General features: G+C 37.9%; 56 protein-coding genes and 1 pseudogene (2 of these 57 cut by a window edge). 27 read left to right on the forward strand and 30 right to left on the reverse strand.

The features are described 5' to 3' along the window. Positions 1 to 102: the beginning of a DUF983 domain-containing protein gene (locus tag ACKWBX_RS06825; RefSeq protein WP_413967896.1), read on the reverse strand. 288 nt of this gene lie to the left of the window's left edge; 102 of the gene's 390 nt are visible here — the first part of the coding sequence; it begins with the start codon at positions 100 to 102; the stop codon falls past the left edge of the window. Positions 103 to 181: 79 nt separating this feature from the next. Next, a complete protein-coding gene (locus tag ACKWBX_RS06830; RefSeq protein WP_413967897.1) occupies positions 182 to 1,012 on the reverse strand; it encodes an alpha/beta fold hydrolase in 831 nt (276 codons plus the stop codon). A 356-nt stretch (positions 1,013 to 1,368) separates the two neighbouring features. Between ACKWBX_RS06830 and bla the strand changes: the two genes are divergently transcribed. The 7 genes and pseudogenes from bla to ACKWBX_RS06865 all read left to right on the forward strand — a co-directional run. Further along, complete coding sequence (gene bla, locus ACKWBX_RS06835) at positions 1,369 to 2,106, forward strand: subclass B1 metallo-beta-lactamase (RefSeq protein ID WP_413967898.1); 738 nt, start codon at positions 1,369 to 1,371, stop codon at positions 2,104 to 2,106. Between the two features lie 207 nt (positions 2,107 to 2,313). Continuing rightward, a complete protein-coding gene (locus ACKWBX_RS06840; RefSeq protein ID WP_413967899.1) occupies positions 2,314 to 2,814 on the forward strand; it encodes a hypothetical protein in 501 nt (166 codons plus the stop codon). A 6-nt stretch (positions 2,815 to 2,820) separates the two neighbouring features. Continuing rightward, entirely contained in the window at positions 2,821 to 3,024 is a 204-nt protein-coding gene (locus tag ACKWBX_RS06845; RefSeq protein WP_413967900.1) for a hypothetical protein, read from the forward strand. 137 nt (positions 3,025 to 3,161) lie between these two features. Then, complete coding sequence (locus tag ACKWBX_RS06850) at positions 3,162 to 3,995, forward strand: alpha/beta fold hydrolase (RefSeq protein WP_413967901.1); 834 nt, start codon at positions 3,162 to 3,164, stop codon at positions 3,993 to 3,995. A gap of 284 nt (positions 3,996 to 4,279) precedes the next feature. Beyond that, complete coding sequence (locus tag ACKWBX_RS06855) at positions 4,280 to 5,227, forward strand: AraC family transcriptional regulator (protein WP_413967902.1); 948 nt, start codon at positions 4,280 to 4,282, stop codon at positions 5,225 to 5,227. A 135-nt stretch (positions 5,228 to 5,362) separates the two neighbouring features. After that, complete coding sequence (locus ACKWBX_RS06860) at positions 5,363 to 6,277, forward strand: helix-turn-helix transcriptional regulator (RefSeq protein ID WP_413967903.1); 915 nt, start codon at positions 5,363 to 5,365, stop codon at positions 6,275 to 6,277. A 156-nt stretch (positions 6,278 to 6,433) separates the two neighbouring features. After that, positions 6,434 to 6,905 (forward strand): annotated as a pseudogene (locus ACKWBX_RS06865) (winged helix-turn-helix transcriptional regulator); the annotation flags it as partial. A gap of 66 nt (positions 6,906 to 6,971) precedes the next feature. On the opposite strand, the gene ACKWBX_RS06870 reads toward ACKWBX_RS06865, so the two are convergent. The 9 genes from ACKWBX_RS06870 to ACKWBX_RS06910 are packed head-to-tail and all read right to left on the reverse strand — an operon-like array spanning position 6,972 to position 14,179. Continuing rightward, positions 6,972 to 7,334 (reverse strand): hypothetical protein, encoded by a 363-nt coding sequence (locus ACKWBX_RS06870; protein ID WP_413967904.1) that lies wholly within the window; start codon positions 7,332 to 7,334, stop codon positions 6,972 to 6,974. Between the two features lie 7 nt (positions 7,335 to 7,341). Further along, positions 7,342 to 8,175, reverse strand: coding sequence for a DUF4138 domain-containing protein (locus ACKWBX_RS06875; RefSeq protein WP_413967905.1), 834 nt, complete (start codon positions 8,173 to 8,175; stop codon positions 7,342 to 7,344). Next, a complete protein-coding gene (gene traM / locus ACKWBX_RS06880) occupies positions 8,172 to 9,101 on the reverse strand; it encodes a conjugative transposon protein TraM (RefSeq protein ID WP_413967906.1) in 930 nt (309 codons plus the stop codon). Before traM ends, ACKWBX_RS06875 begins: the two co-directional genes overlap by 4 nt. Before the next feature lie 23 nt (positions 9,102 to 9,124). Then, complete coding sequence (locus ACKWBX_RS06885) at positions 9,125 to 9,739, reverse strand: conjugal transfer protein TraK (RefSeq protein ID WP_413967907.1); 615 nt, start codon at positions 9,737 to 9,739, stop codon at positions 9,125 to 9,127. 11 nt (positions 9,740 to 9,750) lie between these two features. Next, the gene (locus tag ACKWBX_RS06890) at positions 9,751 to 10,593 is read right to left on the reverse strand and encodes a hypothetical protein (RefSeq protein WP_413967908.1); all 843 of its coding nucleotides are present in this window, start codon (positions 10,591 to 10,593) and stop codon (positions 9,751 to 9,753) included. 2 nt (positions 10,594 to 10,595) lie between these two features. Continuing rightward, positions 10,596 to 11,183 (reverse strand): conjugal transfer protein, encoded by a 588-nt coding sequence (locus ACKWBX_RS06895; protein ID WP_413967909.1) that lies wholly within the window; start codon positions 11,181 to 11,183, stop codon positions 10,596 to 10,598. Between the two features lie 35 nt (positions 11,184 to 11,218). Then, positions 11,219 to 13,621, reverse strand: a complete 2,403-nt coding sequence (locus tag ACKWBX_RS06900; RefSeq protein ID WP_413967910.1) for a TraG family conjugative transposon ATPase — start codon at positions 13,619 to 13,621, stop codon at positions 11,219 to 11,221. Beyond that, entirely contained in the window at positions 13,608 to 13,892 is a 285-nt protein-coding gene (locus tag ACKWBX_RS06905) for a hypothetical protein (protein ID WP_413967911.1), read from the reverse strand. The genes ACKWBX_RS06900 and ACKWBX_RS06905 overlap by 14 nt, the downstream gene beginning before the upstream one ends. After that, entirely contained in the window at positions 13,892 to 14,179 is a 288-nt protein-coding gene (locus ACKWBX_RS06910; RefSeq protein ID WP_413967912.1) for a hypothetical protein, read from the reverse strand. The genes ACKWBX_RS06905 and ACKWBX_RS06910 overlap by 1 nt, the downstream gene beginning before the upstream one ends. A gap of 158 nt (positions 14,180 to 14,337) precedes the next feature. Between ACKWBX_RS06910 and ACKWBX_RS06915 the strand changes: the two genes are divergently transcribed. From ACKWBX_RS06915 to ACKWBX_RS06945, 7 genes are all read left to right on the forward strand, one after another. Further along, complete coding sequence (locus ACKWBX_RS06915) at positions 14,338 to 14,511, forward strand: hypothetical protein (RefSeq protein ID WP_413967913.1); 174 nt, start codon at positions 14,338 to 14,340, stop codon at positions 14,509 to 14,511. Between the two features lie 298 nt (positions 14,512 to 14,809). Continuing rightward, the gene (gene drt3a, locus ACKWBX_RS06920; RefSeq protein ID WP_413967914.1) at positions 14,810 to 16,240 is read left to right on the forward strand and encodes an antiviral reverse transcriptase Drt3a; all 1,431 of its coding nucleotides are present in this window, start codon (positions 14,810 to 14,812) and stop codon (positions 16,238 to 16,240) included. 1 nt (position 16,241) lies between these two features. Further along, positions 16,242 to 18,467 (forward strand): antiviral reverse transcriptase Drt3b, encoded by a 2,226-nt coding sequence (gene drt3b, locus ACKWBX_RS06925; protein WP_413967915.1) that lies wholly within the window; start codon positions 16,242 to 16,244, stop codon positions 18,465 to 18,467. 119 nt (positions 18,468 to 18,586) lie between these two features. After that, positions 18,587 to 20,551, forward strand: coding sequence for a DUF2779 domain-containing protein (locus tag ACKWBX_RS06930; RefSeq protein WP_413967916.1), 1,965 nt, complete (start codon positions 18,587 to 18,589; stop codon positions 20,549 to 20,551). A 33-nt stretch (positions 20,552 to 20,584) separates the two neighbouring features. Beyond that, entirely contained in the window at positions 20,585 to 21,421 is an 837-nt protein-coding gene (locus ACKWBX_RS06935) for a hypothetical protein (protein WP_413967917.1), read from the forward strand. 76 nt (positions 21,422 to 21,497) lie between these two features. Continuing rightward, a complete protein-coding gene (locus ACKWBX_RS06940; RefSeq protein ID WP_413967918.1) occupies positions 21,498 to 22,013 on the forward strand; it encodes a hypothetical protein in 516 nt (171 codons plus the stop codon). Between the two features lie 28 nt (positions 22,014 to 22,041). Beyond that, complete coding sequence (locus ACKWBX_RS06945; RefSeq protein WP_413967919.1) at positions 22,042 to 23,511, forward strand: FRG domain-containing protein; 1,470 nt, start codon at positions 22,042 to 22,044, stop codon at positions 23,509 to 23,511. Between the two features lie 114 nt (positions 23,512 to 23,625). Here ACKWBX_RS06945 and ACKWBX_RS06950 read toward each other — a convergent pair whose 3' ends face one another. The 12 genes from ACKWBX_RS06950 to ACKWBX_RS07005 all read right to left on the reverse strand — a co-directional run bounded on the left by ACKWBX_RS06950 (position 23,626) and on the right by ACKWBX_RS07005 (position 35,136). After that, the gene (locus tag ACKWBX_RS06950) at positions 23,626 to 24,753 is read right to left on the reverse strand and encodes a hypothetical protein (protein WP_413967920.1); all 1,128 of its coding nucleotides are present in this window, start codon (positions 24,751 to 24,753) and stop codon (positions 23,626 to 23,628) included. 45 nt (positions 24,754 to 24,798) lie between these two features. Continuing rightward, a complete protein-coding gene (locus tag ACKWBX_RS06955; protein WP_413967921.1) occupies positions 24,799 to 25,461 on the reverse strand; it encodes a P-loop NTPase family protein in 663 nt (220 codons plus the stop codon). Further along, positions 25,462 to 26,160, reverse strand: a complete 699-nt coding sequence (locus tag ACKWBX_RS06960) for a hypothetical protein (RefSeq protein WP_413967922.1) — start codon at positions 26,158 to 26,160, stop codon at positions 25,462 to 25,464. Between the two features lie 6 nt (positions 26,161 to 26,166). After that, complete coding sequence (locus tag ACKWBX_RS06965) at positions 26,167 to 26,448, reverse strand: helix-turn-helix domain-containing protein (RefSeq protein WP_413967923.1); 282 nt, start codon at positions 26,446 to 26,448, stop codon at positions 26,167 to 26,169. Positions 26,449 to 26,742: 294 nt separating this feature from the next. Continuing rightward, positions 26,743 to 27,564 (reverse strand): RteC domain-containing protein, encoded by an 822-nt coding sequence (locus tag ACKWBX_RS06970; protein ID WP_413967924.1) that lies wholly within the window; start codon positions 27,562 to 27,564, stop codon positions 26,743 to 26,745. A gap of 271 nt (positions 27,565 to 27,835) precedes the next feature. After that, the gene (locus ACKWBX_RS06975) at positions 27,836 to 28,750 is read right to left on the reverse strand and encodes a LuxR C-terminal-related transcriptional regulator (RefSeq protein WP_413967925.1); all 915 of its coding nucleotides are present in this window, start codon (positions 28,748 to 28,750) and stop codon (positions 27,836 to 27,838) included. Between the two features lie 3 nt (positions 28,751 to 28,753). Further along, on the reverse strand, positions 28,754 to 29,251 hold the full coding sequence (locus ACKWBX_RS06980; RefSeq protein WP_413967926.1) for an asparaginase domain-containing protein: 498 nt from the start codon (positions 29,249 to 29,251) through the stop codon (positions 28,754 to 28,756). 52 nt (positions 29,252 to 29,303) lie between these two features. Then, positions 29,304 to 30,515 (reverse strand): hypothetical protein, encoded by a 1,212-nt coding sequence (locus tag ACKWBX_RS06985; protein WP_413967927.1) that lies wholly within the window; start codon positions 30,513 to 30,515, stop codon positions 29,304 to 29,306. Positions 30,516 to 30,631: 116 nt separating this feature from the next. Then, positions 30,632 to 32,359 (reverse strand): leucine-rich repeat domain-containing protein, encoded by a 1,728-nt coding sequence (locus ACKWBX_RS06990; RefSeq protein WP_413967928.1) that lies wholly within the window; start codon positions 32,357 to 32,359, stop codon positions 30,632 to 30,634. 75 nt (positions 32,360 to 32,434) lie between these two features. Beyond that, on the reverse strand, positions 32,435 to 33,220 hold the full coding sequence (locus ACKWBX_RS06995) for an alpha/beta fold hydrolase (protein ID WP_413967929.1): 786 nt from the start codon (positions 33,218 to 33,220) through the stop codon (positions 32,435 to 32,437). 116 nt (positions 33,221 to 33,336) lie between these two features. After that, on the reverse strand, positions 33,337 to 33,726 hold the full coding sequence (locus tag ACKWBX_RS07000; protein WP_413967930.1) for a DUF983 domain-containing protein: 390 nt from the start codon (positions 33,724 to 33,726) through the stop codon (positions 33,337 to 33,339). Positions 33,727 to 33,789: 63 nt separating this feature from the next. After that, positions 33,790 to 35,136 carry an alpha/beta hydrolase family protein gene (locus ACKWBX_RS07005; protein ID WP_413967931.1) on the reverse strand — a complete coding sequence of 449 codons (1,347 nt, stop codon included), beginning with the start codon at positions 35,134 to 35,136 and terminating at the stop codon, positions 33,790 to 33,792. 283 nt (positions 35,137 to 35,419) lie between these two features. Between ACKWBX_RS07005 and ACKWBX_RS07010 the strand changes: the two genes are divergently transcribed. From ACKWBX_RS07010 to ACKWBX_RS07060, 11 genes are all read left to right on the forward strand, one after another. Then, on the forward strand, positions 35,420 to 35,941 hold the full coding sequence (locus tag ACKWBX_RS07010) for a DUF5004 domain-containing protein (protein ID WP_413967932.1): 522 nt from the start codon (positions 35,420 to 35,422) through the stop codon (positions 35,939 to 35,941). A gap of 197 nt (positions 35,942 to 36,138) precedes the next feature. Then, positions 36,139 to 37,659: a leucine-rich repeat domain-containing protein gene (locus ACKWBX_RS07015; RefSeq protein ID WP_413967933.1), complete on the forward strand. Its 1,521-nt coding sequence runs from the start codon at positions 36,139 to 36,141 to the stop codon at positions 37,657 to 37,659. Between the two features lie 94 nt (positions 37,660 to 37,753). Then, complete coding sequence (locus tag ACKWBX_RS07020; protein ID WP_413967934.1) at positions 37,754 to 38,758, forward strand: hypothetical protein; 1,005 nt, start codon at positions 37,754 to 37,756, stop codon at positions 38,756 to 38,758. Further along, positions 38,751 to 39,902 (forward strand): acyltransferase family protein, encoded by a 1,152-nt coding sequence (locus tag ACKWBX_RS07025; protein WP_413967935.1) that lies wholly within the window; start codon positions 38,751 to 38,753, stop codon positions 39,900 to 39,902. Before ACKWBX_RS07020 ends, ACKWBX_RS07025 begins: the two co-directional genes overlap by 8 nt. Positions 39,903 to 40,554: 652 nt before the next feature. Further along, positions 40,555 to 40,932, forward strand: a complete 378-nt coding sequence (locus ACKWBX_RS07030; RefSeq protein WP_413967936.1) for a DUF5018 domain-containing protein — start codon at positions 40,555 to 40,557, stop codon at positions 40,930 to 40,932. Positions 40,933 to 41,093: 161 nt separating this feature from the next. After that, positions 41,094 to 41,546, forward strand: coding sequence for a hypothetical protein (locus tag ACKWBX_RS07035; protein WP_413967937.1), 453 nt, complete (start codon positions 41,094 to 41,096; stop codon positions 41,544 to 41,546). A gap of 217 nt (positions 41,547 to 41,763) precedes the next feature. Beyond that, positions 41,764 to 42,831 carry a hypothetical protein gene (locus ACKWBX_RS07040; protein ID WP_413967938.1) on the forward strand — a complete coding sequence of 356 codons (1,068 nt, stop codon included), beginning with the start codon at positions 41,764 to 41,766 and terminating at the stop codon, positions 42,829 to 42,831. Positions 42,832 to 43,088: 257 nt separating this feature from the next. Then, a complete protein-coding gene (locus ACKWBX_RS07045; protein WP_413967939.1) occupies positions 43,089 to 44,861 on the forward strand; it encodes a serine hydrolase in 1,773 nt (590 codons plus the stop codon). Positions 44,862 to 44,946: 85 nt separating this feature from the next. Next, the gene (locus ACKWBX_RS07050) at positions 44,947 to 45,690 is read left to right on the forward strand and encodes an alpha/beta fold hydrolase (RefSeq protein WP_413967940.1); all 744 of its coding nucleotides are present in this window, start codon (positions 44,947 to 44,949) and stop codon (positions 45,688 to 45,690) included. A 28-nt stretch (positions 45,691 to 45,718) separates the two neighbouring features. Continuing rightward, positions 45,719 to 46,825, forward strand: coding sequence for an aspartyl protease family protein (locus ACKWBX_RS07055; RefSeq protein ID WP_413967941.1), 1,107 nt, complete (start codon positions 45,719 to 45,721; stop codon positions 46,823 to 46,825). A gap of 118 nt (positions 46,826 to 46,943) precedes the next feature. Continuing rightward, positions 46,944 to 47,315, forward strand: coding sequence for a hypothetical protein (locus tag ACKWBX_RS07060; protein WP_413967942.1), 372 nt, complete (start codon positions 46,944 to 46,946; stop codon positions 47,313 to 47,315). Between the two features lie 32 nt (positions 47,316 to 47,347). Here ACKWBX_RS07060 and ACKWBX_RS07065 read toward each other — a convergent pair whose 3' ends face one another. After that, positions 47,348 to 48,106, reverse strand: coding sequence for a hypothetical protein (locus ACKWBX_RS07065; RefSeq protein WP_413967943.1), 759 nt, complete (start codon positions 48,104 to 48,106; stop codon positions 47,348 to 47,350). 442 nt (positions 48,107 to 48,548) lie between these two features. On the opposite strand from ACKWBX_RS07065, the gene ACKWBX_RS07070 reads away from it, so the two are divergent. Continuing rightward, positions 48,549 to 49,646, forward strand: a complete 1,098-nt coding sequence (locus tag ACKWBX_RS07070) for a serine hydrolase domain-containing protein (protein ID WP_413967944.1) — start codon at positions 48,549 to 48,551, stop codon at positions 49,644 to 49,646. 35 nt (positions 49,647 to 49,681) lie between these two features. After that, on the forward strand, positions 49,682 to 50,599 hold the full coding sequence (locus ACKWBX_RS07075) for an alpha/beta fold hydrolase (RefSeq protein ID WP_413967945.1): 918 nt from the start codon (positions 49,682 to 49,684) through the stop codon (positions 50,597 to 50,599). A 31-nt stretch (positions 50,600 to 50,630) separates the two neighbouring features. Here ACKWBX_RS07075 and ACKWBX_RS07080 read toward each other — a convergent pair whose 3' ends face one another. The 6 genes from ACKWBX_RS07080 to ACKWBX_RS07105 form a co-directional block, all read right to left on the reverse strand. Beyond that, positions 50,631 to 51,485 carry a DUF4249 domain-containing protein gene (locus ACKWBX_RS07080; RefSeq protein ID WP_413967946.1) on the reverse strand — a complete coding sequence of 285 codons (855 nt, stop codon included), beginning with the start codon at positions 51,483 to 51,485 and terminating at the stop codon, positions 50,631 to 50,633. Positions 51,486 to 51,487: 2 nt separating this feature from the next. Beyond that, complete coding sequence (locus ACKWBX_RS07085; protein ID WP_413967947.1) at positions 51,488 to 53,884, reverse strand: TonB-dependent receptor; 2,397 nt, start codon at positions 53,882 to 53,884, stop codon at positions 51,488 to 51,490. A 120-nt stretch (positions 53,885 to 54,004) separates the two neighbouring features. Continuing rightward, positions 54,005 to 54,583 (reverse strand): DinB family protein, encoded by a 579-nt coding sequence (locus ACKWBX_RS07090; RefSeq protein ID WP_413967948.1) that lies wholly within the window; start codon positions 54,581 to 54,583, stop codon positions 54,005 to 54,007. A 17-nt stretch (positions 54,584 to 54,600) separates the two neighbouring features. Beyond that, positions 54,601 to 55,674 (reverse strand): serine hydrolase domain-containing protein, encoded by a 1,074-nt coding sequence (locus tag ACKWBX_RS07095; protein WP_413967949.1) that lies wholly within the window; start codon positions 55,672 to 55,674, stop codon positions 54,601 to 54,603. Between the two features lie 93 nt (positions 55,675 to 55,767). Next, on the reverse strand, positions 55,768 to 57,027 hold the full coding sequence (locus ACKWBX_RS07100; RefSeq protein WP_413967950.1) for a TolC family protein: 1,260 nt from the start codon (positions 57,025 to 57,027) through the stop codon (positions 55,768 to 55,770). A gap of 320 nt (positions 57,028 to 57,347) precedes the next feature. Further along, positions 57,348 to 57,671 carry the end of an AraC family transcriptional regulator gene (locus tag ACKWBX_RS07105; RefSeq protein ID WP_413967951.1) on the reverse strand. It continues 504 nt past the right edge of the window, so the window shows 324 of its 828 coding nt (coding positions 505-828); its start codon lies beyond the right edge, outside the window; its stop codon occupies positions 57,348 to 57,350.

Consider the following 57,671-nt stretch of genomic DNA (forward strand, 5'->3'; position numbering starts at 1 on the left):
GATATGGTAGGGGTTGCTAGTGAGGTACATATTATCGCTGTGGCACACAGGGCAACTCCCAGTCAGAATACTGTACAATTTTGTTCCTTTTAGAATGTTCATCAAACAGGTTTACAGCATTTGTATTAGTAAAGGCTTCGGTTGAATTTGGGTTTTAAAAAATATCGACGGAACGATTTTTTTAAATTTGAACGAGCATCAATAGGTAATTGCGTACCTGTACTAGAAAATTATGTAACGTATAATTAAACTTTTTTGGATTGTCAAAGTTTAAAAAATGCCCAGCGTTTCTGATTGTATTCAAATAAAAATTATTTCGTCCCTTAAATTTCTGAAGCGTACTTTTCAGTCCTTTATTTATAGCCTTGTCATTTCCACCTATTATAGTGAGAATAGGAACTTTACCTTTATCGATGACATTTAAATAGTCAAAATTTGAAATATTCTTGATGGATTTCAGAATTGTCGATTTCGGCGTGCTTTCTATCATGGTTTTAATCAAATTCCTTGCATATGGGGTCATACCACTTTGACTAGATAGGTAGCCTATAATATTACTATTGAATGTGTTAACGAAAAAAGTTATAAGTAGTACTGTGAATCTATTTTTATTCAATTTGGGCGTGGTACCAAAAGTCGTGAGGGATAATAAAAGGGAGGGGCGTGCATTCATTATTTCGTAACCTACATTCCCACCCATGGAATTCCCGACAAAGTGGGCCTTTCCGATTTGAAGCTTCTCTAATAGTTCAATAATATCGGCGCCCATTTTTTTTAATGTAAAAGTATGTGCTTGCGAGATACCGGTTAGGACTGAATTTCCATGACCTCTCAGGCTTGGTGAGATAACTCTAAATTGCCCACTAAAATAAGAATGTTGTTTTTTGAACTGGTTTAGATTAGCCCCTAGACCGTGTATGAAAAGTAGCACTTCGGTATTGGTATCCCCGGTCTGGAAATATTCCACTTTTAACTCCTCCAATTGAATAAAAGAAACTTCGCTTTCTTCCATATTCTTTCTAGTAACAACCGAGTTTAAGAGTCTTCAAAATTAAGGTTGGATTGTATATCACTATTTGTCAAAAAATCATTTTTTTGAAATATTGACTTTTTGACAAATGATGCTAGTTGTTGACTATTAGTTTTATAGTTTGTTTAATAGATGCCTTGCTTACTAAAAAATGCGGTCATGGGCAATAGGCAGAGAAATTATGAAAATACATACAGTAGAATTAGGATTTCTTTTTCTCCCTAAGCTCGAGCAAAATGTGATAAAATTTGAATCCGATTCAACTTATAACTCTTTTGAAGAATATCTTCTTGAACTCCTTGGAGTTTTAGCGAGCTTTTAATAAGTAAATATCGAAAATGAAAAAACTCGTTTTATTAGTATTCTTTTCCGCTTTATTGTTCAGTTGTTATTCAAACAGAACAGTACTTTATCCTTTAGTGTCAGAGACATTGAAAATCGAGAAGGTAAGTGAAAATGTTTATATACATACATCTTATCTGGATATTCCCAATTACGGCAAGTATCCCTGCAACGGGTTGGTGTTTTTCAGTAAAAAAGAGGCGATCGTTTTGGATACACCAACTAATGATTCCAGTTCGGCAGAACTATTGAAATGGATAACCAATGTGCAGAACAAAAAAGTTAAAGCGGTTATTATAAATCACTTTCATAACGACTGTTTAGGTGGTTTGAAAATGTTCCATGAAAGACATATAAAATCGTATGCTAATATCAGTACAATTCAATTGGCAAAAAAGAGCAATGAAACAGTGCCGCAAATTGCATTTGATAATCAAATAGAACATAGCATTGGAAATGAGACTATCATTACGGAATACTTTGGGCCAGGACACACATCGGATAATGTCGTGAGTTATATACCGAGTGAAGCGTTATTGTTTGGAGGTTGCCTAATCAAAGAGATGGGTGCGGGAAAAGGAAATCTTGCCGATGCAAATACAACGCAGTGGCCTGTAACCGTAAATAAAATAAAACTAAAATATAAAAATCTGATAACAGTAATTCCAGGTCACGGTAAATGTGGCGGAAAAGAGCTTCTGGATTATACGATTAAACTATTTGAAGAAGAATAAAAATCATTCAAATCATAATATATATGGGTAATTGAAGGCTTCCCTGTTTTTGAGCAAAAAAAGTATTGTCAGTCAAACCTCTCATGAAGTCAATGGACTTCTAACGGTCAGCGATTAGGGCATAAATCCGTTTCGGATCTTAGAAATAATACATCTAAGGACTCAAATAAATTTATAATATTTAGACATAATAAGAAAATAAACATTTTGATTATTTACAATATTGCACTGACTTTAGGTGCTATTTTTCTTCTATTTAATAGAGAGTTAGGGCTGGATAACCTTACTCAATTTAAGGAAATAAACGTAGAACGTATAAATGTAATTGAAAAAGACGGTACACCTAAAATGATCATCACCAATAAAGAAAGACAGCCTACGGATTTGGTGATCGAGGGGAAAAGTTATGATTTTGGAAGAGGCAAAGCAGGCGGAATTCTAATGTATAACGATTTGGGCGAAGAAATGGGAGGATACTTATTTTCAGGTAACAAAAATAATCATGGTTTTCAAGTTTCTTTCGACCAATTTAAGAATGATCAGATTCTTGCCTTAAAAAGTTCTGAAGTACTCAGAAATGGAGTGAGGAAAAAACTATATGGACTGGCACTATGGGAACGCCCTGATTCCATAACGAGTAAACAAGTACTTGAAGAAGAGGAACGGATTATGAAATTACGGTCTGAGCAGGAAAGGCAGAAACAATAAGATAGTTTGGAGAAACAGGGTTTTTACGGAGCCAATATCTTTTTTGCGGGGAGATTGTGGAACGGGAACCATGGCTTATTCCTGTCCGATAAAAAAGGGAACGGTAAGATAAAACTTTACTTGGATAAGGATGGAAACCCAAGATTAGAGCTTTCCGACAAAAATGGAAAGCAAATTTCATTGTCCGAGATAATGAACGTTAAACACTAACTTCTTTATTGATATTGTTATTAGTCTGAACCAATACAGATATGGTAAGAAAGAAGTCTTTAAAGTTGCTATGAATCAAAGAATATTTCGAAGGATGCTCGGGGATGCTATCATTTTTATTAAAACTCACTTGAAAATTGGAGCTTCAAATAGTTGACACAAAATTTGGCAAAGTAGAATATGTTTCCAGAGGTAACGGAAATCCAATTCTCTTTTTGCATGGGGGTCATTCAAATTGTCATGAAACACTATTTCACAAGGGTTTTAATTTGGATGAATACCGTTTGATAACCCCGTCAAGACCTGGATATGGGAAAACGCCCCTCAACAAAAACGACACTCTTAAAAGTGCTGCCAGGTTGATTGTATCTTTTTTGGATACTTTAGGGGTTAATACTGTTGTATTGTATGCCATTTCTGCTGCTGGACCAACTGCGATGCATCTTGCCGCAAATTATCCGGAGCGGATACATAAGTTGGTATTGGCCTCTGCCGTAACCCAATGTTGGCTTCCGAAAAATAGCGGTATTTATAGGGCTGCCAAACTACTCTTTAATCCAAAGGTCGAATGGATTACCTGGGGAGCCGTACGGTTATTTTCGCCTTTATTTCCAAATCTAATTGCCAAAAATTTTCATTCTCAGTTTTCCTTGAGCAAGTCACATGATATTTTAAAGACTGATGTATATGAGTTATTGTCTACTTTCAAACATTTCCGTTCAAAGAGAGGTTTTCTATCCGATATTGAACATAAAATCAATGACGATATAGCAAGAAAAATCAGTATTCCTACCATAATTGTCCATAGTAAAAACGATAATAGTGTTTCGTTCGACCATGCTCTGCATGCTCAAAGATTAATCGAAAACTCAAGACTTATAGGGTTGGATAACAAATGGGGTCATATGTTTTGGATAGGTAATGATGCTAATGACACAACAGAAAAAATAATCGATTTTATTGCTTCTTAAGCCCTAATAAATGTCAATAGCCTTTCAATTGTGTTTCGTTGATAAATAATCCACCTTTAAAATTAAGTCAGTAGTTGGAAAAGCAAACAGACCGAACAATTTTACTCCCTTATACGCAACTTTATTCGCAATTAGCATCTATTAGGTGTATAATTTATAAAACTATTGAACGTTTTAATAATCAATACACAAGCTTGGTCGATAAAGTTAATTTTAAGTTATCGTTCGTTTGGACGGTGTAACTTTTAGCTAAATTGACTATTAATCTGAAAGTACAGAATTCTATGTCGTTGAAGTACGAAGGAAAGTTTTACAATCATTTTGAGAATCAGGAGTACAAAGTAAAGTTCGAAAAAAAAGGTTTAAAAGAAGCGTCTTATTATAAAAAGGAAGATAATCTCTTATTGCGATATAGGGCCCGAATTCCGGAGTTTGTCTTTCCCAAGACCAACTTGACCATAAGATATTTTAAGGAGGGTAGCGGCGAATACGTTTTAAACGGTAAAAGATTAAAAGTCAGAAACGATCGGTTTTTGATTATGAACCCTAACGATGGTTGGGAATACATAAATGAGAACAACGGCTACGTAGATATTCTAAGTTTCGCAGTCTGTGATGAAATGGCGAGCAAGTATAATTTCTATGTAACGGAAAAATATGAACAATTACTTGACAATCCTTTTGGTGAAGAAAAGGAGGAGTCTTATTTTATGGAGACCATGTTAGCTGCTAGTCATTATTCTACAGGTCGTTTATTAAAGTCGATTTATGATTTGTCAAACAAATTCGACTTTTATTTCACCTGCCCTTACGAATTGACTATAGAAATACTGCAATCCTTGTATAAAGAGCAAGCGTTGGGATATAAAATGGTTGGTGAAATAAACGCTAAAAAAACATCAACGAAATTGGAAACCTTGAAAAGGTTACTTGTAGCTTACGAATTCATTCATGACAATATAGGGAAACCAATATCAATTGAGGAATTGGCTACCATTTCTTCGCTATCCAAATTTCATTTATACGATTCTTTCAAAAGAGCATTCGGTAAAACGCCACATCAGTACATAAATAGGTTGAAAATAGCCAAAGCCAAAAACGCATTACAGAATACCGATGCATCTGTAAGTGAGATATCTGATTCCTTTGGTTTTAGCGACCCAGAGGTATTCAGCAAAGTCTTTAAAAAAGTCTATGGAAAACCACCATCCAACTATTTAATTGCAAATTAAAAGCATGTCCTTTCTATACAGTATTGAATTTCCAAGTTTAGCCGATAAAATTCATTTTTATTCTGAAATGTGAAAAAGTTAGAGAGAGCACTTTCGGCAATGAATAAGAGGTATTATTTACAAAAAACAAAAATGATGTCAATCACCTACAAGGACAAATACTACGATCATTTTTCCAAAAATCAATTTACAACAGCTCCATATTTCAATAGGGACAAAAACTATTTGATGCGTTTTAATGCTCCTTTGGAAAATTATAGATTCGACAAAAATAATTTGTCAATAATTTTCTTTAAACAAGGAATAGGGGAGTTGCATTGGAGAGATAGAAGGGTGAAGATCGGGGGGAATAAATTCATCGTTACGAACCCTAGTAATGGTTGGGAATATATAAATCCGGACAAAGATTATATAGACGTTTTGAGTTTTGTAATCTCACCTCAATTGAGAAGTCAGTTCAATTATTTTAAAACTGTTTCCCAAAATCAGCTATTAAATAATCCATGGGGTGAAATTGTTAATGATTCCTTTTTTATGGAAAACCCATTAAATGCCAGCTATTATTCATCCGGCCAATTATTGGAAAAGATTCATAGATTAAGTAGGCAATTGAATTTCAATTTTCTTTGCCCTGAAGAATTGGCCATAGAGGTATTGCAGCGTATAACTCAAGACCAGCTAAAGGCCTATAGGCTGGCCGGTGTGATACAGGCCAAAAAAAAATCGACCCAATTAGAGACTTTTAAGAGGTTGCTGACGGCTTATGAGTATATTCACGATAATGTAATGAATCCTATATCATTACAGGATTTGTCTTTGGAGTCTTCATTGTCAAAATTTCATCTTTATGAATCCTTTAAGGCAGTCTATGGAAAGACTCCGCATCAATACGTGAATAGGGTAAAAATAACCAAGGCGAAAGAATTTCTTCAAACGGGGCAATACTCCATAGGCAAAGTCTCTGACTTGTTAGGGTTTAGTGACCTTGCCGTATTTAGTAAAGTTTTTAAAAAAGCTTATGGAAAACCGCCTTCATATTTTCTCGCCTAGAGATAGAATTCATTATAATTATTTAAGCATATGTACTTCAATAGGTTTTCCAAAAAGACTTAGAACGATTTTATGTTTCAGTTAGTAAAGAATGCCTGAAGATTATTGATGAAAAATATCCATATACCAGTTTATGCGAATTGATGATACTTATAATTGAGCAAGCAAGAATTCTTTGAGGGGTTTTCAGTACCTCGTAATAAGGAACTGATGCGTATTTTAAAGATTTAGAACTGATAGAGCAATTGGGTTCTGGCATACCCCGAATCTTGCAACATTATGGAAAAGATAGCTTCAGCTTTACTGATAGTTTTCTTCGAATGACTTTTGCTGCTAAGGAAACTGCTACAGTCACTACTGGAAAGGCTGAAGTAGAAGGTGGTCAAAAGAGTGGTCAAGTAGGTGGTCAAATAGATGGTATTATCCAATTGACACATAGACAAAAAGAGATATTAAAACTTATAGCTGAAGATAATAGAATAAGCCGTGCTGGGAATTGCAGAAATACTACATATTAACGAATCTGCTATTCAAAAACATTTAAATAATCTCAAAAGAAAAAGGATTTTTGAAACGTACTGATGGAACACGTGGTTATTGGAGATTTAATATTGATAATAAAGATTGAAAACCACCTGTGCGAAACGTAGCAATTTGTAAAGATGTATTAGCAATTTTCTGACTTATAATGTTGTCAAAAAGGCCCTTTCTCCCGCAACCCTTTCTCAGTAACTTTCCATTGCCTGTCCGATTTTATTAGCTTAAAAATTTCAGGTTTTTCCTCGTAGGAGGTTGTGAACTTTACCCAGGCAGTATCGCCATCTACCGTTTCTTGCTCAATTACAAAATTAGAGGCACCACTTTCATTGGCCGTCATCATATCTTGAATAGCAATAAAAGCAATATAACTTTCTAATGTTGTGTGCTCTTTTAATTTGGAATTGTTTTTTTGATAAAAACTTTCCACCACGATTTTTGCTGTTTCGGTGTGGGATAATTGTTGTTCGGTACAAGCGACGAACAGTATGATCAAACTAAAAAGGAGTAACTTTTTCATGGTACTATCAATTGGGGTTGTTAATATATTTATGCGATATTTTCACTTTAGGGTTACGACTGCCGTTTTTCTCGTTAAGCTCGACAATGACCTTATGGTCGGCACTCAACGAAAATTTAGGTAACACGTACACCAATCTTTTGGTTTCGTTTTCGGCAATCCTTTCCGGTATGCCGAATCGGTATTTTGGTTTTAGGGATAGGGTCTGTAAAGACTTTCTTTTCCCTCTAGGTCTGGTTTGGATGGATAGGTCTAAAAAATTCAGGTCATAGGCCAAGGAGGACCTATTCTCGATCTGAATTACAAAATAGAATTCGTCCCGGTCAAAAACGATATTCGCTACACGCAGCGTTATATCTTCCTTGGTTTTTTTAAGTCTTGGAATCCGCCGCTTTTGGTCGGCTAAATAACTACAAAACCGGTGGAAATACGCGTTGCGATATTTAATGCGATAAGTACTATCGTTGCTGGCGTTTCCAATGGAAGCATCGGGTTTTTCATTGCCGATACTGTCCGACGCAGGAACAAAATAATTTAGTTTTGGAAGGTCTCTTTTGTACTTTACAATATACGAAAAAATCGCACCATTTTTATTGATTACCAGCAAATTACTTTCCTTTCCGGGAGTTGCTTGGAGCAAGCCGTAATAATCCTCTTTTTCCCGATTGTAGGTAAATACAAAGTTCTCGGAGCCTGTTATTCCCCTTCGAATCGGTTCGGGAAAGAACAGCGTCACATTTTTATTCATGTTGGCATAAATGGTATCCAAAACCTCCATGGTCTGTCCGTTGGACACATAGGGCAATAGGGCGAAAAGCAAGAGTACTATAAAGTGTCTCATAATTGTAGTTTTAACATGATTTTGTTTTTATTGGAAATGGTGGCGCGCACATTCCCGTTATTGCGCCGAAAAACCCTTGTGATGCCACTAACCTGCGGAACGCTTGGAATGTTTATATCCTCCACGATATCGTCCAGTACCTCGGTCGAGGCTTCCGCTCGAAAGTTGTTCTTCACATAAATGCCCTCGCTGCCATCCTCTAAATCATATACCTTTAACTTAACGGGGCGATGGCCAATGTTCTCGATCTCGACCATGGCACGGTTCGGTTTAAAGCTAATAAACCCGAAAACAGGGGTGTTCTTGGGAACTACTATGCCATTTATTTTGGCCGATCGGGTCAGCCGCATACGCAGGCGATAATCCGCTTTTACGACTTGTTCCCCATCCACTTCTGCATAGATTTCGGCATCCGTATCCGTAGTCAATAAATATTCGTTTGGGACTGGGGTAGAAGCAAAGAAGAGTTTATGCTCCAATCCCATTTCCTTGGAAGTCGTTTTAAGTTCGTTCTTCAAGTCGGCGGAATCGATTTCCGGTTCTGTGGGATTTGTAGTCTTCCGGTTCCCGACATTCCGGTAGTTGAGTTCGGAATACCTTGTCCTGCCTAAAGCGTAGATACTATCCACGATCCGTTCCTTGTTTTTTTCTTCAAGATTCGGGTCGTAATAGCCTGAAGAATCGATCAATTTTTCATCATAGATACTGGGCACGTTCCGTTCCTTGACTTCTTGAAGATCGTTGACGGCATCCAGTTTGGATTCGTATTCTTTTTGTTCTTCCTCAAGTTCGGGTACCAAGGTCTGTTTTATACTATTTTCATCGGAATCATCCTCGGACATCGCTATATAGCTATATCCAATTAGGAATATCAGTATAACTGCCAACACCGAACTAAAGACGATTTTGTTTTTTTCTATCTTCATAAGTACAAGTTTTTAAATGCCGATTATCGGTCATCGTTTATCTTTTTTAGCGTTTTTTCGTAATAATTCGTTATCAAAAGGCCATGCGTATTGTTCGGGAAATGCCTATTCCCAAAAATCAAATCCCCAGTAGTAATCAACTCATACTTGTCCGTTGTTGCCCCTCGGTTGATCTCAAAAATGGTCTTGCTCTGGAATGGAAAGGGTTCTTCGGACAGATCTATTTCCGATTCCACACTGAGCACCCTTTGTGTAAGGGAATATTGAAGAATACGGTTATAGACCCCTTCGGCCTTTTTCTGTCGATAGACATTGTCCACCGAGCTTTTGCCCAACCAAAGTGCCTTTGCAAGATTTGATTCGTAGTTGTTGGCATCGATTCCGTAGAAATATTCATGGAAAAGCTTAAGGTGGTCTAGGGCCTCCACCATAAGGTTCTCCTTTTGATTGACCATTTCCAAGGGAATTACCTCTCCGTCGGTCTTTATGGCAAAGGCATTATTGATGGCTTTTTTATGGATGTTGAAAACCATAAGTCCTGAAATAAGGCTTGTGAGCATCGCCCCCAATACCACGGTTATGACTACAAAGCGATTGGTCTTTAGGACGGTGTATATGTTTGTGTACGGTGTTTTCATTTTTATTCGACTTAGGCCGTAAATAATCTTAGGGTAAATGAGGTCGCTCGCCTATAGAGCTTAAATTTTAGGAAGACAATGAAGCCTATGGAGCCAAGCTCTACTACGGGCGCGAAAAAGCGACTACCGGTATCCGTTCCAAAAAGGTTGACCCAAAAATTGGCGTTTATCTCTGTATATATGGCATTGATAAAGACATTGACCAAGAAGAACGCCGGAACCAGCATATAAACGGCAGCGTATAGTTTAAAGAAGTTATAGGCCAGCGAGCGGAACTTCTCAAAGACCGCCATGCTGAGCACCAATGGGAAAAATGCTTGCATGATTCCTAGCAGGAAGTAACGTTCGGCTAGGAATAATGGATAGATAAACAAGTCCAGAATCCATAGGAACAAGCTAATGATAAAGGCAAGTATTTTGAAACCGTAGAGCGGTGTTACCAAAGCTTCGTATAATAGGGCCATTGCCTTTTTAGTGGCTTCCAAGGCACCTACATCTTCTTCCAAGGGAATATCCTGCATTTGCAGCGGGAGTAGGGCAGGGGCAGTTCCACGGTACTGCTCTTCTACGGCTACTAGGATGCTATCGAACAATGAAAGTATCTGTGTCGAAAAGATGACCAGTAGCACTATCGCAAAGTTCTTCGCCAGTTCGTTAGGGCTTAAACCCCATGTGTAACCTTCCTTATCGGCGACCCCCTCATTGTACTTTTTGAGTATGTTAATCAAGAAAAACAGTACGGCAAGCGTCTTCATTCCGGCAATGGTATATTGCGAGAAATCGCTGTTCTGTATCGTTTGAAAAACAGTATCTATATATTCCAGACCTATGCCCAAAAAGATTGTTGCGGTCATTTTTAATAGTTTGTTTTTCTATTGTTGATTTTATCCTGCATCTTTCTGAAAGAAACAATGTCTCGATAGCGTTCTGTTTTTTTAGTAATCTCGGCGACCATTTCCTTTGATTTAGTTTCTTTTTCCTTCAGGATGGCCGCACGTTCTGCATCGGTCATTTTTAGTAGATCGCTTGACAATATTTGCTTGATAAAGTCTAGATCTTCCATTGAATTTTCAATGATGGCATTGAATGATTCCGATACCCGACTGACCTCGTAAGGTCTAATGTATGGGGAGTTTAAAATATCGCGTAGATCTTCTTGTACAACTTTGTAAAGACGTTCATTATTTCGAACCAGTTCCTTTACCGCGTTGAGCTGTTGAATGGCTCCGCTGACCTTATCGATATTTTCCTTTTGTTCCTTCAGGAACTTCATGGTCTTGATGATATTGGAGGTCTGTTTACCGGCCTCAACGAGCTGCTTGGCAAATGAGATAAAGTTTATGTTGTCATAAACAGGCATTCCCTGGGCCGTAGCACGGCCAGGCAATAAAAAGATTATAGTTAGTACCATTAGAATTACCGATGTTTTGATTTTGCGTTTCATTTTTTTGGGTTTTAATTGTTAATGTTAAATGCGGTCTATGACCGCTTGATAAATGTTTTGATAGCCTCCTCCATAGAGTTGGTTTTATGATACAGGGCCATTATCTCCTCATTTTCTTTTCCGTCCGTCAAATAGGCTGCATATACTTCTTTGGGAACTTCAAGCCGGAAGATGTTACTCTCCTTGCCGATCTTGATGAACATCTCAGTGTACTTTCTTTCTCCGGTCAGATTGTTTTTGATGGATTTTAACTGGTTCAGGTCGTGGCTTGAAAGGTTGAGCCGTTTGACGATTTCATCATAGCCCTTTTCGTTGTTCAGGCTGTAAACGACCTGGGTGTTTTCAAGGATACTGGCCGAAGTTGAATTGTCGGGAAGCTGATTGATAGATTGCAGGATGATACCGATGGCCCCGTTCTGTTTCCGGATGGCCTGATAGTAGAATTCCACGCTTTCCAGTACATTGTCGAACTTCAACTGTTTGGCGAACTCATCGAAGAGAATAATGCCTTTTTCGGCCCTATTCTTCCAAATCGTTCGTTGTATGGCGGACTTTATCAGCTTCAACATCACGGAAAGGATTTCCTTGTTGTCTTTTACTTCATCGAGTTCAAAAACGATAAGGCGCTTGTCCTCGATTTTATAGGTCTGGTCTTCGCTTACTTCAAAAAGGAAGCTGTACAGGCCATCGCCAACATATTCCGACATGATGTGCAGGAAGTTGGTAATGTTGAAATAGTCGGGATGAATCTTAAGGGTCTTGAGGAGCGTTTCCCTATGTTCCTCTATAAAGTCATAAAAGCTGCTGAGCGAATGACCGATCGCGGACTGTTTGTAATAGTAACGAAGGATTTTCTTGACGGAGACCGATTGTGCCTTGGTCACGTTCAGGTCGGAAGCGAACAGTTCAAAAAGGAAAACCGATAGGTCTTCCAGCCGTTCCGGTGTCAGGTCTTTTTTATCGCTGATAAAGAACGGGTTGATGCCCAGATTCTGCCCACTTTCATAGCGTAGTACCGTGTATTGTTCGGGATAGAGTTTGGCGAACTTGGTGTAGGATCCCCCAAGGTCGATGATGACCAAGCGGACACCGCTCTCGAAATATTGCCGCAGGATATTGTTGGCCAAGAAAGATTTGCCTTCGCCCGTAGGTGCGAAAATGGCAAAGTTTCTTGCCTTGATGCGTTTCTTTTGCTCGTCCCAGACATCTTTCAGAACGGGTACGTTGTATTCCCGGTCATTGAAGACGATGCCCGTTTCGTCGGATTTGTAGCTGGTGTTGTTGATGAGCAGGCACAGTGCATGCTTTAAATCGGTCACATATAGGTCTTCGTTGGAGAAGTTGGACGAGAAGGCGCAATAGCTGTTCAGGAAATAGTTCTTGCGTTCTTCGCCTCTCGGATAGTAAGGGGTAATATCCAATTCCTTGAACTCCGCCTTGATTTGGGAAGCAATGGCCTCCAATTTATGAGGTTCCTTATGGCAGTAGATGATGTTGAGTTGTCCACGTATGACACGGGCATTGTCATCGGCATTGATTTTATCGAGAATATGCTGGATTTTTCCAAGGACCACCTTGTTCTGCGAACCGAAATTGGAACTCTTTTTCAGTTCCTCGACCTTTTTGTCCAGCAGTTTGCGCCATTTTTGCTTATCGTCCAGATACAGGATCTGGTTGACGATATGGTTTTCGTTCAAGGTCAGGCCGATACCGTCGATAAACCCCTGATGGAATACGAAATCGTCCGAGGTAAAACGTTCGTTGGTCTTGCTGCTGAGGACGTTTTCGCTAAAGCACGATTCACTGTTGACGGCCAGAACATCAAAATGGTTCTCGCCGATGTTGATATTTGCTTTGTCCAATAGGATATCGGTATCGTACCCTTCATTGAATCCATTGAAGTATAAATGGGTAAGCCCCAAGATTTCATCGGAAACCAACGAGGTAAGTGCAATCTTGCGGCTATTATTTACGAAGGAAACAGAATCGTTTATGGCACCTATGAACCGGTTCAGGTTATCGTCCAGTTCTTTGGGAACGGACTTGACAACTTTTTTAAACGGATTGACATATTTGGGATTGTTAAGTGCCTTGTTCTTGGTCAGGATAAAGAACAGATAGCACTGATGTTCCATATACTCCCTTCCCCTGAAGTGTTCGGATGTGGCCTTCGCCAAAAAAGTATCGTTGGGAAGTTGTTCGGAGGTATATGATTTTTTCAGGTAGATATCCTGTTTGTGAACGACCGTACCGACAGGAAGAGATTTGATGGCCTGGAACCAGGCACCGTGCAAGTCCTCGAAATCCTTCTCCGAAAGGGAATAGATTTCCGGCAAGTCGGCCTTGTAGCAAAGCACCACGTTGCCATTGTTGGCAAAGAATACGTTCTTGCGAATGTCCGCGATGGGATGGTTCGATGCCAGATTAATCTTCCTCATAGTCGAATAGCGTCGCCTTTTTATTAGTGATGATTTTGGGAAAGGGATTGGAAAGCTGAACGGGTTGCGGATTTTTGGACAATCGGATAAGTACGATATATAGACAGCCGTTCAATATAAAGGCACCTAGTATGATACCCAGACCAAACGAAAAGATGATGACTAATAGCGATGCCACTATTGCAACCATCATCAGGGCGAACAATGATACCGGAAGTCCGAATATCATCGCCCGCTTCCTGATGTTCTTATAGACCTCGAACCGCTTCATTACACTACGATGCTTATGAGATAGGTAAAGATGCCAACGATCGCTCCGGCGATGAGTACAAAAACCAGAACACGGGTTATCCCTTTTTTAAGGTCTGCGTTCTCGCCGAAGAAGTGGCCTGCATTAAATAGGAAGCCGATGAGAAAGATGACTCCTAAAATGATTGGGAAAATAGTACGTATGGTATCCGAGACATCGTTTACGGAATCTTCAATACCTCCGATTTGGGCATAGGTCGGCAGGGTAGCCAACAGGAGCAAGAGTGCTCCCAATCGCTTGTTTTTCATGACTGTTCGTTTTTTGTGCCTGATGAGGGCAGTTGATGAATGAACTTTTACGAAAGCTATTTAGGAATGATTCGGAGGTGGAGAAATCTTCAAATTTTAACGTAGAAGGGAACTAAACCTTTAGAAGATTATCAAAGGATGTATGAATTCTTTAAAAATTGTGTAAACAAGAAATTACAAATGAGTTGGTCAACAGTTTATTTGAGAAGGTACTTTTGGACGATTTTTACCTGTTTACGGCTTTCATCATCAGACAATTGGAAAAGAAAATCATCGTCATTGACTCCGGCCCCGAGAAAGAGATTTTGATGTTATTTGAATTAATAAAATGAGGGAGAAGGTAATTTAAACAAACAGCGACTCTTTACAGAAAGCGGATTTTGTAAGGAGTTCTTCTTTTTTGAAGTATGTTATTGGGAGTTAATCTGCAACTTTGAAACTACCTCTATACGGCCTAATGTAAAGAGTTTAATTATTATCTCTTCAAAGGGTAATAGAAGTTGTATCAATTGACCTATGTTTGAAGGGAGGACTTGCATATGAAATGGAATTTTTAAAGAGTTTTTAGAAGGTTTTGATCTGTTAATAGATACAGATTTTTCCTATTTTTATAAATATTGAAAAATCATTATGCTTAACCAATCTTTTTCTTTAAAAAACTTTACAAAGATATTTGAAATAGAAAATCGTAAGGGAAATTTTGAATCTAAGTTCTATTCTGATGAATTTCATAGGCTTTCGGGTGAATTAAAAAAACAACGTGCAATCATCAAACTCTATAAAGGTGGTAGAGAAGTTCCAAGGGAAGATGATAAATTAAAGGATTTGTACGATGAAAAAAAGAAGCTAGAAAATCAAAAAAAAAATGAATTAGAACTGACTCTTCAAGAATATTCAGGTACAGTAAATTCTAAAGATTTTAAATTCAGTATTTCAAAGACACTACACAAACCAAGCGGTAAATACATATATCCCTTAACTAAAGACGCACCTTCATTTTTTGCAATGAAACAATTGCAATATAATGTTAATAGGACTTTCGGGGTAAAACAAGGTAATCGATATCTTATTTCTAAGCAAGTTCAATCGCTACTAAAAGACAACATTTCAAAAATTGTTTTAAGAACCGATATCAAGAGTTTTTATGAGAGTGTTTCACAATCTCGTCTTTTAGAGAAAATTTTTAATAACCAACTTTTAAGTCCTAAGTCTAAAGCCCTCATCAAGAGTTTATTGTTTAGTTATAACCAGTTAACTGGTCAATTAGGTACAGCAGAAGAGGATAGGAAAGGGATTCCTAGAGGTGCCGGAATTAGTGCTTACCTAGCCGAATTATATATGCGTGAGGTAGATGACAAGATTCGAAGAATGGACGATGTAATATATTATAGCAGATACGTTGACGATATTGTTGTTGTTTTTCGGCCCAATTGGAAACTGGCCAAAGCAGACTATAAGACACAAGTACAAAAAGTGATAGTAGAGAGTGGCTTGGAAATGAACAATTCTAAATCCTTTACTTATGATTTAGAGAATGACAGGAAGGAAATAAACATTGAGTTTCTAGGATATGTTTTTAATCTAAAAGACCTACAATATCTCAACACTTCCATGTCCTCAAGAAAGATTGATAAATACGTTTCGAGAATTGAAAAAAGCCTGAATGCATTTTTAGAACAACGTACGTTTGGTTACAATGAGGCTTCAAAGTTACTAATTCACAGATTCAATTACTTAACTAAAAACACCAGACTACATAGACCGAAGAAAGGGTTAGTTGGTATTTACTATTCAAATAGTTTAATTGAAGTTGATTGTAAAGACTTGAAATTTTTAGATTCTGAGTTAAAAAGACTAGTTGGTGAAAAGTTACCTACGTCTCATTTTCCAAAGCTGAACAGGAAACTAGAGGAATATAGTTTCGAGAACGGTTTTAAAAACCGATATTTCTTCAATGTCAATTCAAAAAGAAAAAATATCGCAGATTTAAGACCAACAAAATTAAAAGAATCGAGAAAGCTTGTTAACAATTTTGAACGAGTAATTTCAATTTGGAAATAACATGAGAAAAGGAAAAACAAAAAAACCTATTAAATATGCAATTGAAAGGGCTTTATTAAGCGATGTTCTACCCTATGAAACACCTATTATCTTTTCAAATAGACATTTTTATAGGTTTTTAGTAAAATATAAAATAAAGTATTGCCCTATTCAAAAAGAATTTTCTTGGGTGAATTGCAAAGATGAAGAAACCATACAGCAGGTAGTGACAATACTCTTTGATGTGCATGGCGAAGCCGATACTAATAGAAAGAAATTGACTGTCAAGGAGTCAAGAAAAATACCTTTTTATTACAGAATAACACACAAGAAAAATGATTTTAGAGTATTGGGGTTACCTCATCCAAAAAGTCAAGTAGAACTGGTGGCGCTTTACGAGAGCTTTAAGGAACTAATTATTTATTATTCAAAGCAAAGTCCATTTTCAATTAGAAGACCTGAGACCATTGCCAAATTTGTTTATACAAATGATAGAACCTACAAAAAGAAAAAAGGTGAAGAAAGTGATTTAATTGAACAAAATGATAAAGAATACAAAAGTCTAAAGACTTTTTTTACGTATGAAAAATATTCAAACATCTATAAGTTTTATGAGGACTACATTTATCATAGAGCTGAAAAAAAATATGATAAGATGTTGAAGTTTGACTTGGCCAAATGTTTTGATAGTATCTATACCCATTCTATTTCTTGGTCTCTATTGGGAAAAGACTTTATTAAAAATAATTTAGATAAGGAGGGGCAAACATTCGCTGGAAAATTTGATGAATTCATGCGAGATACAAATTATGGAGAAACAAATGGAATAATAATTGGCCCTGAGTTTTCAAGAATATTTGCGGAGATAATACTGCAAGGGATTGACAAATCTGTGGAAATCAAACTCGGAAATAATAAAATATTTCACAAAGTACACTATGAAATATACCGATATGTAGACGATTTTTTCCTTTTTTTTAACGATGATACAACAAAGGATGCGGTTCTGGAAAACTATAAGATAGCTTTAAAGGAATATAAAATGACCTTGAATGATTCTAAAACCATTCCTTATGAAAAACCACTCATAACGGAAATTACTATTGCAAAAAATAAAATCGTTAACCTATTAAGAGAGAAAATAAAATTTAAAGCAAAAAAGGAGAAAACAAATAAAGAAAAAGATGAGGATGGTACGAAAAAGGGTAGCACAGAAAATAAAATAAAGGTAAGTGATGTTGACATTAGATGTAATTCCAATAAGCTAATAACGGAATTTAAAACCATTATTGTGGTATCAAAGGTATCCTACAAGGACGTAATGAACTACACCTTAGCAATCATCAAAACCATTTTGACAAGAAACATAAAGAAGTATGAAGACTATAAAAAAAGAAAGCTCAAAAACCAGCTTGCTGGTTTTTTGACAAAAGAAGAAGAGAAGAAACTTGTAAAGCAGGAATATAACTTTACCAAGTATACAACTGAGATGCTAGATTTTGTATTTTTCCTTTATGGAGTATCTCCAAGGGTTAATTCTACTATTAAATTAGTTGCCATTCTGTCATTGATAATCAAATCTTTTAAGAAAAGACTTAAACTTAATGACGCTCATGGTAAAAAATATGCCCTATACAACCAGTTTCAACAAATTAATCAAGAGATAATATTTAAAAAAATATCGGATGAGATAATTTTAACTCTTGAACGTAATAAACTAAAAGAGCATGTTCAAATTGAGACTTTATATTTATTAGTGGTTTTAAAGGAATTAGGAAAAAATTATAGATTACCCGAAGAACAATTGGTAAAATATTTGAACCTTCTAGAATTGAAAAATGCAGACGATACAAGTTATAAACCAAAACGGTATAAATTCGATAATGAAATAAACTACTTTGTAATAATTGTTTTACTGTTTTATTTTAAAGACATAAAAAGATACAAAGGGCTGAAGGTCGTTTTGAAAAATGCAATTAGAAAAAAAATTGGTAGAACAAAGAAATCTTTTAGGTCAAAAAACTCTGAATTAGTGCTACTATTGTTCGATTTATTGGCATGTCCTTATTTAAATGAGAATAACAATAAGTTTAAAAAAGAATTGCTAACTTGTTTTGGAGTGCTCAAACCAGAGCATGAAAGTTTTATCACGTTTATAAACCGACAAAAGTATTGGTTTACGAAATGGGATAATTTTAATTTAGTCGAAGAGCTGAATGCCAAGAGTTCACTAGAACCTTATTCTTAATTTAAGGACGCACCAGATAAATAATGCAGCTTCGGTTGCCACACACAAGCGTTCTAATATGTCCGTAAAAAGACAAATACAAAGTTAGCTTTTTCTGGGGCTAGCTTTTTTTAATACTAATGAGTAGATATTTAACAAAGTCTAGATTTAAATTAGGTTTGGAATGCCCGAATAAGCTTTACTATACAGGTAAACTAGACTATTCAAATATCAAGAAGGAAAACCCATTTCTGGAAGCTTTAGCTCAAGGAGGGTTTCAAGTCGAAGAACTTGCAAGAATGCATTATCCAAATGGAGTATTAATTGAAGGCAATCCATGGGAATATAAACTTGTATCGGACCAAACAAAAGAACTTTTAAAACAGGAAAACATCATTATATATGAAGCAGCTTTTCTAATTGATGGTCTATTTGTTAGGACGGATATTCTAATAAAAAAAGATAATCATATTGAGCTCATAGAGGTGAAATCCAAATCATTTAGACCTGAAGACGAATATCTTCTATTGGGAAAAAAAGGTGGCTTGGTGGCCAGTTGGAAACCATATTTATTTGATGTGGCATTTCAAAAGCACGTAATTCAAAAATCCTTTCCGTCTTGGGATATTAGGTCTTATCTCATGATGGCTGATAAATCAAAGAAAACTAGTATTGATGGTTTGAATCAATTATTTAGAATTACAAAAAAGGAAAACAATCGTACGGGAATTATAAAGAAAGTACAGTCAATTGAGCAAACTGGTGATTCTGTACTAGGAAGAAAGGAAATTACTGGTATTATAAGTGATATTGAATCAAACAAGTTCATGTATTATCCGAACTTACCTTTTCAAGATGCGATTCTATTATTTAAAACCCTCTATGAAAAAGATAAATATGCAAATTGGCCAACCTCTTTCAAGTCTTGTAAAAATTGTGAATTCAAGAGTACTGATTTAGAAGGTCAACGCAGTCTAAAATCAGGTTTTAAAGAATGTTTTAAAAAGCAACATAATTGGTTAGATGGAGACTTTATTAAACCTAATATTTTTGATATTTATGATTTTAGAAAAGGTAGTAAGTTATTTGAAGATGGGATATATTTTAAAAGTGAACTTACAGAAGAGAATATAGGGTTAAAGGAAGATACAGAAAGATTAACGACTTCAAATAGGCAATGGTTACAGATTGAAAAGGAACAAAATAATGACACTTCCATATATGTGGATAGAGATGGGCTGAGAGAAGAAATAGAAAAATTTAATTTTCCGTTACATTTTATTGATTTTGAAACGAGTACCGCTGCGTTGCCCTTTAATAAAGGCTTAAAACCATATGAACAGATTGCTTTTCAGTTTTCACATCATATTTATCAGAAAAATGGGGAAATAATTCACGCTAATGAATATATTAATAATGAGGCTGGTGCCTTTCCAAATTTTGATTTTTTAAGAGCCTTAAAAATTGCTTTGGAGAATGATAATGGTACTATCTTTAGGTATTCACACCATGAGAATACAATTTTAAATGCTATTTACATTCAACTAGTGAACTCTAATGAAATTGATAAGGATGCCTTAATTGGTTTTATTCAATCCATTTCTCACTCAAAAAAAGAAAGTGTTGCGAAATGGAAAGGGAAACGAGATATGGTTGACTTATGGGCCATTGAAAAACGATATTATTACAATCCGCTGACCAAAGGTTCCAATTCTTTGAAAGCAGTTTTACCTGCTGCTTTAAGTAAAAGTAAATTTCTAAGAAAAAAATACTCAAAACCAATCAATCAAATAAATGTTACTAGCAAGAATTTTTCTGATGACCATATTTGGCTAATGCTTGAAAATGGAGTCGTTAAAGACCCCTACAAAATACTGCCCTCTGTTTTTGAAGGATGGAGTGAAGATCAGATAGAAAATACACTATCAGATATAGAGGATATTGCCGACGGTGGTGCCGCTTTGATAGCATACAGTAAACTTCAATACACAGATATGGCTCCAGATGAAATTGATGAACTGACTAAGTCCTTATTGAAATATTGTGAGTTAGATACATTGGCTATGATTATGATTTATGAACATTTTAAAGAGTTGATAGAATAAATGATTTTTCCCAATAGTTATTAGAGTTGCAGAATGAATATCAAACTAATTAAACAAAACACTCTAAGTATTTTAAAAACTTATGTTCCCAATCTACTTATTTACCTATCCGAAACCGAAATTGAATCCTTTATTGATAAATCTTTAGATTTTACAAATGGAAAAGAAGTAGCTAAAATGAATGGGAATTTTTTGGTTTCATTTTTTCTTCTTGTAAGGGAACATAAGGAAAATAAATCTTCCGTTATAAGAAATGAATTTGAATACATGAACTACCTATTAGGCAAGTTCAATGAAGTAAACCCAAACTCCAGAGCTTTCAAAAACTTTTTGATAGCTGTAATCTATGATTTCAGACAAAATGGGTTTCTTCATGCATTGGGTGAAATTTCTGCCTGTCTAACTCTACTGGACTACGATTGTAAGTTCTCTACATATGAGAAAAAAATAACCAACGGGAAAAGTATAGATTTCGAATTCATCAAAAAAGATGGCAATCCTATACTGTTCGATGTGGTAACTATAAACTTCGATTCATCAAAGTATGAAAACCCTAAAGGTTTACAAAGTCTTGTTTGCAAGCGAATATCCGATAAGTTTAATAACAAAACTGATAGCCTAGAAGAGAGTGATAAAGAAAATATTTACATATTCCCAATATTCTCGGGGTTAACAATAGATATTATAAAAGAGAATAAAATGTTTTTGAATAATATAGATAGCGATGTTTGCCCCTCAAAATTCAATTGCTTCGAAGCTCATATATTTGCTAACCTAGACAGTCAATATTTCAATTTATTTACTACGAATGAAATAATTGAACTTGATAAAAAGAAGGCGAAAAATGTGCGAGCTAAAAAACGTTATTAAGACATTATTCCATTTACAGACACAAATCTACCTAATTGTTGAAACTCTAAACGAGATCGGAAACAACTATCAAATATTGCAGAAAATAGAATTGAAAAATTTCTTTGATAAAAGTATGAATTTGGAGATTTCTTCACATGCATTGCTTTCTAATTATTCTATTATTATGTTTTCTTCTTTTATTGAAGAGTATGATAAATACTTCAATCCTGGTCATTTAAGTGCCGTTGATAGTCGAAGAATCTTAAATGTAAAAGAGAAAAATTTGCCTGGATTAAAACGAATAAGGAAATGGAAGGATATTTCACGTTTTAGAAATCATATGGTAGCACACAGTTTTCGTTTTAAAAACAAATCATTTTTTTCGGATGAAATAGAAGAGCTTAATTTTAAGATTCCAAACAAAATATCTGAAAAGAACTTATTTGCTGGAATTGTTCATCTAATATGTATGAATATTAGAGATGAGTTTCTGGAGTATGTAATTAATTTTGATAATAATCAGGTAATGCTTGACAAAATGAAATTAATGGGTGAGGACATCGATAATGAGAAGGAGCTAATTGAATTGTATGCTCGGATGAGAGGTTAACTTCAAAAAAATGTATATAATTCAATAAATGAGTGAAATGCATAGAGTGAATAACCTAGAGGAAGCAATGAATCTTGCTAAAAAATTTAGTGATTCTGGAAAGTATAACCTTTTTAGGGGTCAAGCTCAGAACTGGAATGTAACACCTTCATCAGCAAGGCTAAATCAAAACGAATTCGAAGAAGGAATTGAAAAGTTAAAACGACTGTACAGTTTTTTTGAAACATCAGAGAATTTATTAAAGTATCAGTCAAATATAGATTGGTTTTTTGCTGTTGCCCAACACTATGGTTTGCCAACTAATTATATTGATTTCACAACTAATTATAGAGTATCAGCATACTTTGCCACGAATTCTAACTCTAATGAGATTGGAAAGGAAAGTGTTATTATTTGTCTTAATGAAACTGACTTTGCCGATTTCATAAAACACACTCAATCAATTTATTTAAATGATAAGGTCATAGCACCTTATATAAGTAAAATTGACGTTCACAATCTATGGCGCCTTCAATCCCAAGAAGGACTTTTTTTGTTTACCCCTTACTCAAATATTGAATCCTATTATAATTTTGATAGAATTATATTCCCTTATGAAAAACCCTATAAAGGAATAACTAAAAACCTAATATATCCAGAAAACAAAAGTGAATTAGAAATTCACTTGGATTACTATTTCAATAGAGAAGAAAGATTAATTGGCCAAAAAAGATTTAGAAAGTTCGCTGATGAAATGAAAATGCCAGGTTTTACAATGCCTGATTTAAAAATCGATAATTTTCTTAGAAACAAGAAAGAACATAAAAGTTGGGAATCTGAGCATTTTTCAAAATGGAGTTATGCTTTTCTAGAAAACTGGAAGACTTTAGAAAGCGAAAGCGTAATAAATTTAAAACTACCCATTGACTCTAATTCTTATCAAGAATTTTCAGATACCTCGATGTTGTCTTTTAATGATCTAGATAAAGATGTAAAAAGGAATCAAAATTTAAAATTTGTGATAGACTTAAATGGGAATACTAAATCGTTTAAGGACTTGGCTAAAAGAATAGAGAACAGTTGTGTAAGAATTTGGGACGGAACACGTAATTTACCTTTCACAAATTTCGATATTTATAAAATAATTATAGACTATATTTTTTTCGAATATTACGAACATATCTCAGAAAAGGCTTTCTCTTATGGTGATAGAGAGCTAATTGTACTTGAATTGACAAACAAACATCATAGTATGACAAGATGTTATGTAACTAAAAGCAAACTAGAAGAAGCTTTCAGAGAAGATATTAAAGATGTATTAATTGAAGATTATGAACAAGATATTACTTCGCTAGTTTTATTAAAGGTAAATATCCCACAGATAATTTTTGATTTTGAAAAACTCTTAGCCTTGTTTAAGGAAGAAATGATTGCATACCAAGTAGTCTACAATAGTGAAAAGATTAATCCTGTAATTTTCTACTCACCAACTGAATTGAACATTCTCGGTTATTCATAAATACTAAGTCCAAAAAGCCTCCCATGTAAAGACATAGCCAAGTTCTCTTAAAAATAAATCAAGTAAACTCTTTACAGAACACACCAAGAGTAAAGAGTGGAAATGTCCCAAAGGCTAAATTTTAAAACTTGCCCAAACTGCGGGATGTTCGCTTGCTTCATGCTCCTTCTTAGAGATATTAGGGTAAATAGACCACACCGGCTTTTTATTAGGCCAAATCGCTTTTCGGTTCAGCCCACCTTGCTTGACGTTCTTGAAAAGTTGGGGAGACAACAGTAGATAGTCCTTTTGCTTGATATTTACCCCCAAGCGATAGGCCCCCAATCGAAAGTAATCCGCATCAACACCCTTGTCAAAATCAACATTAAAACGTTCATGTTTTGGAATGTCTTTTAAATCGGTTTCCTGAAGTAATGGTGCCAGGGAATGACAATAGGATACCGAGTTCAAAGTTCCAAGAACGGCAATTTGGGTTCTACCCTCAGAACGAAGTTTTTGATAGACTTCCGCAACCCGTTGCGCTTGTTTTTTTCGCAGATTGTCCGAATGTTCTTTATCCTTCTCTTGGGGTTGCAAGTGAACGGCCAATAACCAAATGGTGGTTTTGGAAGGAGTCTGTATTTCATATTCCAAAAAATCATTTTGAAATAAAGGGTTGCCCGAATCATCCGTGTCGTATTGATGGCTTTTTACGGAAAGGATTTGGTATCCGTTTTTGGTAAGTATCCCCGTTTCGTGACCGCCTTGGTTGTTTCCCTGGATCACAAACAACTGTTCAAAAGGTTTGCAATTAAATTCGGGGAGTAGCTCCGTGTTGAATTCTGAAAGCGAGGCCTTATCCTCTATTTCCTGTACCAGTAAAATATCCGGGTTTACTTCTGCAATTACCCGTGCTTTGTTCTTTATAGCGATTGCGTGTATGGGAACCGTTTGTAATGCGATCCAACCGTTCCAATCGGTAAGCTCGGAGGCTTGCAGTTCTTTGGAATAGTCCATTCCTTTTAGAAATAAAAATCCTGCTCTTCGGCGCATAACGGCATAGGGTAGCTGATACGATTTATCGAAGCCGAGTAGAAAGGAAAGTTCCCGCATCCGGTTGCTATCGGTAGGGTTGTAGTTTTTCTTTCTGATCAGGTTATCCATCTCGGCTATCCAATCATAAACACATTTACTGTAGGGCTTTTCTAAAAAACTTCGGTCTCTATGGAACAGGTTTTGGATATTGAATGTTGCTATTTTCATAAGTATGTTCGTATATGTCATTCCTGTGAAAGCAGGAATCTAGTTTTAAATTCTTTTATCCTTGGTACTCTTATCAAAAGCGATCAGATTGAACATTTGGCGCATTCTACTGCGGACCCGTTCCCCATAGCGTTCCTCTAATTCCGCAGCATTCAAGTTGGTAGTGGCATGTGTAGGAATTTTGCGTTTCAAATAGAGCTCGTGGCGGGAAAGGATGACTTCCCCCATCACATTGCAGTCCTTTCCAAAGTGGCGTCCAATGGGTTCAACGCCCAAATCATCGAAGCAGTAAAAGCTACCATCTCCATAATCCTCAATAATTTTGTAGCCCACATGATTGAAAGCAAAAGCAACATTTCTGGCCGGAATGATTTCATACGGTCTTCGATGGGGAACGATGTGCCGGAGCAATTTCATTAGACTGGTTTTGCCACATCCGACCGGGCCGGATAGCAAAATGCCCTTGTCCGGGTCAATACCTTCCTTTCTGCAATTCTCGAAATCACGAATAAAGTAGTTGCTTAGTTTAAAAAGAATGGGTTTGTCCTCCTCGTATATCTTGAATTCTTTGCCAAAGAGCATTTTCCCTTTGGCATCCAGATAGGTCAGGATTTTAGGGAAATCATAGCTGATTTTACGGCCATCAAAACTTCCCAGAGCATATTCCAAACTGCCCTCGATAATGATATGTGGTCTTCTTTCTGCCATTTAGAGGGGTTCACTATAGTTTTTTTCCTTTTTCGTCTTGAGAAAATCTTCATGTTCCAATGAATTTTGTTGTTCATTTTTTGATCGGCCATTGGCCGTTTTTATTTCTTGGGCCTTCAGCATCCAGTTTTCTGCCGTCGAATGCCAATCCAAAATTTTTATTTTACCACCGACTTTCCATCCGATGGAATTGTAGTGGTTAAAGAATTTTTTGGCCTCGATAAATGGCCATTTTCTTTTTTTGAAAAATTCCAAAACCTCTTTTTCATTTTTTGGTAGCTTAGGTTTACTACTGTTTTCTATTTGTTTAGAATAGTTTGTATTAGGTACCAATGCTTGTACCACAACCTGTTCATTACTTGGTTCGGTAGTCGTGTCACTACTTGTACCGGAACTTGTTTCGCTACTTGTACCAAAAATGAACATCTTGATTTGACTGCCTTTGTAGGGATTATGCGAGGGTAGATAATGCACGTATTTCCAGTCGCTAAGATTCTTGATACAGCGATGGTAGGTGGCCTTCGAGCCTATTTTAGAGAGTTGCATCATTTCTTCACGGTTGATATGGAACTTTTTCGGAAACCGGTTGATGTTCCAAAATTGGAACAAGGCCATATATAGGCTGATGTGCGTTGGGTTCAATCGGGAGTCTATGGCAAATTGTTGAAAGACCGTATTGAGATGTGTGATATAGTTCATACATCGCTATTCGTATTTGTGGTAGATGCGGTTCTCGGTCATTACCTTTTGGATTTCATCGATATCGTAAAAGATGATGCCACCCACTTTGGAGTAGGGGAGCGTACCATTGATACGAAGATTTTGGAGTGTGCCCGGACTGATCTTGAGCATTTCCATGACCTCGGAAGATTTGAGATATTTTTTAAGCCTTCCGGTTGCTTGCTGGGTCAATAGATTTTTGATGTCTTCGAGCAGTTCCAGTTTGAATTCTCGAAGGTCATCCGTAGTGATGATGCTTGTCGGCATAGTAGAACATTTTTTAAGAAAGGGGCTATCAACGATTACGCTTTTTAAATGATAGCCCCTGACCCGATTTGACTTTCGTTCTACAAAATTGGGATGGATTAATTGATTTTATTCCCAAGGTGAACCCAAGTTGGGAGAAAATTTAACATCATTTTACTTTTACGATTTTATTGCTATTTGGCACTTCAAAATGGGGTATTTAGCAGAAAAAAACTTCTTTTTCGGATATAAAGGCCAACACCCAAGTTGGTACCAACTTGGGTGTTTTTTTAACATTTGGCAACTGGTCGGAAATTAATTGTCCACTTCTTCCATGCGCCTTAAAAGAGCCATTTTTAAGGTATCCAAAAACTTGGTAGGGTCATTCGTCCTATTGCGAATTTCAATAAAAGTTCTATAAAAATCGCCTAGGTCCATGTTGAAAATCATTTCAAAGGCTTTGATGAGTTCTTTAATGTCGCCTTGTACCGCACCGGATGCAATCAATGAATAGGTAAGTTCAACGATATCGGTTTTTGATGCTGTGCATTTTAGGTCGAAACTTTGTATCGGAACAGAATTTCCTGCTTCTCTGGATATACTTGACAATTTCTCTTTTAAGTAGCGTACCATTAGGCCATACGCCTTAAACTGTGCGAATAAAGCATCCTTTGGGGTATTGAATTCGGGGTCTTGCAAATAGAGTCTTGAAGGTGCTACGGGCATTTCATTGATGGACACTCTTGTAAAGTAATATGAGTCAAAGTGGGTACAGCCCAACTCGATGTACTGTCCAAAATCGATATTTCGAAGGAAAAAGGAATTGTAATAGTTCAGGTGTTTCTTGATGTACTTCTTTTGAACCTGTATGCAGTTTTCCGGAAAGGATAACTCAAAATTATGAATTTCAGTGTGGTAAATGAGTTGTGACAGCGGTATGGGCTTGATTTTCTTAAAAAACCGTATTTCCTCTTTTGAAGCTTTAAATCCTTTTCCCACCATTTTCTTTCTAAGCAACGAAAGATATTTACGGCATATTAGAATGGATCTCAAAGCCCTTTTGTTGACATTGGAAGTCTCAACTTGTACCTGGTCAAGTTCGCTGTGCAATTTTTCCGTGAGTTCCAGATATTCCATAGAAAGTCGATACTCTAAGTTTAGAGCCTACCATCTATGGGGAACAAGTTCAAATTATGTGGCGAAAGCCAATAAAAGTGTGGCCCCATATGAAGTGGGCAAAAGGGGTATGGATTTTTCACTGTTTTCAGCAATTTTTTGGTCGGAAAGTATGAGAATAAAAATACGTAAATATGGCACTAAGAGATGTTAAGAAATGGCGTATTTACTTACTGCAGTAAACGTATTTTTGTACGTACTTTAGGAAACTACCAGTTAAGAAGTTAGAAGACTATCTTTTCTTACTTCCAAATTTAGATAAGAATCCCGTTTTATTCCTTACACCTGTCTTTTTAAAAATATTGGAAGCATGTTTCGAAACGGTTCGCTCGGCGATAAAAAACGTTTCTGCTATTTGTTTATAGGTATGATTGCTCAACATGGATACGGCGATTTCGACCTCCCTTCTAGTAAGACTCTTGTAAAGCAATTTTGATTGCAGCAATTCGCCCCTATTTTCATAGAAGGAGATTACGCCAAGCATCTTGCACTTATTTTCCAAAAAGTACAGATACCTATCAATTTCGATAGCGGTAATTGTATAAAACGCAATGTTCATTACCGTAAAGGTCAACCATTGATAATCCCCGATGACGGTCAATAAGGGAAGTAGCACCACGCATCCCGCACTAGTAATCGATAGCCTGCTTCTCCGATAGGCAAAGGAGGTAGATTTAGGAAAACGACCGATTCGTTGGCAAAAAGAACCTAAGAAATAAAATCCGATGAGGGCAAATGGAATGGTAAAACAAACCCGTGCCTTGTCCAGCGAACCGGTAATAGAATATGGGACTAAAAATAGAGCTATAAAGCCTAAACCCAACAATAAAGAAATGTTAGTAATCGACCAGTACAGCTCAAATATTGCGAAATCATATTCTTTGTAAAGGTAATAGAGTATGTAGACGCATAGGGCGATGGCCGTGCCGTAAGTGATAATGTACTGAAGAATAAATAGGCCCGGAAAATTTTCCATTGGGAGAAATCCTCCCGTGGCATTGTAGGCAATAAAAAGGATACCTAAGATAATATATCTTCTAAAGCCAAAATGTTCCAATCGCAATGACTGTAGAACTGCAAACAATACAATGACCGTATCTATCAAAAGATAGAAAAAGGTTGTCCAATGTATTGAGGTGCCGAACATTTTTCATGATTTTCTGGGCAACGTTTCGAATCGCTTATTTTGAGGATTTTTTCTAACATTGTCCCAATCAAAAATCTTTCCGTTCATGGCAATATAGACCCCGGCACTTAAACGTCCGATTATCGAAATCGCAAACCCTAAATTAAAGGGTGCATCGGAACGCACATTGGTACCCGATATAAAAGCTCCCGTAAGTATAATTGTTTTGCCAAGATGCTCTTGGGCTAGAAATTTCGCTGTTTCAACCATGGTAATCGTACCGTGTGTAATCAGTATTTTATCCGTACTTGATGACTTTATCTTTTCTGAAAGTAAATTACGGTCTTTAACGATAATAAAGCGGCTGTCCTTCTTGAAAAGACTACTGATTTCGTAGTTAAACGAAACATTGGCAGCCTTTAGAATATGCTCGACTACCGAAGGTTCATGTTTGGGCTTTTCGTTTGGATTTTGATAATCCAGCCCTCCAATAGTTCCACCTGTCGTGATGATGTATATCATTTTTCCAATTTCAATTATACTTTGGGGCATATCGAAAATTCTTGTTTTTCAATTAATTGAAGGTTTTCCTTGATTCTAAGTGCTCTTCGATTCTTCTATTTATCAAGTACTGGATTGTATCCAAATCTTCAATAGGGTATTCTTTTACACTGTTTAGGGAATTGCTGACACTGCCCAATTTGAAGGTTGAATCATTTTTTCGATATTGCTTGAAGAGTTCTAAGCGCCTTCCATATTCTTCCTTGAATCCATCTTCCAATAGGCCATCATAACCCAAAACCAATTTGAATTCTGAAATAGGCTTGTAAAAAACGTATCCTTTAAAAATATCAGCGTATCTGTAATCACTCGCCCGGTAAGGATAGTAATCAAAATAATCGTTGCCGAAAGGTGAGTCTGCAAAGTCGAAACCGATATTCGGATTACCCTCAAGCTCAAAGGCCGCATCCCATTTTCCGTTTTGGATGGGAACCTCCTTACCTTCATTTGCGGAGTCTTCCAGTTCATGGGATACTACAAAGCTTTTGGCATGGATAAAAATATTGGTGATTCTATCGCCATATTTTTTGAACAGATAGTTTGTACAGGCATTTTCGCTTGTGAAATTATCGTTGAAAGCATGGTGATAGTTTAAAATCAACAGAGCTTTTTGCTTTTTACCTGGCTCATGAACAGTAAGGCTGTCTATGTCGTGCATAATGTTCAACGCCATAATGCTATCCTTGACAGCCCTATATTTATGGGCATTCTTCATATCTGAAAAGGTTTTCGTAGTATTCCAGTTCATGGTGAGCCCCGATGGATATACCTTTATCTTTTCGGTAGGCTTCAGAGTCTGATTGATTTTATAGAGTTCCCTAAAAAAATAGGCATAGTTATGTTTCTCCCAGACGGGAAAATACCACGCATTGCGCTGAATATACTTTATCTCCTTATCGATTTCGGAATCGCTCAAACCTTCTTGGGACAAAAAAGCATTCATTCTTTTCTGTAGTCTTTTGGTACCAATTTCCAAGAAAATGTGTTTGACCTTGCTTTTGAAAATGGAGTCGGCAATTACCTTCACAATTAATTCATATTGGGTGATATCCCTATGGTCACGTTCCGCAAGGACAACAAAATCATAGGTGTCGAATTGTTGGAGAACATAATCCTTAGCCGATGTTTCCTGCTTTTGTACAAATGAGATGTAAGGATCTAGAGGGCTTGATGATGTTTCGCTTTTCTTCTTTTTACAGGAGATTAAACCAAAAAGTATCGACAAAAACAGGATGATGCTTTGTATAACAATGCATTTAATCCTGTCTTTGAACCCTCTAGAAAAACTATATTTTAAGACATTGAACCAGACCATACAAGTTTGGATATCGATTGGGGCAACTAACTTTCACATTGGGCATTTTGGTCTCTTGCTAAATTTAAACCGTCATCTTCCATATCACAAATCTCTTTTGGAATGATGGTAATTTGGTTTTGTATTATGTTCAGGATAAGAAGGTTGCCGAGGTTGCTTATTTCTAAAGGTAGATTTGTTAGGGAGTTTTTAAAAAGTAACAATTCCTCCAATTTCTCAACGTCTCCTATTTCGGTTGGTAATTCTGTTAGCGAGTTGTTGCTTACGTTTAGTATCTTAAGGTTTTTGAGATTGCCTATTTCCGGGATAAGCTCCGTCAGGGAATTACCTTGTAAAAAGAGCGTTTCGAGATTTACCAAATCATCTATTTCAGAAGGTACGTTAGTCAGCGAGTTATCGCTCAAGCGAAGGAATGTAAGGCTAGTAAGGTTATCCAATATTCCAGCTGGGAGACTTGATAGGGAGTTATCACCTAGGCTTAGGGTTTTCAGGTTAGTCAGGTTGCCAATTCCAGAGGGAAGTTCTGTTAAGGCATTTTCGGATAAACTTAGGGTTTCAAGATTTGTGAGATTGCCTATCTCTTCTGGCAAACTCAATATTGAATTCTTATATACATCGAGAATTTCCAAACTACTAATATTCCCTATCTCCTTAGGTAAACGTGATAGCGAATTCTCCCTAGAACGGAGTATTCGAAGTTTTGTAAGATTCCCAATTTCTGCGGGCAGACTGGTCAAAGAGTTGAAGGAAACATACAGTTCGTTAATTGCCGTAAGGTCACCTATTTCAGTAGGTAACGCTGTTAAGGAGTTGTCCCTGACATCAAGGGATTTGAGTTTTGGAAGATTGCCCAGCTCAGCAGGTAAGCTTTTTAAGGAATTCCCTTTTAAACCCAAAATTTTGAGATTTTCAAGAATGTCAATATAAGAAGGTAAGATAGTAATACCTTTATTGGGTAAATCCAACTCGGTTACCCTACCTTGCTCTACAGTAACACCTTCCCAACCGGACATATCCTCATCTTCCAGATTCCAATTCAAACGATTTAAACTATTTTTTGGGCTGGCACTGTATATCATCTCAAGTACATCTCTATCCGTAAGTGCTACTTGATTCACGTTAATCTTATAAATAGCCGTACTACCGTCTTCCGCTGTTACTGTATAGGTGACTTCTGTGGAAAAGTCCGTTGCTACCTTTTGTTTAGGATTGATTGTTGCTCCTTCGGAAATAATAATCGTTGGTTTCAATGATGGTAAGTTAGCGCTTGAGGGAACAGAAGCAGTAATCGTCTTTTCATCCTCGTTCAAGACAGCCTCTATATCTTTCCAAATACCTTCGTTTTCCGATGCCAAAAATTTGAAACCGATGATTTGCTTTTCGGTTGATTTGTCGATAGCCACACTGACTTTATACTTTTGAGTGCTACCGTCTTCGGCTGTAACGATATAATCCACGGCCGTACTAAAGTCCACTACGGTCATGTCCTTCGGACTTACCTTGGCCTTTTCCGAAATGGTGATTTTGGGTTTCAGTGACTTTACATTTGTTCCGAAAGGTACCTGTGCCGTAATGGTCTTTTTCGCTTCATCAATATTGGCTTTTATATCTTCTGAGAGCATATCGTTATCCTCTGATTCAAAAGAGAACGCGGTAATTTTTTTCTCTTCACTGAGTACGACTTGGTCGTCATCGTTGTTGCAAGCTATTAGGCTTAAAAGCAAATAGCCATAGACTAGAATTTTGTTTTTCATGATTTGGGTTTTTAAGGTTAAAACAAATTGGCCGGCAAATTACAGCGTCCTAAACCCAAACCGTTTGTCAAAAATTCAATTTTTGCTAGCCTTTTGAGACAAAGCTTTAACTCGATTCAAAAAATCGAGTAGAATATGGTTGAAGAGTTGCGGATTATCAAGATTGGCGAAATGACCGGCATATTTCATGTTTTTTATCTGAAAGTTGCCGTGTCGTTCGAATTCGTGCAGTGTACTGGCAATAACATTATTGATTTCAGTGTCTTTTGCCCCTTGTATAATCAATGTGGGAATTTTAGAAAGTCTTATAACCGGCAGATAATCAAAATCAGAGAGTAACGGTAAGGCATTTATAAATGTCGACTTTGGGGTCCCTTCTACCATTTTCCGTATTAGATCCTTGGAATATTGTGTCGTTCCGCTCCGACTTGCCAGACGGGATATCATCTTTATGCTGATCAGTTTATAAAAAATAGCCATCAAATGAATTAGGTACTTTGGTGGTTTTAGTTTGGCAGTTGTTCCGAAGGTTGTGAACGATGCAACATACGATGGAAAGTACCGTATAATTTCGTAACCAATATTGCCGCCCATAGAGTTGCCTATATAATGTACTTTTTCGATACCAAGAACATTTAGCAACATGATAATATCCCTCGCCATTTTTTTCAAGGTAAAATCTTTAGGCTCATAGGGCGAATGAAGTATCGAATTACCATGACCTCGGAGGCTGATAGAGAGTACCTTGAAATCTTTACTGAAAAAATCATGTTGCCTTTCAAACTGCCGATAATCGGCACCTAGACCGTGCACAAATAGCAATACGTGCCGATTGGTTTCACCGGTAAGCAGGTATTCCATCCGTAGGTGGACCAACTCTATGCAGGTTGCCTTATTTTTAGAAATTGATTTCGAAATGACTGCTGCTAAAGATTTATAATCAGATGAAACTTATTCTTGGGGCTGTTGAAGTTCTTTTAATCTTGAAGCCCAATACTCTTGTCAAAGGTCATGAAGATGTTTATCCAAATATTTCTTGACAGCCTTAAAATTATGGGCAGCAAAAGTATTTGGGTAATTACTACGGCTATAAATGTAGTAATCAGGCCAAAATTGAAGATGAGATATACCAACACAAAAACCATTCCCGCAAATACAAGGCCTACCCCGTAGCTAACATACATAGCACCAAAGAAGAAAGAGGGTTCTATTTTGTATTTTGTATGGCAATACCCACAACGTTCATGCATTTTCAACACTTCGGCTATTTGGTACGGATTTTTTCTTAAGTACATACTTTCTCTATGGCAAACCGGACAAGACCCGGTCAGAATACTGTATATTTTCGTTCCTTTAAATATTGTCATAGTTGTCAATCAGTTTTTTTGGCACTAGAACAGAAACTGGTTAGTGCCGAATTAAAATCTCCATTATTTTATCCATTCCAACGATTGGTCCTTTACTTTTTGATAGTTTTTTCCATTTTTCAGATGAATATCAATAAAATCAAGTATCACGGATGATTTTAAAAGATGCCCCTTATGCTCGTCATAACTGTCAGTCTTCATAATCGGGAGCATAAAAGGGACATCCGTAAAATCCATGTGTCCCGCATTTCTAAACCTTACCCAGTGAAACCCGATGGTATTTCTATCGTGCAATCGATATACATTTTCAAGTTCCCATTGTTTGACCCTCCGATATAGCATGGCATCGGGCAATCCTTTTTCCTCAAGCGACTTATCCGATATATCCGGAGAAAAGGAACTCATATATAGGAAAGGAAGCTCTAGCTGTTCAATACTGGCGGTATTTAACGGCCCATCCATATTAACAATGGCTTGTATGCCTTGAACGTTAAAACTAGCATCGGTAGCCGTTGTTCCCCCAAGGGAGTGTCCCATCAGAGCAATTTTTTCAAAATTTATGTGATCGACTAAATTGTAATTTGAATTCGGAAGGTTCCCTAGAATAAATTCAATGTCTTGAACTTGATTCGGAACGACTTTGTCAATTAAATCCGTGATGAATGCTTTCTGGGCTACATATTCCAGGGTCATGGCATCCGATTTTTTTAGATTATAGTCGCTGAACGAAAAATCATGATCTAGAGCCAACACCACATAGCCCTCACCCGCGATTTCCCGTAACAAACCTGTGTTGTCTAAATGTGAACTTGCCGCGCCATGAGAGTATACGACCAGGGGAAATTTTATGGAATCGTTTAAGATTTCTGCATTGTTGTATGTTTCAGTTTCGACCCGGTTTAAATGTCCGAACACGAATCCTGGCATATCAAACAAACCGTCTAAGGTCTGTACTGGATTTTCGCTGTATACCCCATCTGGACTTCCTATTTTAGAGGTCGGGAACCAGAACTTCATATTGAGCTTTCTATTGGACCTTTTAGAGTCTTCAAGAGTAAAATTACTTGTGCCAACTGCATATCTAGAAGTTGTATCGGGTAAGTCAAATACTGGAACCAGTTTGGCGACGGCGCCAGATACCGCTAATAATAGCAAGCAAAAAATCAGAATGGTCTTTATATACCATTTCCGTTTTCTTAGAAAGTCATGATTGTAAAATAGAAGTATAAAAAAAGCCATTAAATAGGTAGGGTACATCTGCCATCTGATGCCTTCCAGGAAATAATGTGCTACTAACGTAACCAGGACAAATGCAGATACAATGCGTCTGTTGAGCAGCTTTTTACCGAACAAAGAAAGTAAGAGTAAAATGCCGATTTCTAGGATTAAAATAAATTCAAAATATCTCAAAATAATGTTATGCTTCGGTGGGATTACTTCTCAGGAGAAGGCAGCCCGTACAATGATTGATAAATAGGGCATCGCTCGTTGTCTTAAAGATTTGATTGTTAAGTGGTAAACTTTATCAAAAATAGAATCAGGGAAAAGATTTGACTTGTCAAAAAATCAAGTTTTTGTATACCTCCCAAAAAAAGATTTTTTGACAAACGTTTATACTAGTCTACATATAATTTTACTTCTCGTATAGCTTAGAAAATCAATAGTTAAAAAGAACAAAATATTCTTCACAATTATGAAAAAAAGACAATTGCTCATGAGCCTAGCCGCCTTTCTCAGCTTGTTATTGACTGGGTGCCTATCTGATGATAACGAGATTGTATGTATAGAGGATTTTGAAGGTGAATTAAAAGAAAACGAGACTGAGCTGGTAGGGCAGTGGATGCTTTCGGGAATTGTCTCAGAAAAAGAAGTCGATCTTACGGATGACGATGCGGATAATCCGATCAAGGATATCTTCGTCCAATACACCGATTGTCAAAATGATAGAATATATACGTTCGCTAACAATCGGAGGTATACTTTTATAAGAGGAGGCAATGATACCTTGGCCTGTAAAAATAAATCGGAATCCGATGGGACTTGGAGACTTTCGGGAAAAACACTCAGTTTTGTTACAGAATGCAACATTCGCAATATGAACATTGTCCTAAATAGGGAAGAATCGTTTTTCTCTGTATCGGATGATTTTGAGATTAAAGATGTGCAGGGAAAAGTTATCCGATCTGAAGTAACCTTTACTTATACTATGAAATAGTGCCACTTACTTGAATATTTAAGGAATGCCGGGAATATCGCAAACCAAATCAATATCTCAGTATTTTTTGCTCAAAATGTTTATCTCTATTCGCGGGGTTTGTGTCGGTTCGATAAAAAATGACTTTTTGACAAATGGTTAAGTCCAATCCGTTCTTATTTTTGGAGTTAATTTTTAGTAATCCAAATCTTACTACCATGAAAAAGTCAAATCTATTGATGTGCGTATGTCTTCTATTTTTTACCTTGATATCCTGTGATAAGGAAGACGACAATGAACCTGTAAAAAGTGATAAAAAAGCGATTACCGCTTTTTCTTTTCTTGCCAAAGACAATGATGTCCTATCCGCGGACAGTAAAGGCAGCATTGATCAAGATAAAAAAACAATAACTGTAGAACTGCCGGAAGGAACTTCAGTTACTGCATTAAGGCCTACTATAGCCATTTCCGAGAATGCCTCTGTAAATCCCGAAAATCAAAAAGTTACGGATTTTACAAGCCCTGTTGTGTACACCGTGACCGCGGAGGATGACACTACCGTTAAATACACCGTGACGGTAAACGTCAAGAAATCCGACGAAAAGCAGATTACATCGTTTGTATTCCCGGCGGCGGATAACGAGGGACTGTCCGAAGATGTTTCGGCAACAATCAATCAAGATGCTAGCACCATAAGCGGTGAACTTCCTTTCGGCACTAATCTTTCGGGACTCAAACCCACCATAACCGCATCAGATTTCGCAATGGTGGACCCGAAAAGCAAAACCGAAACGGACTTCTCAAGTCCGGTGGTCTACACAGTAACTGCTGCCAACGGAAGTACCCGGGCGTACACGGTAACCCTGACCGTAAATACCACGATTACCGATAGGGACGTGCTGATCGCTTGGTATAAGTTGAATCCGAACAATACCCTGTCTTGGGATTTTTCAAAAGAAATTGATGAGTGGGAGGGAATTACAGTAGAAAACGAAAGGGTAGTACGTGTGGCATTGCGGGACAACGGACTGTCGGTCATGACGCCTCTTATTAGCCATCTTTCTGAGCTTCGCACGCTTGAGCTGGTGGAACAGGGTATCACCTCATTACCCCCAGAAATCGGCAAACTCCAGAAACTTGAGGCTATGGACATGACCCACAATTCATTAACTTTTCTTCCAGAAGAGATAGGAGACCTGACCGTAATGAAACTTTTGCAATTCCATAACAACGATATCCAGCAATTACCAGCTTCCATAGGAAAGCTAAGTTTACTTATCGAACTTGACCTTACCTTCAATGATTTAAGGAGCTTGCCAACGGAGATTGGAAATCTCAAAAGCTTGTTGGTATTCTCCGTATATGGTAGCCGACAGTTAGAGGTAATCCCGAGTAGCATCGGCAATCTGACCGAGTTGTATTACTTAAGTTTTGGCTGGTGCAACATCGCGAGCATCCCAAAGGAAATAGGCAATCTGACCAAGCTGAACGAGTTGCGGGTCGATGAAAACCGCTTGACTCAAATCCCATCGGAACTTGGCAACCTTACCGCGGTTAAATCCTTAAAACTTCAAAAAAACCAGTTGACAGAGTTGCCCGAAGAATTGGGAATGCTCGCCAATTTAGTGGAGCTTAACATACAGGAAAACAACATAACTTTGATTCCAAAGGAAATTTGTGATCTTGACGTCGATCCGTTTACGCTCATAAAAGATCCTGAAGCGAAGTGTGAACCATAAACAACGGGTAATGAATCAAGCTCTTTGTCGCTTGTCGGCCGAGAGCTTGGTCATTATTTTTTAAATTTTTCAAAGAATTTGGTATTCAACTCCTATGGCCAAAAAGATAGTTACTATACCCATTTTACTTGTTCTGAATTTTGTTGTGGGGCAAAAGATGCTCAACAACTATATTTTTTTTAATATCGATAGACACCGGATTCAAGAAAGAAGTTTTCTACAATGTGACGCATGCGTTGGTGCACAACTGAAATATAGTTGGAAGGAACTGGAACCCATAAAGAACACCTATGATTTTTCTGAAATCGATAAAGATTTGGCCTTTTTGACCAAAAAAGGTAAAAAGCTTTTCATTCAAGTGCAGGATGTTAGTTTTGACACTTTAATTGTTAACGTACCGAATTATATTTTGAAAGACCCTATCTATAGCGGTGGTGTTGCCATTCAGTACCTTACCACCGAAAGTGATTCTATCATTCGACAAGATGGTTACGTAGCCCGTAGGTGGGACGATACTGTGGCACAACGTTTCTACAGATTGTTGCATGCCCTGGGCGAGCATTTCGATGGTAAGATCGAGGGAATTAACCTTCCCGAATCCATCGTTGGTTTTGGTGAGACCGGCAGACTGTATCCCGAAGGGTTTACCCCTGAACGATATGCAAATACCATCGCGACACAGATGAAAGTATTGCGAAAGGCTTTTCCGAACACTACGGTGATTCAATACGCCAACTATATGCCCGGTGAGTGGTTGCCCTGGGAAGATAAGGGTTATCTTGAAAGTCTCTATGAAACGGCAGCGCATCACGATGTTGGCATGGGAGGTCCCGATATCAAAATCTACAAAAAGTCTCAAATGAACCACAGTTATAAATTCCTAAAAGAATACTCTAATCTTATCAAGACCGGTATTGCTGTTCAATGGGGCAATTATGAGGAACCGAACCCTAAGACCGGCAAGCGGGTTCGGGTTGAGGAAATCTATAACTTCGGCGAAAATGAAATAGGTCTGGACTATATCTTCTGGTGTACCCAGGAGCCTTACTATTCCCAACATCTTTTGCCATTTTTAAAAGAACGGTCAGGGCATGATTGAAAGGCATGCAACGTACCGACCTCTAAAAAGAAATACCGCAATAGATATACTTCGGGGGTTCTGCATACTTGCGGTAATATTGTTGCACCTGAATATACAGGTCCCTTTCAAGGAAACCGCAATCGGGGAATGGTTGCCTAAACGATGGTACAATCTGTTTTTTTGGAGCGGTTTTTACGGAGTGATTATATTTTTCACGGTATCGGGGTATCTCATTACAGGTTCAGCGCTGCACAAATGGAAGTATCTGACCAAAGTCGATACGAAGCACTTCTATATCATGCGATTTGCACGTATAATGCCCCTTTTGTTGGCATTGTTGGTCGTTTTGGCAGCATTGCATCTCTGCAACGTGCCCAGTTTTACGATTCCCTCGGAAAAGGTGTCGCTCGGACGGGCGATTTTTGCGGCATTGACCTTTCATATCAATTGGCTCGAAATCAAGGTAGGTTATCTTCCCGCAAATTGGGACGTACTTTGGTCCATATCGATTGAGGAAGTATTTTATCTTTTCTTTCCGTTGCTGTGCTTGTTGGCACGGAAGGAATGGCATTTTGCAGTTTTGATAACGGTATTCCTTTTTATTTCGCCTTGGGCGAGGACGGGCATGATTCCCAATAACGAGTTGGGCGATCGTAATCACCTTGCATTTTTGGATGCCATTGCCATCGGCTGTTTGGTCGCAATGTTCGCCTATCGAATAAATTTCGGTAGAATATGGGCCAGAATTTTTGGCCTGTTGGGAAGCATACTGCTCGTGCTTACACTGTTTTATCGAGGTGAGGTTTATAGAGCGGGCTTGGTAGGTGTAGGTCTCAACATCACCCTCTTGGCCCTAGGTGTCGGCCTTGTTCTATTATGGATGCATTATCGGCTGTATTGCGGAAAACATAAAAGAAAATTTTGGTCTGGCGGCATTCGAAGTTTGGGAGCATTGAGTTATGAAATGTATCTGACACATATGTTTGTAGTGATTGCGGGGGTATCGCTGTTCAAGAAAATGGATCTTTCATCGGAATGGATATACGTGATGTACCTCACCGTGATTATCGGATCGGCACTTCTGGCAAAAGCTTTACACGTTTGGTTTACCGAGCCTGTCAATCGGTGGATACGGGCAAAGTATATAAAAAAGGAAGGATAGCTCGCCAACGAGAAGTTTGTATAAAAAATTGGCCTTTTCCTTTTTTGAAAGATATACCTTGGCCAAGCCAATATGAGGTGATTTTATCCCCTCTGTTTTTCGACATAATCAATGAAGCCCCGTAAGTCGTAGTTAAAAATTAAGGGTCGATCAAGTTTGGCGAAATACCCAGTGTTCTTAGTATTCTTCTCCTGAAAATCCTTGTAAAGTGCTGGTTTGGTCAAGGTGACTTCTACTTTTTTATTAATTGAGACATTCTTATTGCACATTTTCTTTTCCACGAAATTTTTACTTGCATTTATATTAGTAGGCGGAAGTCTAATATAGAATTCAATAGACCGCATAAAATCCATCTCAAGTTCTTTCCCAAGAAAGTTCGAGATAGAATTTTTTAAACAAATGAATTTTCGTCACGAAACGTCGATTGCTAAAACATAATCTAACGACTTCTGTCCATTCCATAACTTATAAAGTAACCTTTTGCCTAAGTTGGGAGGTTGTCAAAAAGTCCTTTTTCTGAAAGATAGAATAGGTTTCTTGACAAGAAGATATCTATTTCAAAATCTTGATTTTTTGACAACTGACGAGCTTCGACTTCAACTTAGTTTTACCCTGAAATTTATAATAAGTATTAACCTTAAAAAGAGTAAGTATGAAAAAGATGAGTATGTTATTAGCTGCATTGTTTTTGGTAGTTGTATCCTGTAGCGATGACGATGACGGCGACGATGTTAAAAAGAGCAGTGAAAAAGCGATTACCGCATTTACGTTCTTGGCGAAGGAGCACGATTCCTTATCCAAAGATGTTAAAGCGGTTATCAATAAAACTGCCAAAACGGTGAAGGCAGAATTGCCGAAGGGCATGTCATTGACCAAACTGAAACCGACCATCACCGTATCGAATAAGGCCTCGGTAAACCCGAAAAGTAAAACGGAAAAAGACTTTTCCAAGCCGGTTGTCTACACTGTTACGGCAGAAGATAAATCTACATCCAAATACACGGTGACCATTACCGTTGAGAAGGATTAGGATAGCCTCAAATGAAAAAATAAGTGCTTTCATAGTAATTGTTTTGGTTTGGTTAATTGAGTTGAAACGCCGTGCGGTTGCGCGGCGTTTTGAACATACCTACACCCAATAGGACGATTACAACCTACTGTATTCCCATGTTTAATTATTAGTATGCTGTTATGAAATTTTCAGGAACCAAAAATGTACTATTGCCTATAGCTTTCGAAGATTTAGGGTCAGGGAAAGATAGAATCCACCCAAATATCAAATTACTTGAAGAAGTAAATCTTAAGGAAAAACTTAGCATAAACAAGAAATTTTCGCCACGAGTAATTTGGCGTTTTTTCAATCCCATGATTCCAGATATCGCCGGTGATTACGAAGGTATCAATGGTGTTATAAAATTGTTTGAAGTACTCGATATTATAACACGGGGATCATTTGAATATATACCGGTCAGGACCATCACAGTAGGTAACGAATTGGTAATGATGCACGTAAAAAACCGTATGAATACCTATGCGAATCAGATTGAAATAGATACAATTTTGGTTTGGCGGATCGTCAATAAGAAAATAGTAGAGGTCTGGAATATACCATCCGTCTACAACGACCAAAATCCATCGCTTTAGAATTCTTCCTATGAGTAGGGGAGATTTGATTTCAAGCTTCTCCGTGGTTTCGAATATAGCTTCCTGAAAAACCCTCAGTTGCCTTTCTAAGTTACTTTGAAATCCCATAATCAATTGAAAATTTATGATCAAAAATTCTTTCAAAACGACTTTGCCCAGCAAGACTTTTCGGGACAGCTTAATATCATTTAGACAAGCTATAATCACCCTAGTCTTTATGATGGCACAGTTAATCGCTAACAGTCAGAAAGAACCGTATATCATTACTCTAGAACCAATACAATTAAAGGAGCAGGAGTTTTATGTCTCGGAAGTAGTCGATTTCAGGCGCTATAAAGGTAGCGTGGGAGTGGCCGTTAAGGGACTCTTTGATGCAGAGGTGCCGGCGAAATTCAGTGAAGATTTTGTAATCCACTTGACAAATACCCTTAATGTTTTATTGCCAAAAAATGAAACGCGCATCCCGCTGACCGTTCGGGTCAGAAAATTATTCGTGTCGGAGAGCATTTCAACATTTTACGAGCTTGGAAGATGCGAAGTGGTGTTGGAATTCCTACGGCTAAGGGATTCAAGATATTATTCATTGGGAACATTTTCGAGTGTTGTAGAAAAAAAGGGCTTGGATCTGACCGAAACGCATCATGAGAGAATCTCGGACGCCCTTACAGATTGTATTTATCAATTCTCAAAGTCCGATTGGAAAAATACCAATATGCGGTTTGGCCGGAGCAAACAAAAACCACACTTGTTTACCACTGGAAATCATTTAAAGAGGGGACTTTACCTGAGCTTCGAGAATATGGTGAGTAATTCCCCAGTCACGGATACTGAATACGACATCAAGAACATAAAGAGAACAAAGGATTTAGATAGGTATCAGATATATCGAAAGGGAACCAAAAAAAGAATTAAAAACCTTTTTGGTTTTTCTGATGGTAAATCGGTTTATATAAGTGCTTCAACCTTCATCAGTGCCCAGTACTTTCTTAAATCAAAAACGATGGGAAGGTATATTTACTTTGAAGATGAATTCACCTTACCGGGAATGGGATTGGCATTCGGATGGATAGGGGCGTTGGCTTCATTGGAAAATCGAGGTATAATACTGGACTCCGAATCGGGATTGACCACGATACTTACCCAAGAAAACATCGAATCATTGCTATCCGACCAACCAGAGCTACTGAAGGAATATAAAAAAAGTGACAAAAGTTTCGATGTGGTAAAAGAGATGATAATAAAATTGAACGCAATAAAAGCTGATGCATCAGCACTCGTTGATTGACCTGTAAACAGGCCTTTTATCATTCGCTCAGTTTCTAGCCTGTAGTGATCAGTATATCTTGTTCGTTACGAGGACTGGTTCGAAAAGAACATTTTAAAATAGGATTGTGGATACGTTCAAGAAAAAACGAATCCCCTTTGATTTCATCGAATGCATTATCCAAAGCTTTCAAAAAAAAGATTTTTTGACAAAGCCGATTTTACCTTACTACTTTACTTTGCATTTCTTTAATTAATTAAAAATCAGATTATTAATACATGGCACAAATAAAAAATTATTCTAAAGTTTTTAAAAACAACTCCTTTGCATATACGTTGACACTTCTCATATATTTTCTTGGGTCAATGGGCGATTCCCACGCACAGGAAATCATCTCGGAAGAGATTCAAAAAACTATCGGTACACGCATCGATAACGGTGTCAATACCGGGATAGTAATCGGGGTAATTGACGGTGAAAATGTTTCGTATTACAGCTATGGTGCTCGGTCTCTCAACGGTAACGAACCGGTCAACGAAAAATCGGTTTTTGAAATAGGTTCGATTTCAAAAACATTCACCGGTCTTTTATTGGCCGATATGGTATTAAAGAACGAGGTCAAACTAGATGACGAGCTTCAAAAATACCTACCCCAAGGAATAACGGCCCCTGTCCAAAATGGGGAAACCATTAAACTGGTTCACCTCGCCAATCACACATCCTCCCTTCCCCGTATGCCCGATAATTTTAGCCCTTCGAATCCTGATAATCCCTTTTCAGACTATTCAAAAGAGCGGCTTTACGAATTCTTGAATGGATATGAACCCCATAGGGACATCGGTTCGGAATATGAATATTCTAACTATGGAGTAGGATTGTTAGGGCATGTATTGGCATCAAGAAAAGGGAAAAGCTATGAAGAACTATTGTTAGAACGTATATCAAAACCTTTGGGGTTAAAAGAAACGAAAATCACGCTCTCGCCGAAGATGAGGAGAAAGCTTGCCGTTGGACACAGTATGGGAGTGGAAGTTTCAAATTGGGATTTCGAAACACTTGCTGGAGCGGGTGCCATTCGGTCTACGGCAATGGACATGGTTCAATTTTTAAAATTCAATATGGGTGTCGACGATAGTCCATTAGACGAAGCAATGCGACTTTCCCATACCAATTCGCGTAAAGAAGGAGCCAAGCCTATGGTAGGTCTGGGGTGGCATTTAATATCCGCAGACAACGATGAAGTAGTCTGGCATAATGGGGGTACGGGCGGTTATAGCACTTTTATCGGCTTTATAAAGGATGGTAAGAAAGGAGTGGTCGTCTTGTCGAACTCCAATGCTAGCATTGACGATATCGGTCTACATCTTCTGAATTCCAAATCTCCTTTGAAAGAAGTAAAACCATCCATTGTCATAAAAATAAAGAAGACGATAGATGCAGAAGGGATAGAAAAAGCAGTTGCTACTTATTGGGATTTAAAAAATAACAATGCGGAGGATTATAACTTTTCGGAAAATGAGCTAGAAAATCTGGCCTATAGCTATTTTACTTCGGATAAATTAAAGGAAGCCCTGGCCTTGACCAAATTGAATACTGAGGCCCATCCAACTTCTTCCAGTGCTTTCGCTAGTTACGCGGATGTATTACTAAAACAAGGCGATTCATTAAAGGCCATAGAAAACTATAAGAAAGCAATTGTCATACATCCTGATAACCAAAGGGCCATAAAGCAACTGGAAGAGTTGGGAATAAATACAGAAACCCAAGTAGGTGATATTAAAATCGATAATTCGATACTGGAAAGCTACGTGGGCCGGTATGAGCTGGCCCCGAGCTTTATCCTCTCGGTCAGAAAAGATGGAAACCAAATAAAAGCACAGGCAACGGGGCAGCCGGAATTTCCGATTTACCCCAAATCTGAAAACGTATTTTTTTTAAAAGTGGTAGAAGCCCAACTTACTTTTAATACCGATGAAAACGGCGAAGTAGCCAGTGTGACATTGCTCCAAGGGGGGCAAGAGATTACGGGAAAGAGAATAGAAAATAACTGATTATTGAAAACGACAGAAAATAACAAAACGTAATCGAATTATGAAGACATCCTCTGCATCCCTTAAAAACACTAAAATAAGATAATTGGCACATTATCAATATACGGAAAAGGGCGAAGGCCATACCCTTATTTTTCTTCACGGTATCATGGGCGGCCTGAGCAATTTTCAAAGTGCTGTCCGCCATTTTGAACTAAAAGGATATCGGGCAATCGTACCGGAGCTTCCCGTTTTGAACATGCCGATTTCGGAAGCCAACGTGGTCGGTCTTACCCATTACTTAAAGAATTTTATAGCTTACAAAAAACTGGATAGTTTTACGTTGATCGGAAATTCTGTGGGCGGCCATATTTCCCTCATGTATGCTAAGCTGTTTCCGGAAAAAGTAAAAGCTCTCGTACTGACCGGAAGTTCCGGGCTTTATGAGAGGTCTATGGGGCGAGGGTATCCCAAACGGGGCAACTATAACTACATCCAAAAACGCACGCAAGAGGTTTTTTTTGACCCCACCATGGCGACGAAGGAAATTGTCGATGACGTATTTGCAATGGTCAATGACAATTCAAAATTACTCCGCACATTGTCCCTAGCCAAAAGTGCGATTCGGCATAATGTGGCAGGTGATCTTCCTTATTTGGATATCCCGACCTGTATCATTTGGGGCAAAAACGATACGGTAACACCCGCTGCCGTTGCCTTGGAATTCAATGAACTAATGCCATTCTCGGAACTGTTCTGGATTGCTGAATGCGGCCATGCCCCAATGATGGAACACCCTGAAAAGTTCAACAATATTCTAGGAACTTGGCTGGAGACACAAAACTTATAGGCACAGAGGAAAAAATCACCATGGCGTTATGAATTTTCGGTTTGTCTTTTTACTTCTTTTTAGCATAGCAAGTTTATCCCTAAAATCTCAAGTAGCGGAGCTGCCGTTTAAAATCGATAATGGGCATATCATTATCAAAATCAAGGACGGTGGAGGCATACCAAGAAATTTTGTTTTCGATACCGGTTCCGAACCATCCGTCTTGGATATCAAAGTGGCCCGGAAAATGAAGCTCGAAGCCGACGGTGAAGTCGAGGTGACCGGTGGGGGAAGTAAAAAGTCTTTGGAATATGTTTCGAATCAAATGCTCTACCTCTCAAAAGATATCACGTTAAAAAGCATACATTTTATCTTATCCGATTTGTCACGGTTGAACCCAAAGTACGAAGGAATAATCGGTTACGACATGCTCAAGCGATATGTCGTTCAAATCGATTATACGTCACAGAAACTAGTGCTCTTCAGAAAGGCAAAGAGTCTAGACCTAGATGATTACGCGGCTATTCCTTTCAAATTCGATAACGACACCAAAATTCCTCAATTTGATATCTCCTTAACATTAGAAAATGGTAAACGCTTTAAAGGTCCTGTTCTTTTTGATACAGGAGCTGGTCTAACCCTCAGTGTATCGCAGAAATTCGTGAACAGCAACAAAATAATGGACCATCTGGGCAAAACTGCCAAATTTAGCGGGAAAGGATTACATAAACCTCTGGATTATGCAATAAGTACTATTGCCGGATTACAACTAAATCGCTTCTCCTTGGGAAAAATGACAATTCGTATCCCTGAAAGCGATTCCGGAGTTTTCAGTACGGGCAGCTATCTTGGAATATTGGGAAACAACGTCATCTCCAGATTCCACATCATCTTGGATTATAGAAAAAAGATGCTATATCTCAAACCCAATGCTCGTTTTGAAGATTCGTTTGAATTTCCTTCGGCGGGTATCGAGCTTAGAACAGTGGGTTCAGAAATTGTGGTGGGGAATATAATTTTAGAATCCGCTGCTTACGGTCTGGGATTAAGAAGGGGGGACAGAATTATTTCAGTCAATGGGAACAGCTCGAATAATGTGATGTATACAAAAAAACGTTATCACAAGTTGGCGATAAAGCCACCATTATCTTTTTAAGAAAACATGGAGCGCCCGAAAAGAAAATAGAATTTTTTGTGGAAAACTATTTATGATACCTATTATGAAAAAATTGACTCTTCTGTTGTGTGCCATCTGTGTAATATTGTCCTGCTCTATGAAAAAGGAGGTTAAATCTTCAAACTACCCTCAAAAATGGATGCTTGTGAAGATGACCGGGCAAATGGCCGATTCAGAAATTACGGGAGAAAATATGGCCTGGCAAGAATATTATCTTCTTGAATCAAGTGGTAAGTTTGTCAAATATCGAAACCAAAATGGAAAGAAGTCCAAAGGTATGGGGACATATAAAATAGTTGAAGAAAATGATGGAAATTATCTAGAGTTGGTCTACAATACCCATAATCCTATTATTGGTAGCTGTTCTATAGATCAAAAGGAAGTCTTGTGGTTTCAAGAAGAAAATAAACTACTAGGAACTTGGCAGGCATGTGACGGTCCGGGCTTGGAGTACAAACGCGTAAAGTAATTCGATAAAATTCAAGGGCTGCTTTTACAGCACTATTTTTTGGTTATTCCAATGCTATTGAACGTGTTGGAGTTCAGCAAATCCATTGAATTTCCAAGGGTATCCAATACTTCTAGCCGTGCGTTATCGGAATCGTCAACGTGAAGTTTAATACGCATCCGGCTTTTGGAATCATAAAGGAAGAGGCCTATATCACCGTTTTCCTCCCTGCCTAAAAACATTCGGTATTTGTTGATGTTTTCATCAATATATTTTTTGAATTTTAGGTATTCTTCCCTTTTACGTTTCTCGTCAAAAGACTGTGTTTTTTCAGCGAAATCCGCATATAGTTTTTCAACACGTACGGAGTCTGCCCGTTCCCTGAAAAACATACCGTACCATCGCTTCCAGCTATCGCCGTCTTTGTATTCGTCTTTCATGATGGCCATAATCTGGTCATTCTTTTGCTGGTCAAATGTTATTCCCGCGATATTTTCAGTATCGGTACCATCATAATAGATGCCACCAACCTCGTCTCCAACCCTGTTGAAAAAAATGATGCCCGGCAGATCTCTTTCGGAATCGGGATCGTTCACAACTCCGTTGGTTGTGGCCAAAGCCTGTCGCTCGGGATTGCTTAAAACCATGTAATGATTCTTGTCGGAACCTACCACATTCAATCGTTCCACGGTAAGTTCTGGAATGAAATTGATTTTCGGGGTTATTACATCCCTATACACGATATACAACAGCATTAGGAACAGTACCGTCGAGTTCAAGATTTTCAAATATGTTATTTTCGTTTTTTTCATTTCAAACTGAGTATTTCATAAAGCTGTTACTGGCTTTCATAGGATACAATCAAATGATATCGATGTTTTCCCTTACTAAAGTCATGTTGCCAAGTGGCTTAAATCTATTACGGTAGCAAACAATTCGTTTGTCAAAAAATCAATTTTTTCCCGACAGTACAAGTTCAACCTGTTTTATATGTTTATAAATCGATTCAGGTGAGTGTTCGGAAATCTCGGGCTAAGAAAATTTATATGTTGTGCTATTCTTCTTTTGGGTTTTTCTAACACGGCCATAATAAAAAAGACTTTTTGACAAACAGTATTTACGTATCTGAACCTATCTTGTCAGTTATGTGAATATTTTCCGAGGATGAAAACTATAATTTCAATTATACTAAGCTTGACTTTGGTTTCTTGCAAAACCGAATCAAAAAAGACAAATCATCAAGAGGGGCAAATTTTGAAACCTAATTCTTTAAGAATTGCCCAAATAGATAGCCTCATAAGAGGTTTGATAACCGAGAAAAAATCGGCAGGGGCCATTTTAGGAATTCAAGTTACCGATAATCACCCTGTAATAAAGACCTACGGTTTTGCAGATATTTCAATGAAGAAGGAAGTCGATAAGAACCATCAATTCAGGATAGCATCCATTACCAAGCCATTCACCGCTGTGGCGATTCTTAAGTTGGTTGAAGACAAAAAACTGGCTTTGGAAGATACCCTCGATAAATTCTTTCCGAACTTTCCTAACGGCAATGAAATAACTGTTTATCAGTTATTATCGCACACTTCTGGAATTCCCAACTGGTACGAGGCAAAAATGCCGAAAGAGACCCCTCCTGATTTTCCAATGTGTTTTTCCCGACAAAAGTTTATATCCAAAATGTCGCCGTCATCCTTGTTTCCACCGGGTACATTGTACAGTTATTCGAATACTGGCTATGTGCTTTTAGGAGAAATCATCGAGATGGTCTCGGGAATAACCTATGAAAATTATTTACAAGAAGCCATTTTTGAACCTTCAGGTATGACCGATACCGAAATGGAACGAGAGGGGAATGAATCCGAACAGTGGGTGATGGGATATGGTTACGATAGCACATTAGAGAATCCGTTCATACAACCCGAACAATATGCGATGCCGTTCTCTGCCGGTGGCCTTCGGTCAACGGCAATCGATTTATTGCGATTTATAGAAGCATTGAACGATGATAAGATAATAACAAAGGGACTAAGAAATAGCGCCATGTCTTATGCTAAGGTGAAAGATGGCAATGATGTGGACGAGGATAGATTTTATTTCCCCGAAGACTTCAAACGACCGGATCCGCCAAGTTGGATGCAGAAGTACGGATATGGATTGGGATTTGAAGTGATGCAAATCCATAACACCGAGGTCGTGTCGCATGGTGGTAGCATCGCAGGGTTCAGAACACTATTGATGTATATTCCCGAAAGTAGCGCCACGATGATACTTATGACCAATACTGGCAATCCGGGAGGATATTCGGATATTACAGTGGATTTACAACGTCTTGTTACTGAATTGGAATAGCACAAAAAACTTTGCCATATCCTCAGTCGAAAAACTTGAAGACTTCGGAACAAGCGGGGCTATCGAACCAATTAAAGGTAATCCATTCTTTGAGGAAAGCAATCCATATTAAAAACACCGCGCTAGGGAAAATCGAATATTCGATTCAGGGAAATGGGCAACCTATCCTATTCTTGCATGGTGGCCATTCAAATTGTAAAGAGTTTTTAATTCACAAGGGATTTGATCCAAAGGACTTCTGTTTAATAACCCCTTCACGACCTGGTTATGGAAATACGCCTCTTAAAGATAACTGTACTCCGAAAAGAGCCGCCGATTTGATGATAGCATTGCTCGATGAGTTACAATTGGATAGGGTAGTGGTCTATGCCGTTTCCGCTGCCGGTCCTACCGCTATCGCTTTGGCAGCAAACTATCCCGAAAGGGTTTTAAAGTTAGTTTTGGCTTCGGCCGTCACCAAAAAGTGGCTCAGTAAGAATGAACTGACCTACAAGATGGCCCAGTGGCTTTTTCACCCAAATTTACAAGGAATGACTTGGGGAATGATTCGGTTCTTTTCACGCTTGATGCCAAATACAATCGCAAAAAGCTTTTACCAACAGTTTACAAAGAACAAAGCCCACAAAATTTCAAAAGACGAGGTATCGGAATTATTGGCGACCCTAAGACACTATCGTTCCCAAAAAGGATTTCTATGTGATATCGACCACATCATAGAAAGTGTTGTTCTTTCGGAGATAAAAGCCCCCACCCTGATAATTCATAGCGAAAATGACAAAAGCGTTTCTTTCGATCATGCCCTTCATGCCCATAGGATGATTGGCAATGCCAGGCTTATTAAATTGAACAATGAATGGGGTCATTTGATTTGGATAGGGCAGGACTCGAGAAACAGCATTAAAGAAACGATTGATTTCATAAAAACAATAGCTCAAGACAGGTTCAATAAATAGAAGGAGAGAAATAACTCGAAAGACAAAAATCCTATTCAAAAGTATAGTCTTGACTATTGAACTCACTTAAGGCGAAATATCCGTATGGATAATTTTCCGGATTTGTAGAGTTATTACAGTTTCCTTTGACATTTACAGGAGGAATTACGAATGGGCCACCTTCGTCATCTTGGTCTTCAAGAATGTCAAGATAGTTATAAAACGCCTCGGAAATTCCGTAAAGAGTCACTTCAAATTGGTCGTCTTTAGAAAAATCATCTTCATCCTCTTCTTCGTAGAAATTTAAAATTTGATTACCATCTTGGAACTCATCACTAAAAACGAAGTTTTCAAAAATAATGGAAACTATCGCTCCCTCAGCTCTTCTGGTTCTACGGTAGTTTACCCTGTAGTAGTTTTCTACATTTTCCATATCTGTAAAAAAAACACTTATTTCGGGATTATCTTGGCTAAAGCCTTTGTCGGTACTCTGGTTCACCTCGTCGATTTCAGGTGCCGCTATTAATTGTTCAGAAGCCGTATAGGTTTCCCCGTCGTAGACCACAGTCAGGGTATATGACTCCCCGATTTCGGGCACAAAAGAGTCGGTGAAATAGTCTCCATCATTGGCCTCTTCAAAGGCAAATACATTTCCTTCAGAGTTTTCAACCCTAACGGTAGCACCGATAGCAGGGGTCAACCGACCCTCATAAAAGGGGGCCACTTTTTTTAACCTAATCCGTTGTTCTTGACCGGACGTTCCTTTCTCCCATTTTATAAGACCTTCAATGACCAATCGCTCTTTGGAAGAATCTAGATCAAGCTCGACGGTTTCTTCACAAGAAGTAGCATGCGTAAGAATAAAGGATAGTAAAAGATATAAAAGTAATCGTGCTAAATTTGTCATGCTTAAAATTTGAAATTATAGGTTACGGTAGGCATTATTCCGAAAATCCATGTTTTAATGGCTTCGTTTCGGTATATGGGTTCTTCATCGAGCGTAATCTGGCTGTTTCTAAACGAAATACTGGCAGCATTTTTTCTACCGTATAGGTTATAAAGCCCGAATACCCATTCGCCCTTCCATTTTCTGTTATCGTTACTTTTTGGGGTTAAAGTGGCAGATACATCTATCCTATGGTATGTGGGTAATCTTTGTTCATTTCTTCCCGTAAAAACGGGAACGAAGTATCCGTCAAAATCGTAGTAGCCCGAGGCATAGTTGGTAGGCCTTCCAGTCTGGAATATGAAATTGGACCCAAAGCTCCATTTATCGTTTAACACGTAATTACCAGTCAAAGAAATATCATGGGTTCTGTCATATGCGGTGTTATACCAATCGCCGTTGTTAATGCCAATTTCTTCGTCAGTTCTTCCTCTTACCCGTTGTTCAGACTTGCTCAATGTATAGCTTAGCCACCCTGTAAGACGTCCTGTATTTTTTTTGAGTAAGAGTTCAAGACCGTAGGCACGCGATTCGCCGGGCAATATTTCGGTCTCGATATTATTGTTGGCTATTAAATCAGCCCCATCGATATAGTCTAAACGATTATCGACAGTTTTGTAATAGCCTTCGATTTCCATAGTAAATTTATCGTCTTTAAAGTTTTTGAAATACCCTACACCATATTGGTCGGACCGTTGTGGTTCTATGAATTTTCCACTAGGGGCCCAAACATCCAAAGGGGTTGCTGCGCTTGTGTTGGATATAAGATGTATATACTGGTTCGTGCGCTGGTAGCTTGCTTTTACGGAAGAAGCGTTATCGAATACATAGGAAAGGGACAAGCGGGGTTCTAAATTGAAGAATGATTCAATGATTTCTCCGTCATCGAATGCCTGTTCCCCATTAGGCTTCGCACTTCGGTAAATATCAAAGCGAGAATCATAGATGACCGCTCTTTCGTTGGCGTATGTGTTGAGCATTTGGCCACCCAACCGGGCAAAAGATGATAGCCTAATCCCATATTGAATGGATAGGTTGGCCGCTAAATCCTGTTCCGCCCCGATATATAAGCTAGGTTCCAAAGCATATTTTTCATCCAGTTTTGCATCATTTATCCTTGAATTCTCCCCAGTAGACGTTACCTCTCCGGGATTGAAATTGAAATATCCGGCGCTTAGTCCAAAATTCAACTTTAGATTATTATTCAGATAATAGCGAAAATCGTATTTCAGGTCAAAGTTGGTGATTCCCGAATCCAGTTCAAGGCCATTTGATGAAAAGGATAGACCATAATCATAACTACTATAAATCAAGGATAAATTGGAGAACAATCGGGTTCCGAACAGATGATTCCATCGCAGATTAAAAGAGGTATTGCCATAACTATTTTTGAAATCCTCGGCGATGGTTAGGTTGTCCTTGCCAAAATATCCCGAGAGAAAAAGCTTGTTTTTACTATCCAGTTCATAGGAAAGCTTAGTGTTCAAATCGTAGAACGATGCCCTATTGGGCTCATCTGCCAACATTAAAAAGAGATTGGCATATGAGGTTCTACCGGCCACAAGAAAAGAACTCTTGTCTTTTTGCAATGGGCCTTCGACCATGAGTCTGCTTGAAATCAACCCGATACCCCCGTTCAGATGTAACTCTTTAGTGTTACCGTCCTTTTGGCGTACATCCAAGACCGACGAAATCCTACCCCCGAACCTTGCCGGAATACCCCCTTTGTACAACTTTATATCCTTGACCGCATCAGCGTTGAAGACTGAAAAGAAACCGAATAAATGTGAGGTGTTGTAAATAGTGGCTTCATCAAGAAGTACAAGGTTTTGATCGGCCGCACCGCCCCGAACATGAAACCCAGTAGAGCCTTCATTGGCATTATTGACTCCGGGCAATAAGGTTATGGTCTTCAGCAAATCGATTTCCCCAAAAACTACTGGAGCTTGCTTTATGGCTTTTGCGCTTAGCTTATTTACGCTCATTTGCGGAACCTTTATTTGGGATTTCGTATCATTGTCATCTGCCAAAACCACAACTTCGTCCAATTCCGTAGCTACCTCTTCCAGCTCTATATTTAGAGTAAGGTCTTCATTGAGTTCAACCTCTTTTTCATAGGTGTTGAATCCCATATAACTGAATAGCAATTTGTAGCTGCCGTGGGGTAAGGTGATGCTGTAGAAACCATATTCATTGGTAATGACTCCTCGGTTTTCGTTGTATACGGTGACGTTTACGCCAAAGAGTGTCTCCCCACTGGAACTATCGGTCAATTTTCCACTGATAGTACTTTCTTGGGCATAATTGTAGAAATTTCCAAGACACAGGAGAATAAGCATACCAAAAATCTGTCTTTTCATATAGCATTTGCGTAATTATCGTAGTCGCTAGGACCTAAATCTTTAAAACAGCTGCAAAGCTATTTGACAGTAGGGTGGATGACTTGTCAAAAAGTCTTTTTTAGGTGGAAGTATATTATACTATGTGAAGTCTAAATGTTGTGCTCCCTCGCCGGTCAAGTTTTTTTTCATGGTATTGGAAGCCTGCACGAGATGCCTTTCATTATGGTAAATAACTACCCTGAATATATCGCCCAATTTTAATTTAAGCCATTTGGCAATGCTTACAGGAACTCTGGCCTTGTTTAGATTAACACGTTTTGCAGATTCCAACAACTGCAATAATTTTTGTTGTTGAATAATGAATTCCTGTAGGATGTCCTTTGTCAATTTTTCCTCCGATGGATTTTTGCTTTTGAACGTTTTTATCTTTTTCATCTGCTCGCCTGGTAACATGCTCTCGGCAAAACGATTTCCAAGAAATCCACTTTTGAAATTGGTTTCGGCTGAATGTTTACTCTTTAGAATGCTTTTTTCTATTTCAGGTAGGTAAAAAATACCATATAGGTTAAGATGCTCGATACATTGTAAGGCACTCCAGCTATCTCGATTTTTTCGCCAATTGAGTTCTTCGAGGGAATTTTTACGTAATCTTGTCGCAAAATCCAAGTTTTTCTTGGTCAGTGCTATTAAATCGTTCAATAATTCCTCAGATTTCATGGTCATGTTCTTTGTATTTACAGGTTATCAAGAATTTCAGGTATGATTTCTTGAAAAAAGACATTGTTGTAGTGCTTCCCGCTGCAATTAGTAAAAACATTTATCGACGTTTTTTTCTTGGGATCATAAAACATAAACGACTGATATTTTAATGTGCTTCCGGCGTGGCCGATATATTCTTTTCCGCGGTAATTTAATTTCATGATGCCGAATCCATAAGAATTGATGCTTCCATCCCCTATGGGAATTGACATCGGATTCATGGGAATCCAGCTTCTCATTTTTGATATTGTTTCATCTTTTAAGATGTTCTTTTTAACAAAGAACCCTTGAAGGAATGCGTTGATTTCTTTCGGAGTACCAAATGCACCACCATCGTAGCCATAATTTTCTCGCCAACCGGAGACGTTGGAACTTGCTTTATCATCAGTTGCATAAAAGGCTTGTAACCCTAGATTCGCATTGCCCAAGTTGAGGTTTGATAGACCGTGGTTTTTAAAAAAATCATTGAAAGCCATAGTATATGGTTTGGAAAGTACTTTTTCCACGACCCCCTGCAAAATCAGATAGTTCGAATTGCTGTACATGTAACGCCCCCTATTTCTAAGAACTTTTTTTATATAACTGAATTTTTTGTTAAAATCCTTGGGCCCACCTCCATTGACCACAGCTTCTCTCCAATCCGAATGCGCTGTGTAGTCCGAGAGTCCACTAGTGTGGTTGAGCAAGTTACCTATCGTTATACTATTTCCATCATCGATCTCGACCAGTTCTTCAACATAATCGACTGCCATATCTTCCAGATTAAGTTGCCCTTTTTCTATCAATTTGAAGACTAGAGCTGCCGAAAGAAATTTTGTTGTACTACCTATTCCGTATATAGTTTGTTTTTCCGTATCCGGATGGTGATAGTCCACTTTCAAAACATCATCTTCAGTCTCAACATAAACAGCCAGCGATGGAATGTTGCCTCTTTTGGCGATTCTGATAATTTTCTTTTCCAAATTAGATAATTGAATGGGTGCCTCTTCTGCACCCTTTTCGCAAGACGAAAGAAGTATAAGGTTGGCTAAAAGGATGATTAAATGCATTTTTGAAACTTTTACTTTCTGAAATAATATCTCGTTTAAAGATGATATATGTGTTTGTTGATAAAATTGAACCCTCATTATCATGATTTAAAGCTATCCAAGGGAATAACCATAATAAAATTCAAGAATCTTCAACCTAAGAATATACTCATATTTGGTTTGGATAAGTAGTGCCTCTGCCTCATCGACCCTTACTTTCGATTGAATAAAATCGAAGGTATTCATCATTCCCGTATTAAACCTCTGAATAGAATACTCATGGGCCAAACGACGTGCTTCCAAAGTTCTCAAAGCCGCTTCATAGCTTTTCGAAAAAGTGGAAACATCTACATAAGATCGGTAAATATCGGCCTCCAGTTCCATTAAGGTTCTTTTGTAAGCAACTTCTGCCAGCGCATGTTCTATTTTTGCCCTTTTGATATTGTTATTAATTGTGAAGCGGTTGAAAATAGGGAAGTCCAAATCGGCACGTATCTGTATACCATCGTTTAAGTACAGTTGGTCAAAAAAATCAAACCTCAAGCCCGTTCTGATATCAAAAAACAAGTCTGAATAGCGGGTGTCATACTCGAACACCCCTGTCAAGGTTGGATAACGTGCTCCCCTTGCTATATCGAGATTTTTATCGGCCAGTTCAACACCAAGCTGAGAGAATTTCACATCATTTCTGTGAATGGTGGCTTTGTGAAAAATATCGTTTGCCGAATTGGACATGATGTTATTGGAGGGTATCTCTTGAAGATTATTCTTAATTTCAAAATCCTCAGGGTTCTCGACTCTTAAAAGTTGGGCAAGGTTCAATTTTGAAATTGACACCATATTTTCTCCTTCAATTATTTGCTGCCCTTGATCTGCCAAAGTAGCTTCTATCTCTAATAAATCCCCTTTGGGAACTACCCCTGCTAAAACCAGTTCTTCTGTTATTTCAACTTCTTGTTCAGTAGCAGCGTATTGCGCCTTTAGTGCCCTTAATGATTCTTTATTGGATAGTACCTGAACAAAGGCATTTGCAACATTGAGACGAATGTCATCCTTTAGATCTTCTAACCGATACTGTTCGGAAACTTTGTTAAGCCGAGCCCTAGCGATAGCATTGTAGTTTCTAAGGCCATCGAACAGGGTAATCGAAGAAGTAAGATTTCCGGAACCGGTCAAAAGTGGCTCGGTAACCACATTATTGGTTATTGGATCAAAACTCAGTCCCCTTCTCTTGGTTACGTCTATAGTAGTTTCAAGGCTTGGAAAAAGTGCGCCGATGGCATTGGACTTTTCAATATCGACTTCCGAAACATCCAACTCAAGTTGTTTAATGGAAAGGTTGTTTTCCAAAGCGAATATGATACAGTCGTTCAAACTCCATTTTTGGGTTTGACTGAACACAGAGGAGTATGCAAGGATAAAAATTGCAATGGTTAATTTTAACTTAGTGCTACAAAATGGCATAATGTATTTTTAAATTCGACCATCCCGCGCCTGTAAATTTTTTAAGTAATAAGAACGGGAGCGCTTATGCCGAAAATAGAATACGCCAGTATAGAAGCATTTGTCAAAAAGTCAATATTTACCGAAATGTATTCGGAAAACGTAAATTGAACCATCGCGGTATCAAGTAAATCTAGGGTAGATTAACGATATTGACCGACTCGGAGTTACAGAGACGAGTTCGCAGAAGATTAATTTAAATGTTGGAAATGTGAGGGAGGCCGCCCATAGGCTTTTTTAAAGACTTTGCTGAAAACCGAAAGATCACTGAAACCCAATGAATCGGATACTTCGCTGACCGAAAGGTTTCCATTCTGGACTAATTCTTTGGCTTTTGCAACTTTTATTCTGTTCATATATTGATGCGGTGTTCTACCAAAAGCTTTTTTAAAGGAATCGAATAAATGAAATTTTGATAAAGAGGAAGTTTTTGATAATTCGTCGATGGATATGGCCTCACCCAAATTGTCATGAATGTATTCATAGGCGACTAATAGCCTTTTCAATGTTTCCTC

Origin of the sequence: Maribacter algae (assembly GCF_047345745.1) — a bacterium.
Taxonomy (GTDB): Bacteria; Bacteroidota; Bacteroidia; order Flavobacteriales; family Flavobacteriaceae; genus Maribacter.

Excerpts from the sequence above, each read along its gene's own strand:
- ACKWBX_RS06960 (WP_413967922.1), bottom strand. The coding sequence starts at position 26,160 with ATGAACTATATCACACATCTCAATACGGTCTTTCAACAATTTGCCATA.
- ACKWBX_RS06905 (WP_413967911.1), bottom strand. The coding sequence starts at position 13,892 with ATGAAGCGGTTCGAGGTCTATAAGAACATCAGGAAGCGGGCGATGATA.
- drt3b (WP_413967915.1), top strand. The coding sequence starts at position 16,242 with ATGAGAAAAGGAAAAACAAAAAAACCTATTAAATATGCAATTGAAAGG.
- ACKWBX_RS07095 (WP_413967949.1), bottom strand. The coding sequence starts at position 55,674 with ATGCATTTAATCATCCTTTTAGCCAACCTTATACTTCTTTCGTCTTGC.
- ACKWBX_RS07025 (WP_413967935.1), top strand. The coding sequence starts at position 38,751 with ATGATTGAAAGGCATGCAACGTACCGACCTCTAAAAAGAAATACCGCA.
- ACKWBX_RS06830 (WP_413967897.1), bottom strand. The coding sequence starts at position 1,012 with ATGGAAGAAAGCGAAGTTTCTTTTATTCAATTGGAGGAGTTAAAAGTG.
- ACKWBX_RS07010 (WP_413967932.1), top strand. The coding sequence starts at position 35,420 with ATGAAAAAAAGACAATTGCTCATGAGCCTAGCCGCCTTTCTCAGCTTG.
- ACKWBX_RS06955 (WP_413967921.1), bottom strand. The coding sequence starts at position 25,461 with ATGGCAGAAAGAAGACCACATATCATTATCGAGGGCAGTTTGGAATAT.
- ACKWBX_RS07020 (WP_413967934.1), top strand. The coding sequence starts at position 37,754 with ATGGCCAAAAAGATAGTTACTATACCCATTTTACTTGTTCTGAATTTT.
- ACKWBX_RS07090 (WP_413967948.1), bottom strand. The coding sequence starts at position 54,583 with ATGAAATCTGAGGAATTATTGAACGATTTAATAGCACTGACCAAGAAA.
- ACKWBX_RS06855 (WP_413967902.1), top strand. The coding sequence starts at position 4,280 with ATGTCGTTGAAGTACGAAGGAAAGTTTTACAATCATTTTGAGAATCAG.
- ACKWBX_RS06870 (WP_413967904.1), bottom strand. The coding sequence starts at position 7,334 with ATGAAAAAGTTACTCCTTTTTAGTTTGATCATACTGTTCGTCGCTTGT.
- ACKWBX_RS06910 (WP_413967912.1), bottom strand. The coding sequence starts at position 14,179 with ATGAAAAACAAGCGATTGGGAGCACTCTTGCTCCTGTTGGCTACCCTG.
- ACKWBX_RS06895 (WP_413967909.1), bottom strand. The coding sequence starts at position 11,183 with ATGAAACGCAAAATCAAAACATCGGTAATTCTAATGGTACTAACTATA.
- ACKWBX_RS06965 (WP_413967923.1), bottom strand. The coding sequence starts at position 26,448 with ATGCCGACAAGCATCATCACTACGGATGACCTTCGAGAATTCAAACTG.
- bla (WP_413967898.1), top strand. The coding sequence starts at position 1,369 with ATGAAAAAACTCGTTTTATTAGTATTCTTTTCCGCTTTATTGTTCAGT.
- ACKWBX_RS07000 (WP_413967930.1), bottom strand. The coding sequence starts at position 33,726 with ATGACAATATTTAAAGGAACGAAAATATACAGTATTCTGACCGGGTCT.
- ACKWBX_RS07065 (WP_413967943.1), bottom strand. The coding sequence starts at position 48,106 with ATGAAAAAAACGAAAATAACATATTTGAAAATCTTGAACTCGACGGTA.
- ACKWBX_RS06990 (WP_413967928.1), bottom strand. The coding sequence starts at position 32,359 with ATGAAAAACAAAATTCTAGTCTATGGCTATTTGCTTTTAAGCCTAATA.
- ACKWBX_RS07040 (WP_413967938.1), top strand. The coding sequence starts at position 41,764 with ATGATGGCACAGTTAATCGCTAACAGTCAGAAAGAACCGTATATCATT.
- ACKWBX_RS07045 (WP_413967939.1), top strand. The coding sequence starts at position 43,089 with ATGGCACAAATAAAAAATTATTCTAAAGTTTTTAAAAACAACTCCTTT.
- traM (WP_413967906.1), bottom strand. The coding sequence starts at position 9,101 with ATGAAGATAGAAAAAAACAAAATCGTCTTTAGTTCGGTGTTGGCAGTT.
- ACKWBX_RS07060 (WP_413967942.1), top strand. The coding sequence starts at position 46,944 with ATGAAAAAGGAGGTTAAATCTTCAAACTACCCTCAAAAATGGATGCTT.
- ACKWBX_RS07015 (WP_413967933.1), top strand. The coding sequence starts at position 36,139 with ATGAAAAAGTCAAATCTATTGATGTGCGTATGTCTTCTATTTTTTACC.
- ACKWBX_RS07030 (WP_413967936.1), top strand. The coding sequence starts at position 40,555 with ATGAAAAAGATGAGTATGTTATTAGCTGCATTGTTTTTGGTAGTTGTA.
- ACKWBX_RS06885 (WP_413967907.1), bottom strand. The coding sequence starts at position 9,739 with ATGAAAACACCGTACACAAACATATACACCGTCCTAAAGACCAATCGC.
- ACKWBX_RS07055 (WP_413967941.1), top strand. The coding sequence starts at position 45,719 with ATGAATTTTCGGTTTGTCTTTTTACTTCTTTTTAGCATAGCAAGTTTA.
- ACKWBX_RS07080 (WP_413967946.1), bottom strand. The coding sequence starts at position 51,485 with ATGACAAATTTAGCACGATTACTTTTATATCTTTTACTATCCTTTATT.
- ACKWBX_RS06975 (WP_413967925.1), bottom strand. The coding sequence starts at position 28,750 with ATGTTCGGCACCTCAATACATTGGACAACCTTTTTCTATCTTTTGATA.
- ACKWBX_RS06945 (WP_413967919.1), top strand. The coding sequence starts at position 22,042 with ATGAGTGAAATGCATAGAGTGAATAACCTAGAGGAAGCAATGAATCTT.
- ACKWBX_RS07085 (WP_413967947.1), bottom strand. The coding sequence starts at position 53,884 with ATGAAAAGACAGATTTTTGGTATGCTTATTCTCCTGTGTCTTGGAAAT.
- ACKWBX_RS06890 (WP_413967908.1), bottom strand. The coding sequence starts at position 10,593 with ATGACCGCAACAATCTTTTTGGGCATAGGTCTGGAATATATAGATACT.
- ACKWBX_RS06970 (WP_413967924.1), bottom strand. The coding sequence starts at position 27,564 with ATGGAATATCTGGAACTCACGGAAAAATTGCACAGCGAACTTGACCAG.
- ACKWBX_RS06980 (WP_413967926.1), bottom strand. The coding sequence starts at position 29,251 with ATGATATACATCATCACGACAGGTGGAACTATTGGAGGGCTGGATTAT.
- drt3a (WP_413967914.1), top strand. The coding sequence starts at position 14,810 with ATGCTTAACCAATCTTTTTCTTTAAAAAACTTTACAAAGATATTTGAA.
- ACKWBX_RS06930 (WP_413967916.1), top strand. The coding sequence starts at position 18,587 with ATGAGTAGATATTTAACAAAGTCTAGATTTAAATTAGGTTTGGAATGC.
- ACKWBX_RS06875 (WP_413967905.1), bottom strand. The coding sequence starts at position 8,175 with ATGAGACACTTTATAGTACTCTTGCTTTTCGCCCTATTGCCCTATGTG.
- ACKWBX_RS06950 (WP_413967920.1), bottom strand. The coding sequence starts at position 24,753 with ATGAAAATAGCAACATTCAATATCCAAAACCTGTTCCATAGAGACCGA.
- ACKWBX_RS06995 (WP_413967929.1), bottom strand. The coding sequence starts at position 33,220 with ATGGAATACCTGCTTACCGGTGAAACCAATCGGCACGTATTGCTATTT.
- ACKWBX_RS06860 (WP_413967903.1), top strand. The coding sequence starts at position 5,363 with ATGTCAATCACCTACAAGGACAAATACTACGATCATTTTTCCAAAAAT.
- ACKWBX_RS07035 (WP_413967937.1), top strand. The coding sequence starts at position 41,094 with ATGAAATTTTCAGGAACCAAAAATGTACTATTGCCTATAGCTTTCGAA.
- ACKWBX_RS06935 (WP_413967917.1), top strand. The coding sequence starts at position 20,585 with ATGAATATCAAACTAATTAAACAAAACACTCTAAGTATTTTAAAAACT.
- ACKWBX_RS06900 (WP_413967910.1), bottom strand. The coding sequence starts at position 13,621 with ATGAGGAAGATTAATCTGGCATCGAACCATCCCATCGCGGACATTCGC.